At 69.9% G+C, this 56,029-nt stretch carries 47 protein-coding genes, 2 tRNA genes and 1 riboswitch (2 of these 50 only partly in view); of the genes, 32 read left to right on the top strand and 17 right to left on the bottom strand.

All coding sequences use genetic code 11. The features are described from left to right. The 4 genes in view from fliF to ACZ5KV_RS07805 are tightly spaced (each overlapping or abutting the next) and all read left to right on the top strand, a layout consistent with a single transcriptional unit that may run on beyond the window. Window positions 1-465: the 3' end of a flagellar basal-body MS-ring/collar protein FliF gene (gene fliF, locus ACZ5KV_RS07820; protein WP_464241782.1), read on the top strand. Its footprint begins 1,152 nt before the window's first position; only the last 465 of its 1,617 coding nucleotides appear in the window; its start codon lies beyond the left edge, outside the window; it ends in the stop codon at window positions 463-465. Beyond that, window positions 465-1,463 (top strand): flagellar motor switch protein FliG, encoded by a 999-nt coding sequence (gene fliG / locus ACZ5KV_RS07815; protein WP_464241781.1) that lies wholly within the window; start codon window positions 465-467, stop codon window positions 1,461-1,463. The genes fliF and fliG overlap by 1 nt, the downstream gene beginning before the upstream one ends. Beyond that, a complete protein-coding gene (locus ACZ5KV_RS07810; RefSeq protein WP_464241780.1) occupies window positions 1,450-2,259 on the top strand; it encodes a FliH/SctL family protein in 810 nt (269 codons plus the stop codon). The genes fliG and ACZ5KV_RS07810 overlap by 14 nt, the downstream gene beginning before the upstream one ends. Further along, window positions 2,256-3,608: a FliI/YscN family ATPase gene (locus ACZ5KV_RS07805; protein ID WP_464241779.1), complete on the top strand. Its 1,353-nt coding sequence runs from the start codon at window positions 2,256-2,258 to the stop codon at window positions 3,606-3,608. Before ACZ5KV_RS07810 ends, ACZ5KV_RS07805 begins: the two co-directional genes overlap by 4 nt. Before the next feature lie 672 nt (window positions 3,609-4,280). Here the strand turns inward: ACZ5KV_RS07805 and ACZ5KV_RS07800 are convergent. Further along, the gene (locus ACZ5KV_RS07800) at window positions 4,281-6,518 is read right to left on the bottom strand and encodes a DEAD/DEAH box helicase (RefSeq protein ID WP_464241778.1); all 2,238 of its coding nucleotides are present in this window, start codon (window positions 6,516-6,518) and stop codon (window positions 4,281-4,283) included. Window positions 6,519-6,764: 246 nt separating this feature from the next. Between ACZ5KV_RS07800 and tpx the strand changes: the two genes are divergently transcribed. Then, on the top strand, window positions 6,765-7,280 hold the full coding sequence (tpx, locus tag ACZ5KV_RS07795) for a thiol peroxidase (protein WP_464241777.1): 516 nt from the start codon (window positions 6,765-6,767) through the stop codon (window positions 7,278-7,280). A gap of 161 nt (window positions 7,281-7,441) precedes the next feature. Next, on the top strand, window positions 7,442-7,696 hold the full coding sequence (locus ACZ5KV_RS07790; protein ID WP_464241776.1) for a hypothetical protein: 255 nt from the start codon (window positions 7,442-7,444) through the stop codon (window positions 7,694-7,696). A 134-nt stretch (window positions 7,697-7,830) separates the two neighbouring features. Here ACZ5KV_RS07790 and ACZ5KV_RS07785 read toward each other — a convergent pair whose 3' ends face one another. From ACZ5KV_RS07785 to ACZ5KV_RS07750, 8 genes are all read right to left on the bottom strand, one after another. After that, the gene (locus ACZ5KV_RS07785; RefSeq protein ID WP_464241775.1) at window positions 7,831-10,230 is read right to left on the bottom strand and encodes a methyl-accepting chemotaxis protein; all 2,400 of its coding nucleotides are present in this window, start codon (window positions 10,228-10,230) and stop codon (window positions 7,831-7,833) included. A 458-nt stretch (window positions 10,231-10,688) separates the two neighbouring features. Next, a complete protein-coding gene (locus tag ACZ5KV_RS07780; RefSeq protein ID WP_464241774.1) occupies window positions 10,689-12,212 on the bottom strand; it encodes a hypothetical protein in 1,524 nt (507 codons plus the stop codon). A gap of 1 nt (window position 12,213) precedes the next feature. Continuing rightward, window positions 12,214-13,068, bottom strand: coding sequence for a sulfotransferase domain-containing protein (locus ACZ5KV_RS07775; protein WP_464241773.1), 855 nt, complete (start codon window positions 13,066-13,068; stop codon window positions 12,214-12,216). Then, the gene (locus ACZ5KV_RS07770) at window positions 13,065-13,991 is read right to left on the bottom strand and encodes a radical SAM/SPASM domain-containing protein (RefSeq protein ID WP_464241772.1); all 927 of its coding nucleotides are present in this window, start codon (window positions 13,989-13,991) and stop codon (window positions 13,065-13,067) included. The genes ACZ5KV_RS07775 and ACZ5KV_RS07770 overlap by 4 nt, the downstream gene beginning before the upstream one ends. 101 nt (window positions 13,992-14,092) lie before the next feature. Continuing rightward, window positions 14,093-14,168 (bottom strand) — tRNA-Ala (locus tag ACZ5KV_RS07765). Between the two features lie 114 nt (window positions 14,169-14,282). Beyond that, window positions 14,283-14,603 carry a hypothetical protein gene (locus ACZ5KV_RS07760; protein ID WP_464241771.1) on the bottom strand — a complete coding sequence of 107 codons (321 nt, stop codon included), beginning with the start codon at window positions 14,601-14,603 and terminating at the stop codon, window positions 14,283-14,285. A gap of 79 nt (window positions 14,604-14,682) precedes the next feature. Beyond that, entirely contained in the window at window positions 14,683-17,538 is a 2,856-nt protein-coding gene (locus tag ACZ5KV_RS07755) for an FAD-binding and (Fe-S)-binding domain-containing protein (RefSeq protein WP_464241770.1), read from the bottom strand. Between the two features lie 213 nt (window positions 17,539-17,751). Next, complete coding sequence (locus ACZ5KV_RS07750) at window positions 17,752-18,744, bottom strand: YheT family hydrolase (RefSeq protein ID WP_464241769.1); 993 nt, start codon at window positions 18,742-18,744, stop codon at window positions 17,752-17,754. Window positions 18,745-18,954: 210 nt separating this feature from the next. On the opposite strand from ACZ5KV_RS07750, the gene ACZ5KV_RS07745 reads away from it, so the two are divergent. Beyond that, window positions 18,955-20,319 carry an L-serine ammonia-lyase gene (locus ACZ5KV_RS07745; RefSeq protein ID WP_464241768.1) on the top strand — a complete coding sequence of 455 codons (1,365 nt, stop codon included), beginning with the start codon at window positions 18,955-18,957 and terminating at the stop codon, window positions 20,317-20,319. A gap of 122 nt (window positions 20,320-20,441) precedes the next feature. Here ACZ5KV_RS07745 and arfB read toward each other — a convergent pair whose 3' ends face one another. Continuing rightward, window positions 20,442-20,867, bottom strand: coding sequence for an alternative ribosome rescue aminoacyl-tRNA hydrolase ArfB (gene arfB / locus ACZ5KV_RS07740; RefSeq protein ID WP_464241767.1), 426 nt, complete (start codon window positions 20,865-20,867; stop codon window positions 20,442-20,444). Between the two features lie 247 nt (window positions 20,868-21,114). On the opposite strand from arfB, the gene ACZ5KV_RS07735 reads away from it, so the two are divergent. The 3 genes from ACZ5KV_RS07735 to ACZ5KV_RS07725 all read left to right on the top strand — a co-directional run bounded on the left by ACZ5KV_RS07735 (window position 21,115) and on the right by ACZ5KV_RS07725 (window position 23,093). Then, complete coding sequence (locus tag ACZ5KV_RS07735; protein WP_464241766.1) at window positions 21,115-21,504, top strand: NifB/NifX family molybdenum-iron cluster-binding protein; 390 nt, start codon at window positions 21,115-21,117, stop codon at window positions 21,502-21,504. Window positions 21,505-21,652: 148 nt separating this feature from the next. After that, entirely contained in the window at window positions 21,653-22,150 is a 498-nt protein-coding gene (locus ACZ5KV_RS07730; protein ID WP_464241765.1) for a YchJ family protein, read from the top strand. A gap of 160 nt (window positions 22,151-22,310) precedes the next feature. After that, complete coding sequence (locus ACZ5KV_RS07725; RefSeq protein WP_464241764.1) at window positions 22,311-23,093, top strand: M48 family metallopeptidase; 783 nt, start codon at window positions 22,311-22,313, stop codon at window positions 23,091-23,093. Window positions 23,094-23,438: 345 nt separating this feature from the next. Here the strand turns inward: ACZ5KV_RS07725 and ACZ5KV_RS07720 are convergent, their stop codons facing one another. After that, complete coding sequence (locus ACZ5KV_RS07720) at window positions 23,439-24,296, bottom strand: SDR family oxidoreductase (protein ID WP_464241763.1); 858 nt, start codon at window positions 24,294-24,296, stop codon at window positions 23,439-23,441. A gap of 93 nt (window positions 24,297-24,389) precedes the next feature. On the opposite strand from ACZ5KV_RS07720, the gene ACZ5KV_RS07715 reads away from it, so the two are divergent. Further along, window positions 24,390-24,860, top strand: a complete 471-nt coding sequence (locus tag ACZ5KV_RS07715; RefSeq protein ID WP_464241762.1) for a winged helix-turn-helix transcriptional regulator — start codon at window positions 24,390-24,392, stop codon at window positions 24,858-24,860. A 57-nt stretch (window positions 24,861-24,917) separates the two neighbouring features. Here the strand turns inward: ACZ5KV_RS07715 and ACZ5KV_RS07710 are convergent, their stop codons facing one another. Next, window positions 24,918-25,448: a chemotaxis protein CheX gene (locus ACZ5KV_RS07710; RefSeq protein WP_464241761.1), complete on the bottom strand. Its 531-nt coding sequence runs from the start codon at window positions 25,446-25,448 to the stop codon at window positions 24,918-24,920. Window positions 25,449-25,518: 70 nt separating this feature from the next. After that, window positions 25,519-25,594: riboswitch (cyclic di-GMP riboswitch) on the bottom strand. Between the two features lie 188 nt (window positions 25,595-25,782). On the opposite strand from ACZ5KV_RS07710, the gene ACZ5KV_RS07705 reads away from it, so the two are divergent. Next, entirely contained in the window at window positions 25,783-26,970 is a 1,188-nt protein-coding gene (locus ACZ5KV_RS07705; protein ID WP_464241760.1) for a class I SAM-dependent rRNA methyltransferase, read from the top strand. A 156-nt stretch (window positions 26,971-27,126) separates the two neighbouring features. Here the strand turns inward: ACZ5KV_RS07705 and ACZ5KV_RS07700 are convergent, their stop codons facing one another. Continuing rightward, entirely contained in the window at window positions 27,127-28,299 is a 1,173-nt protein-coding gene (locus tag ACZ5KV_RS07700; RefSeq protein ID WP_464241820.1) for a THUMP domain-containing class I SAM-dependent RNA methyltransferase, read from the bottom strand. A 240-nt stretch (window positions 28,300-28,539) separates the two neighbouring features. Here ACZ5KV_RS07700 and ACZ5KV_RS07695 point away from each other — a divergent pair, with 240 nt between their 5' ends. The 10 genes from ACZ5KV_RS07695 to buk all read left to right on the top strand — a co-directional run bounded on the left by ACZ5KV_RS07695 (window position 28,540) and on the right by buk (window position 38,545). Continuing rightward, window positions 28,540-29,316 carry a class I fructose-bisphosphate aldolase gene (locus tag ACZ5KV_RS07695; RefSeq protein ID WP_464241759.1) on the top strand — a complete coding sequence of 259 codons (777 nt, stop codon included), beginning with the start codon at window positions 28,540-28,542 and terminating at the stop codon, window positions 29,314-29,316. A gap of 17 nt (window positions 29,317-29,333) precedes the next feature. Next, the gene (locus ACZ5KV_RS07690; protein ID WP_464241758.1) at window positions 29,334-29,738 is read left to right on the top strand and encodes an OsmC family protein; all 405 of its coding nucleotides are present in this window, start codon (window positions 29,334-29,336) and stop codon (window positions 29,736-29,738) included. Window positions 29,739-29,919: 181 nt separating this feature from the next. After that, complete coding sequence (locus ACZ5KV_RS07685) at window positions 29,920-30,876, top strand: YbgA family protein (RefSeq protein WP_464241757.1); 957 nt, start codon at window positions 29,920-29,922, stop codon at window positions 30,874-30,876. After that, a complete protein-coding gene (locus ACZ5KV_RS07680) occupies window positions 30,869-32,599 on the top strand; it encodes an SDR family oxidoreductase (protein WP_464241756.1) in 1,731 nt (576 codons plus the stop codon). The genes ACZ5KV_RS07685 and ACZ5KV_RS07680 overlap by 8 nt, the downstream gene beginning before the upstream one ends. A gap of 32 nt (window positions 32,600-32,631) precedes the next feature. After that, window positions 32,632-33,969: a deoxyribodipyrimidine photo-lyase gene (locus ACZ5KV_RS07675; RefSeq protein ID WP_464241755.1), complete on the top strand. Its 1,338-nt coding sequence runs from the start codon at window positions 32,632-32,634 to the stop codon at window positions 33,967-33,969. A gap of 348 nt (window positions 33,970-34,317) precedes the next feature. Continuing rightward, a complete protein-coding gene (locus tag ACZ5KV_RS07670; protein WP_464241754.1) occupies window positions 34,318-35,826 on the top strand; it encodes a sodium-dependent transporter in 1,509 nt (502 codons plus the stop codon). Then, on the top strand, window positions 35,823-35,921 hold the full coding sequence (locus tag ACZ5KV_RS07665; RefSeq protein ID WP_464241753.1) for a MetS family NSS transporter small subunit: 99 nt from the start codon (window positions 35,823-35,825) through the stop codon (window positions 35,919-35,921). Before ACZ5KV_RS07670 ends, ACZ5KV_RS07665 begins: the two co-directional genes overlap by 4 nt. A gap of 94 nt (window positions 35,922-36,015) precedes the next feature. Then, entirely contained in the window at window positions 36,016-36,501 is a 486-nt protein-coding gene (gene ilvN, locus ACZ5KV_RS07660) for an acetolactate synthase small subunit (protein ID WP_464241752.1), read from the top strand. A gap of 8 nt (window positions 36,502-36,509) precedes the next feature. Beyond that, complete coding sequence (locus ACZ5KV_RS07655; RefSeq protein WP_464241751.1) at window positions 36,510-37,448, top strand: bifunctional enoyl-CoA hydratase/phosphate acetyltransferase; 939 nt, start codon at window positions 36,510-36,512, stop codon at window positions 37,446-37,448. Further along, on the top strand, window positions 37,445-38,545 hold the full coding sequence (buk, locus tag ACZ5KV_RS07650) for a butyrate kinase (RefSeq protein ID WP_464241750.1): 1,101 nt from the start codon (window positions 37,445-37,447) through the stop codon (window positions 38,543-38,545). The genes ACZ5KV_RS07655 and buk overlap by 4 nt, the downstream gene beginning before the upstream one ends. A gap of 701 nt (window positions 38,546-39,246) precedes the next feature. On the opposite strand, the gene ACZ5KV_RS07645 is transcribed toward buk, so the two are convergent. After that, window positions 39,247-40,362: a hypothetical protein gene (locus ACZ5KV_RS07645; protein WP_464241749.1), complete on the bottom strand. Its 1,116-nt coding sequence runs from the start codon at window positions 40,360-40,362 to the stop codon at window positions 39,247-39,249. Between the two features lie 343 nt (window positions 40,363-40,705). Between ACZ5KV_RS07645 and ACZ5KV_RS07640 the strand changes: the two genes are divergently transcribed. From ACZ5KV_RS07640 to ACZ5KV_RS07600, 9 genes are all read left to right on the top strand, one after another. Next, on the top strand, window positions 40,706-41,341 hold the full coding sequence (locus tag ACZ5KV_RS07640; RefSeq protein WP_464241748.1) for a LysE family translocator: 636 nt from the start codon (window positions 40,706-40,708) through the stop codon (window positions 41,339-41,341). Between the two features lie 77 nt (window positions 41,342-41,418). After that, window positions 41,419-42,771 (top strand): response regulator, encoded by a 1,353-nt coding sequence (locus ACZ5KV_RS07635; RefSeq protein ID WP_464241747.1) that lies wholly within the window; start codon window positions 41,419-41,421, stop codon window positions 42,769-42,771. A gap of 712 nt (window positions 42,772-43,483) precedes the next feature. Continuing rightward, on the top strand, window positions 43,484-43,783 hold the full coding sequence (locus tag ACZ5KV_RS07630; protein WP_464241746.1) for a UxaA family hydrolase: 300 nt from the start codon (window positions 43,484-43,486) through the stop codon (window positions 43,781-43,783). After that, window positions 43,780-44,979, top strand: coding sequence for a UxaA family hydrolase (locus ACZ5KV_RS07625; RefSeq protein ID WP_464241745.1), 1,200 nt, complete (start codon window positions 43,780-43,782; stop codon window positions 44,977-44,979). The genes ACZ5KV_RS07630 and ACZ5KV_RS07625 overlap by 4 nt, the downstream gene beginning before the upstream one ends. 39 nt (window positions 44,980-45,018) lie before the next feature. After that, window positions 45,019-45,972, top strand: coding sequence for a Bug family tripartite tricarboxylate transporter substrate binding protein (locus ACZ5KV_RS07620; protein ID WP_464241744.1), 954 nt, complete (start codon window positions 45,019-45,021; stop codon window positions 45,970-45,972). A 123-nt stretch (window positions 45,973-46,095) separates the two neighbouring features. Next, window positions 46,096-46,557 (top strand): tripartite tricarboxylate transporter TctB family protein, encoded by a 462-nt coding sequence (locus ACZ5KV_RS07615; RefSeq protein WP_464241743.1) that lies wholly within the window; start codon window positions 46,096-46,098, stop codon window positions 46,555-46,557. A 9-nt stretch (window positions 46,558-46,566) separates the two neighbouring features. Next, entirely contained in the window at window positions 46,567-48,087 is a 1,521-nt protein-coding gene (locus tag ACZ5KV_RS07610) for a tripartite tricarboxylate transporter permease (protein ID WP_464241742.1), read from the top strand. A gap of 26 nt (window positions 48,088-48,113) precedes the next feature. After that, window positions 48,114-49,424 (top strand): nickel pincer cofactor-dependent isomerase, group 22, encoded by a 1,311-nt coding sequence (locus tag ACZ5KV_RS07605; protein ID WP_464241741.1) that lies wholly within the window; start codon window positions 48,114-48,116, stop codon window positions 49,422-49,424. 146 nt (window positions 49,425-49,570) lie between these two features. Further along, window positions 49,571-50,863, top strand: a complete 1,293-nt coding sequence (locus ACZ5KV_RS07600) for an MFS transporter (RefSeq protein WP_464241740.1) — start codon at window positions 49,571-49,573, stop codon at window positions 50,861-50,863. A 4-nt stretch (window positions 50,864-50,867) separates the two neighbouring features. Here ACZ5KV_RS07600 and ACZ5KV_RS07595 read toward each other — a convergent pair whose 3' ends face one another. From ACZ5KV_RS07595 to ACZ5KV_RS07585, 3 genes are all read right to left on the bottom strand, one after another. Continuing rightward, window positions 50,868-52,757 carry a sigma 54-interacting transcriptional regulator gene (locus ACZ5KV_RS07595; protein WP_464241739.1) on the bottom strand — a complete coding sequence of 630 codons (1,890 nt, stop codon included), beginning with the start codon at window positions 52,755-52,757 and terminating at the stop codon, window positions 50,868-50,870. Between the two features lie 24 nt (window positions 52,758-52,781). After that, on the bottom strand, window positions 52,782-53,771 hold the full coding sequence (locus tag ACZ5KV_RS07590; protein WP_464241738.1) for a 2-hydroxyacid dehydrogenase: 990 nt from the start codon (window positions 53,769-53,771) through the stop codon (window positions 52,782-52,784). Window positions 53,772-54,044: 273 nt separating this feature from the next. After that, a tRNA-Leu gene (locus tag ACZ5KV_RS07585) sits at window positions 54,045-54,131 on the bottom strand. Between the two features lie 288 nt (window positions 54,132-54,419). On the opposite strand from ACZ5KV_RS07585, the gene ACZ5KV_RS07580 reads away from it, so the two are divergent. Further along, window positions 54,420-56,029, top strand: the 5' portion of a protein-coding gene (locus ACZ5KV_RS07580; protein ID WP_464241737.1) for an FG-GAP repeat domain-containing protein. Its footprint extends 88 nt past the window's final position; the window shows 1,610 of its 1,698 coding nt (coding positions 1-1,610); its start codon is at window positions 54,420-54,422; its stop codon lies off the right edge, out of view.

The raw sequence follows: 56,029 nt of genomic DNA, 5'->3' as shown, positions 1-56,029 counted from the left end.
CCGCGCAGCGTCGAGGAACTGCAGCGCATCCGCCAGCTTGTGGCGGGCGCCGTGGGCCTGGACGAGCAGCGCGGCGACGTGCTGGAGGTGTCCAGCATGTCCTTCGGCGGGCCGGACCAGGAAATCCAGCCGAACATGAGCGAGCTGATCCTGGAGTACGTGCACCGCCTGGGCAAGCCGTTCCTCAACGGGCTTCTGGTCTTCCTCTTCCTGGTGCTGGTGGTGCGCCCCGTGATCATGGCCCTCATCCGGCCCAAGACCGAGGTCGAGGGCGTGGAGGGCCTGGCCGGGCTGCCCGAAGGCCAGGGCCGCATCGCCATCACCGACGGCGAGGACGAGGACGCCCTGGACGCCCTGCGCAAGATCGACGACATCCGCGCCCACGCCATGCAACTGTGTGAACAGAACATGGACGGCGCCATGGCCATCATCAAGACCTGGCTCAAGCAGGAGGCCACAGCCTGATGCCACCCATCGCAGGCCCGCACAAGACGGCGATTCTGCTCCTCGCCATGGGCGAGAAGTTTACCGCCGACGTGTTCAAGCGCCTCGACCGCTCGGAGATCGCCATGATCTCCAAGGCCATGGTCGAGATGGAAACCATCCCCAAGGAGCAGGTGGAGGAGGTGCTGCGCGAGTTCCACCACCAGCTCCTGGTCAATGCCGAAATGCTCATGGGCGGGCCCGAGCAGGTCAAGAAGCTGCTCATGAAGAACCTCGACTCCGAGACCGCCAAGTACATCCTGGACCTGTTGGACCTGGACTCCGGCCCCGCGCCTTTCCGCGAGCTGGAAAACGTCAGCCCGCGCATCCTGTCCCAGATCCTGCGCAACGAGCACCCGCAGACCCTGGCGCTCATCCTGGGCCACCTGCACCCCGAGCAGGCCGCCGAGCTGCTCCAGCAGCTCCCCGCCGGGGTGCGCCCCGAAATCCTCATGCGCCTGGCGCGCCTGGAGGCCGTGGCCGAGGAGATGCTCATGGAAGTGGACAAGGTGCTGCAAAGCCAGCTCATCGCCATGGGCGGCAAGGAAGGCAAGAAGGTCGGCGGCGTGCAGGCCGTGGCCGAGATTCTCAACGCAGTGGACCGCGCCACCGAGGAGGAGGTCCTCTCCGAGATCGAGGAGGAATCCTCCCAGATGGCCGAAGACATCCGCAACCTCATGTTCGTGTTCGAGGACATCAAGGCCCTGGACGACCGCGCCATCCGCGAGCTGCTGAAGGAAGTGTCCAACGAGGACCTGACCAAGGCCCTCAAGGGCGGCACCGAGGACCTTCAGGAGAAGTTCTTCAAGAACCTCTCGGAGCGCGCCTCGGCCATGATCCGCGAGGACCTGGAAATCATGGGCCCCGTGCGCCTGTCCGAAGTGGAGTCCGCACAGCAGAATATCGTCAAGATCGTGCGCCGCCTGGAAGCCGAGGGCCGGATCATGATCGGACGCGGAGGCGGCGATGTCTTTGTCTAGCAAGCCGCGCGGGCAGGAAACCGCGCGCCCCTCCGGGCGCGTCATCCTCGGCCCCCAGGCCCACGGCCTGGGCGAGATGAGCGTGGCCGACCTGCAAGGCGAACGCCGCCAGGGCTGGACCGACAAGGACATCGAGGAGTACCGCCGCCGCGTGCGCGAACGCGCCGAGGCCACTGCCCGCGACATCATCGCCGCCGCCGTGGCCGAAGGGCGCACCCTGCGCGAGCAGGCCGTGGCCGAAGGCCTGGCCGAGGGCCGCGGGCAGGCCCGGGCCGAAGCCGAGGCCGCCGTCCAGGCCCAGGCCGAGGCCCTGGCCCGGACCCTGACCGCCGCCCAGCGCGTCGGCCGCGACCTGTGGGCCGGATACCGCCGGGACGTGCTCGACCTGCTGCACCTGATGCTTCAGCGTCTGCTGCGCGTCGAAATGGATGAACGCCGCGCCACGATCCTCGGCGCCCTGCTGGATCAGGCCCTGGACGCCATCGACTCGCGCCGCGCGCTCACCGTGCGCGTACACCCGCAGGATCAGGCCCTGACGCAGGACCTGCTCGAACGGGCCAAGGCCCGCCATCCGGGCCTGGAGCGCTGGGCCGTGCGCCCCGACGCCACCCTGGACCAGGGCGGCGTCATCCTCGAATCCGACCGCGGTATGGTCGACAACTCCCTGGCCAGCCGCATGGCCCTGGTGGAGCCCATCCTCGACCAACTGCTTTCCACCCCCGTGGGCCCCGAGGTGGACGCCGCCCGGCAGCAGGCCGAGCAGGCGCCCGAATCCGGCCCCGGAGACCCCGCGTGAGCCTCAACCCGCGCGGATGCATGAACATCCTGCGCGACCTGGACCCCTGCCGCACCTACGGCAAGGTCTGCAAGGTCGTGGGCCTCATCGCCGAGGGCGAGGGCATCAAGGCGCCCCTGGGCTCGGTGTGCGAACTGCTGCCCGAAGGCCGCGACGACGGCGGCATCTACGCCGAGGTCGTGGGCTTCCGCGACGGCGCCTGCCTGCTCATGCCCTACGGCGAAATGCGCGGCGTCCGCCCCGGTTCGCTCATCAAGAACACCGCCACTCCGCCCCTGTTCCCCGTCGGCCCCGCCCTGCTCGGCCGCACCGTGGACGCCTTCGGCGCGCCCCTGGACGACGCCGGGCCCGTGGCCGCCTCGGATTACTACCCCCTCTACGCCGAGCCCCTGAACCCCCTGCGCCGCCCGCGCATCGTCGAGCCCCTCGACGTGGGCGTGCGCGCCATCAACGGGCTGCTGACCCTGGGCAAAGGCCAGCGCGTGGGCATCATGGCCGGGTCCGGCGTGGGCAAGTCCACCCTCATGGGCATGATGGCCCGCTACACCGCAGCCGACGTGAACGTCATCGCCCTGGTGGGCGAGCGCGGCCGCGAGGTGCTCGAATTCATCGAAAAGGACCTCGGCCCCGAAGGGCTGGCCCGCTCCGTCCTCGTCGTCGCCACCTCGGACAACAGCCCCCTGGTGCGCATGCGCGCCGCCCACGCAGCCAGCTCCGTGGCCGAATATTTCCGCGACCAGGGCGCCGACGTGCTGCTGATGATGGACTCCGTGACCCGCTTCGCCATGGCCGCCCGCGAAGTGGGCCTCGCCGCCGGTGAGCCGCCCGCCACGCGCGGCTATACGCCCTCGGTCTTCGCCCAGTTGCCCAAGCTCCTGGAACGCGCCGGGCGCGCCGGGGCAGGCACCATCACCGGCATCTACACCGTGCTGGTGGATGGCGACGACTTCAACGAACCCGTGGCCGACGCCGCCCGCTCCATCCTCGACGGGCATATCGTCCTGACCCGCGAACTGGCCGACCAGGGCCACTACCCGGCCATCGACGTGCTCAAGAGCATCAGCCGGTTGCGCGCCGACGTGACCCCGGAGGACCAGCAGTCCCTCGGGCGCGGCTTCATCCGCCATCTGGCCACCTACGCCCGCGTGGAAGACATGGTCAACATCGGCGCCTACGCCCAGGGCTCAAACGCCGACATCGACGCCGCCATCCGCATGCACGGCCCCGCCCGCGACTATCTGCAACAGGCCGTCTCCAAGGGCTGCACCCTGGCCGAAAGCTGGGCCGCCCTGGCCGAAACCATGCAACCCCCGCCGCCTCCTCCGCCCCCGCCAGGGCGCGGCCGCTGACGCTGGCGCGCCGCCGGGGCGCTGCCCCGGACCCCGCCAGGGGGCGCCGCCCCCTGGACCCCCGCAAGGGGTCGGGGACCCCTTGACCCCACACGTCGGCCCGGTCCGTGCGGCAAAGAGCCGCGCGGACCGGGCCGGGGGTTTTGGGCGGGTCGAGGGGAAAAGGACGAAGGCGAAGGAGACGAGAACGGAGGGATGTCGGCGACGACAGACGACAAGGGGTTCCCAGGGCCGCAAGATCTGTTTGGCCCTGCCTTTTCGCCTCGTGGGGAACAGTCAAGGCCGGGCCTGCCATCGTCTGTCCGGTCCGGAACGTCCCTTCCGTTGCTTTGTGGCGTCTTGCCCGGATCGGGCAACGCACCGTCTTTTTCGGTCCGCACGGATCGCAGTTGCCCGGATTGCGCACGTTCAGGGCTGCAAGGCATGTCCCGTCTCACCGGAGCACGTCGTCTCCGGCCCGCGTTTCTGCCCCTCGCCGACTTCATACCCTCCCGAAAGAAGAAGGTCTTTTTAGGGGAAAGGGGTGGGGGTGCGGGGGAGGGGAAAACCCCCTTTTTCTCCTCAAGAAAAAGGGGGTTTTCCCCTCCCCCGCCAGCGCTGGCCGCCCCCCCCCGCGCCCCCCTGCGTACGCCGCAAAAAAAGGCGGCCCCGTGGGGGCCGCCTTGGTTTTGTCTAGACGTTGAAGTTATCGTCTTCGTCTTCGCCGTCGAGGTCTTCGTCGAAGTCCTCGGGGTCCGGCGGGGCGACGTTGCCGTTGGGTTCGGCCGCCTCGGCGGCCTCGGCCGTTTCAGCGGGTTTCTTTTTCTTGCGGCGACGGCGGCGGCGTTTCTTGGGCGCGGGGGCGTCGCCGTCCTGCGCGGCGGGAGCGCTGGCGGCCGGAGCGACTTCGGCGGGGGCATCGGAGCCATCCCCGTCGTCAGCGGGGGGCGCGGCGGGAGTTGCGGCGGGGGCGGGCTTCGGCGCCCGGGCCCTGGGGGCCTGCTCGCGCGCCGGAGGCTTGGGCGGGGCGCCTTGCAGCTCGGTGCGATAGGTTTCGTCGAGCAGCATGGCCACGAGGTCGATGCCGCCTTCGCCCTCGGCCAGGGTCCTGGCCAGGAGCTTGAAGCGCTCGATGCGTTCGCGTTCGACGTTGTCGAGTTTCCTCAGCCGGCTTTCGAGCAGGGCGGTCATGCGCTGGGCGATGGCCTTCTGCACGTCCTCGTCGGTGGGCAGCAACCTGGCCTCCAGGGATATCTTGTACATCTTGCCGATGCGGTGCAGGGCCAACTTTTCCATCACGTCCACCAGGGAGACGACCTCGCCCGAGGCACCCGCGCGGCCGGTGCGCCCGGCGCGGTGGATGTAGACCTCGTGGTCTTCGGGCGGCTCGTAGAGGAAGACGTGGGACAGGTCGGGGATGTCGATGCCGCGCGCGGCCACGTCGGTAGCCACCAGGAAGCGCAGCTTGCCGTGCCGGATGCGGTCGAGCACCTGTTCGCGCTTGGCCTGGGTCAGGTCGCCGGAGAGTTCGTCGGCGTCGTAGCCGAAGCGCTGGAGCACCGCCGTGACGTAGTGCACGTTCTGCTTGGTATTGCAGAAGATGAACGCCGAGGCGGGGTTTTCCATCTCGATGATCCGCACCAGGGCCCGGTCCTTCTCCATGGGCTTGCACTCGTAGTACAGATGCGGCGTTTCGGCCACATGGACCCGCTTGTGCGACAGGGACAGGAGTTGCGGACGCTCCATGAACTCCCCGGCCAGACGCATGACGTGCGGCGGGTAGGTCGCCGAGGTCATGAACATGTTGACCTTGCGGGCGGGCAGGTAGCGCTGCACCTCGCGCATGTCGGGGTAGAAGCCGATGGAGAGCATGCGGTCGGCCTCGTCGAAGACGAGGATTTCCAGCCCTTGCAGGGACAGGGAGCCGCGCAGCAGGTGGTCGAGCACGCGGCCGGGGGTGCCGACCACGAGGTGGGCGCCCTGGCGCAGGGCGTCGAGCTGCGGGCCGTAGCCCGCGCCGCCGTAGACGGCGGCCACGCGCATCCCCGAGGTTCCGGCCAGGGCTTCGGCCTCGCGGGCGACCTGCTGGGCCAGTTCGCGCGTGGGCACGAGCACCAAAGCCTGGCACTGGTCGCGCCCGGTGTCCACGCGGTCGAGGATCGGCAGCGCGAAAGAGCCGGTCTTGCCGCTGCCGGTGCGCGACTGGATCATGAGGTCGCGCCCGGCCATGAGATAGGGCATGGCCAGGGCCTGCACGGGCATGAGCTTGTCCCACCCGGCGCGGGCGCAGGCCTCTTGCAGGGCCTGAGGCAAGGATTCCAGGGTGGCCTCGGGCAGCACGTCCTCGGGGGCGATGACCTCGTCGGGGGTCATGGAGGCGAACTCTTCGGTGGCTGAAAGCCTGGGGGCGGGCCGGGCCGGGGCCTCGGGCTGCGGCGCCGGGCGGGGCGCGGCCGGGGGCCGGGCGGAGCTTGGCGCCTTGGGGGCGGCGGGGGCGGGCCGGGGGGCTCGGGGCGGGGCCTCCGCCTCGGGGCGGGCCTCGCCGGAACGACCGGAGCGACCCCGTGAAGAGCGCTTGCGCCGGGCGGCGGGTTGGGGTTGAGATGGCTGGTCGGCGGCGTCATCCGCGTCGGCGGTATCCTGCGCGCCGGGGTCGTCCTGCGGGGCCTCGTCCTCGGGGCCGTCGTCCTCGTCGGGGTCGGCCAGCATGGCCTTCCACGAGGCGGGGCCGCTGACGGGCCCGCTGGCCGGTCCGGCCGGGGGCGCCTTGCGGGCCGCTACGGCCGGAGCCTCCAGTTCCTCGGCCTCGGGCTGGCCGGAACGAGGCTCCAGGTCCGCGTCGTCGGACCCGCGCCGCGGTTTCCTGCGCGGCGATTTGCTGGAGCCCCGCGCCCGGGGGCTCAGTCCGAAAATGCTTCCGTCATCCGTCATAGGCAATGTACCTCTGCATATGGTCTTGGTTTCCCTCCCCCCTTCCTGCCATGGTTTCCCCTGTTTGACCAGCGTCCGTATGGGCCGGGCCCCGCTTTGCCGTGCGCCGCAGAAGAGGCGGGCGGGTCCGGGTTCCCGTTTTTGTCGCCGCCCGGGGTGACGCGGGGCCCGCCGTGCGTTATATTGTGGCCATGGCCCGCCCCATCCGGCGGGTGGGCCGCAACACGCAAGCAAGGAGATACTCCAATGGCAGACAGAACCGGCGTCATCACCATGGGCGGTAATCCGCTGACTCTGACCGGCAACCCCGTGCAGGTGGGCCGGGCGGCGCCCGACTTCACGGCCCTGGACACGAACCTGGCCCCGCGCACCCTGTCCGAATTCAAGGGCAAGGTGGTCATCCTGTCCGTTGTGCCGTCCCTGGACACCCCGACCTGCGACCTGCAAACCCGCCGCTTCAACGCCGAGGCCGCCGGGCTGTCCGCAGACGTGGCCATTCTCACCGTAAGCATGGACCTGCCCTTTGCCCAGAAGCGCTGGTGCGGCGCTGCGGGCGTGGAGCAACTGACCACCCTGTCCGACCACCGCGAGGCCTCCGTGGGCCTGGGCTACGGCCTGCTCATCAAGGAGCTGCGCCTGCTGGCCCGCGCGGTGCTGGTCATCGACCGCAAGGGCGTGGTGGTCTACGAGCAGATCGTGCCCGAGGTGGCCGATGAGCCCGACTACGCCGCGGCCCTGGCGGCGGCCAAGGCCGCCCTGTAGGGCCCGGTCCCGAGGCATCCGGCGCGGCGGCTCCCCCTGGGGGCCGCCGCTTTTTTACGGCCTGGGGCACGGGGAAGGGCGACGCCGTGTTTCAATCGCGCTGCCACATGCGTTGACAAATCGTGTACGATTTGTAATCGCAGGGTCGAGGAGGAGCCGCCATGCCCCGCAAAGTCCGTTCCGTCCGGGTTCCCGAGGCCCTGGCCTCCCTGGACCTCTCCGCCGTGATCCACGAGTGCGAGCGCCACCTGCGCGACCTGGAGTCGGCCACGCTCCTGCGCCTGGAGGGCAACAAGGAGGCCGCCGACGCGCTCATCAAGTCGCGCCAGGCCGACCTGGGCCGCAAGATCGGCATGAAGATCTGGGAAGCACGCGTGGCCTACGGCAAAAAGGACAGGCTCCCGGGCGAGGAATAGCCCCCGGGCGGAGCCGGGTCGCGGCCCAAGGGAAAGACGGTCGGCCCGCCCGGCGCCCCGGCGGGGACTCGGGGCGCGGCCGCGCGAAGGCGGAGGGCGCCGCAGCCCGGCGGACGCCCCCTTCCGCCCATGTCTCAGCGGGTGTCGGCCTGCAACCTGTCCAGCGCCTCCCGCAGTTCCTGGGCCATGGCCGAGAGTTCCCGCACGGCGGCGAAGGCCTGCTGCATGCCCGTGGCCGTCTCGTCGGCGATCTCGTTGATGGCGTCCACGGAGGTGTTGATTTCCGCCGCGGAGGCCGACTGCTCCTCGGCCGCCGTGGCGATGCCGGTGATCAGCGCGGAGTTGGCGTTGGCCAGCTCCAGGATTTCCTGCAACGCGGCGCCCGAGGTTCCGGCCAGTTCCGTGGCCTTGTCCGCGTCGGCGGCGGCCTCGCCCACGCGCTCGACGTTGCGGGCCGTGGAGTCCTGGATGCGCCGGATGGTCGTACCGACCTCCTTGGTGGCGCCCATGGTCTTCTCGGCCAGCTTGCGCACCTCGTCGGCGACAACGGCGAACCCGCGCCCGGCGTCGCCCGCCCGCGCGGCCTCGATGGCGGCGTTCAGCGCCAGCAGGTTCGTCTGGTCGGCGATGTCGGTGATGACGTTCATCACGTTGCCGATGGCGTCGGCCTGGCTGCCCAGTTCCTGCATCGTGTTCTTCAGTTCGTGGGAGATGGCGTTGACCTGGCCGATGGCGGCGACGACCTCGCCGACCAGTTCCGCGCCGTGGGTGGCCTTGCCCCGCGTGGCCTCGGCCTGGACCGAGGCCTCCGAGGCGTTGCGCGCGACTTCGGCCACGGTGGAGTTCATCTGCTCCATGGCGGCGGCGGTGGACAGCACGCGCGCATGCTGCACGGCCGTGCCCTGGCTGGCGCGCTCCACCTGGGCCGCAAGCTGCCCGGCGGCCGTGGCCACGCGGTCGGAAATGCCGTGGGCGCGGTCGGCAACTTCGGCGATGGTCCGCTGGGTGCTCTTGATGGCCGTCAGGTCCGTGACGGTTTGCAGCAGGGACACCATCCTGCCCTGGGCGTTTTTCAGCGGCACCACGCTGTAGCTGATGTCCATCGCCTTGCCGCCGAGGGTGGCCCGGGTTTCGGCGCTGGCCGGGGCCCCGGTCTGAATGGCCCTGCGCAGGGCGCAGCCGGGCTTGCCGTCGTCCTCGCGGGAAAAAATCTCCCCGCAGGCCCGGCCCGTGCAACCGGTTCCGGCCAAATCCTGAACAAAGGCGTTCATGAAGCATATCCGCCCGGAGGGATCGAGCATGATCACCGGCGAGGGCATGTTGTCGATGAGCGTGCGGAAGCGGCCCAGGACGGCATTGGTGCCCTGGATGAGGGTGGCGAAGTCGCCGGAGAACCGGCCTGCGTCGCCCTGGGCGTCGAGGCGGCCGTCCTCGATCTCCTTTTCCAGGGCCGCATAGGCGCCCACGATGTCCTTGAGCGTCCGGGGGATGGCGCCCAGGGCCCGGGCCATGGTGCCCAATTCGTCGGAGCGCCCGCTGTCCAGGGTGCCCTCCAGGTCGCCCGCCGCGATGCGCCCGGCGAAGTCCACGCTTCTGTTGATGGCGCGCACCACGGGGCGGACGATGACGAACACCAGCAGCGCGCCCAGAAGGGACGAGAGAATCGCCATGGTCACCGAGCTTTCCATGATGGCGGCCAGCCCGGAGAACACGTCGTCCTTCTCCGCGCGGACCACGAGGGTCATCCCGGCCAGGGGTTCCTTGACGTAATAGAGCACCACGGGCTCGCCGTCGTTGCCCATGGTTTCGATCATGCCGCCCTCGGTCTTGCGCACCAGTTCGCGATAGACCGGGGAGGTCGGCAGGTTCTTGTTGAAAAGCCAGTCCTTGTTGCGGGCGGCGATGACCTGGCCCTCGGTATCCAGCACGTAGGCGAAGCCCTTGTCGCCCACGCGGATGGGGTCGATGGAGGTTTCGAAATAGTGCTCCAGGGAGATGGCCCCGGTCACCGCGCCGAGAACGCGCGAGCCGTCGCGTACCGGGGCGGAGGCCACGAATCGCGTGGTGCCGGTGTGCTCGCCGAAAAAGGGCGGCGACAGGGCGGCCTCGCCGGCCAGGGCCTTCGCGACGTAGCCCCGGTCGCCGATGTTGATCCGGCCCGTCAGCGTGGGGTCCGAGCTGGCGATGACGAGGCCGCCGGGAGCCACGACGTTGATGGTCGCGAAGTCCGGGTACGAGGCCAGCAGGTCGTGCAGCAGGCGGCCGACATGCTCGCGGGCATTCGGGTCGTCCGGGCGCGTGGCGAGCAGGGCGCGGACTTCGTCCATGGCGGCGGTGCGCTGCACGTTGAGCCGGGAATTGCGGATCAGCTCCGAAGTGGCGCGCATGGCCGCCTCGGCCTCGCCCTGCATTTTACCCCGCAGCGCCGTGCGCAGGTTTGCGGCCGCCTCCCGGTAAGACAGAAAGGAACTCAGGCCCATCATGACCACGATCAGGCCGATGATGGGCAGCAGGATTTTTCCTTGCAGCTTCATGGATGTCCTCTTTTCGGCAGTGGAGGCCCCCTCCGGCGCGGGCGGCGCGGCGTCCGCAGCCAGGGGGGCCGTTCACGACAAAAAAACGCCGACGCCGCAAAAAAAGCGGCAGGAGCGTTGTCCCGTTTCCCTGGGTGGAAACCCGACGGCCCAAGGCCCGCCGGACTGGCGATCCATCAGGAAGGATGGGCAAAGGCCCTGGGGCTGAACCAGATTGCGACCATAGCTCGCGGGCCCTGGCGGGTAAAGACCCCAATAAAAAATAGGGGTACTCCTTTTGCAACGCAAGCGGGAGGCGCAGGCCCCCAAAGGCCGCCGGGGAAACGGCGATCCAAAAGACACGTGCGTCAAGGCTCGGGGAAAGGGCCGCGCCCGGGCCCGGCAGGGCCGGACGCGGGACGGGGAAAAGGAAAGCCCGCCGCACGCCGGGCAGCCGGGGCTGCGGACGAATCGCCGGGCTAGAGCCGGGAGAGCACGTGCTCTTCCAGGGCCCGTTCGATGCCCATGGGGTTGTAGATGCGGGTGTGGTCGATGGCGGGCGGGGTTTCCCGGGCCGGGTCGATGGTCTCCAGGTCGTCCAGGCGCACCAGACGGGCCAGGCCGGAGTCCACCATGTCCATGAGCAGCGGGAATTCCGTTTCCAGAATCCAGGTCTGCTTGCCGTAGGGCAGCAGGTCGAAAATCAGGGTGGTCATGGTCCCGGCCACGATGTTGATGCGGCCCATGAGTTCGTCGGTGATCCGCTCCACGGGCACGAGCCGGGCGGCATAGTCGCCCAGGTCGTAGGAATCGAGCTGCTTGGCCCGGTCCTCGTCGGGGCGGTACTTGAAATGCACGGTGTAGCCCAGGTCGATCATGCGCTTGATGTATTCGCCGATGCGCTTGGTGTTGCCCCAGATTTCATAGGGCACGAGCACGTTGCGCGGGTGGAAGTCCGCACTGTCCACACGCTTGTAGGAATAGGTCGTCTTGTTGGCGCCCATGAGGAAATACCCCGGCGGATAGACCTTGCTCCAGCGGCGGACGACCTCCTCCCAGTACGCGCCCCAGAGCACGTCCCGGTCGTACCACTGATAGCCGTCTTCGGGCTCCCAGCCTTCCAGGACGTAGCCCTGCTGATAGCGCCCGGCCATGCCGAACTGGTAACCCAGGGAGGGGATGCCCAGGGTCTTGCAGGCGAACAGCAGCGGGTAGACGTGGTTGCGGTCGTCCACGCCGAAGAACAGCCGGGGCCGCAGGCGCTCCAGGTTCTCCAGATGCCGGGTGTATTCGGCGACCATCCGCCCGGCCATGCGCTGGAGCCGGGCCACGTGCGCGTCCACCAGCAGGCGCGTCACCGGGGGCAGGTGCGCGGTGTCGTAGCGGTGGGTGAAAATCTCCGGCGCGGGCAGGTCGCGGTAGAGGAAATAGACCGGCTGGTCCAGGCGGTGGCGGCGGCGCAACAGGTCCTTGGACGGCGAGAACACGCTGGCGAAACGCACGCCCCGGGCCTGGAAGAACTCCGCGAACTCCCGGGTGCGGAAATCGTCCGGCCCGTAGCGGAAAAAGAGCATGTCCAATCCGCCCGCGGCGGCCAGCTCGCGGTTGTGCCGGGGCAGGACGTGGCGGTAGCGCCAGCGGTTGCGCAGGCTGGGGGCCTTGGGCCCCCGCAGCAGCTCCCACAGGCGCACCAGGTTGTATTTGTTCACGAACAAGGGCCGCGCCCCGCTTTCCAGCAGGCGGCGGATCAACGGTTCGTATTGCACCATGCGATACGAAAAGCGCCACCACATGTGGTTCACCAGCCCGGAGAGCCAGTTGAAGCCCTGGTGGTGGAAATTTTCCTTGAGGCAGCGTCCGTTTTCGGCGCGCAGCGCATAGAGCGACAGCAGGAGCTGACGGGCTTTTTCCAGGTCGCAGTCGGGCACGTAGGTCTCGTTCAGCCCCACGCCGCGCAGGCGCACCAGCCCCGAGAGCTCCTCCTTGACCAGCACCGGGCCCATGCTAGCCCTCCCCGCCCGCGGGCCCGTCGGCGGCCGGGCCGCAAGGCTCGTTCACAGGGTAGCCCTGGGCGCGCATGGTCCGGCCGAAAGCGGCCTCGATGGCCCGGGCGCAGGCCTCGGGCAGCTCCTTGCGCCATTTGCCCGGCGTGGCGCTGCGCATGAAGGGCTTGTCGCTCCGGGTGGCCCGGGTGGTCACCCACTGGTCGCCCTGGGTCTGCTCCAGCGTGCGCATGCGCTCGAAAGACGAGCGGGCCACGGCCCGTTCCACCAGGGCCGGGTCGGGGTCCAGCCCCAGGAAGGCCGCGATGCGCGCCGCGCCGGGCAGCGGGTCGGCCCGCAGATCCTCGTAGCGCAGCAGCAGGAAATCCGGGTCGCCCAGGCGGGCCCCGGTCCAGCCGCCCACGTGGGCGCTCCAGGGGCCGAATTCGTCCAGGCGCCCGGCGATGAAGGCCTGCGTGAAGGCCTCCATGGGCGTGCCCTCGGCGATGGAGCCGGTCTTGATCTTGTAGTGGTAGTACGACACGGCCACGTCGCGCGGGTCGCGCACGGCGTAGAGCACCCGGCGGTAGCGCACGTCCAGGGCGCTGTGGCTCTTGAGCGCGCGCGGGCGCGGCGCCGCCAGCAGGGCGGCCTCGGTGTTCTTGTGCAGGTCGGGCACCAGGCGCTCGATGTTGGTGAAGTCCGCCCCGGGTTCAGGATGCAGCAGGTTGGCCACCAGAAAGCGCAGCCAGGTGTTGCCCGACTTGGGGTAGGAGACCACCAGCAGGTCGTCGGTCAGGATGGTGGCGTACTGGTGCGGCAACCGGCCTTGCAGCACCAGCCGCAGGCCCAGGCGCAGGCGTTTGCTGCACTTCATTCGTGCTCCGGCGCGCCGCCCGGCAGACGCTTTTGCACCGAATGCACCAGCTTTTGCCAGGCCGTCTTCTTGGGCGGCTCTTCGCACTGGCCGCACACGGGGTGCCCGGCGCGGTCGGTGCGCAGCCGGGCCAGCAGCTCCCGGCGGCCAGGGCCGTCGTGGATCTGCGTGTAGCGCTGGGTGGTCAGGTTGCCGAGCACGGCGGCCCGGGGATGCACGCAGCAGGGCACCACGGTGCCGTCGGCGTCCACGTACAGGGTATGGCGCTGCACGTATTCGCAGGGCCCGGCGGGGATGTTCCGCGCGGCCTCCCAGGGCTCCTGGCTGGACTGGGGCATCTTGAGCCAGCCCCGGAACTCCGGCTCCCAGCCCAGGGGCGTGAGCACGTCGAGCCAACGCTGGCGGCCCTCCGGGCTGGTGCAGATGGTCCTGGTGATCAGCCGCAGGCCCGGGGCGTGGCGGTCGCGCAGGCGCGAGGCGGTTTCCAGAAAGGTCAGCAGGCGGTCCCATTTCCCGGGCGGGCGCAGGCGCTCGTATTCCCCGGGGGTGCCGTCGCCGTCGCAGCTTACGGCCAGCCGCCCCAGGGCGCCGACCTTCAGGGCCTCTTCCAGGGCGACGAAATCGTGGTGCTGGGCATTGGTGGACAATTCCAGCAGCCCAAGCTCGAAGGGCGCCTTGCGCACCGCCTCCATGATGCCGGGCAGGTCGTCGTGCAGCAGGGGCTCGCCGAAGTTGAACAGCCGCATGAGCCGCACGCGCGCCACGTCCACGTTGGCCAGACAGGCGGCGAACACGTCCACGGGCACGCGCTGGATGCGCGGCTTGATGACGGAATTGGGACAGCCGACGCAACGGAGCTGGCAGCCGTGAACGATGTCGAAACCGAACTTCCTGATCTGCAAGGCGGTACTCCAGGGGTTCATGCCGCTTCGCCGGGCAACGGCCCGGGGCCGGAGCGCGCGGCGCACGCCGCCGCCCAAAAGGAAAAGGGGCCCGGGAATGACCCGAACCCCTTGGTTTTTCGTGGTGGAGCTGGACAGAATTGAACTGACGGCCTCTTGAATGCCATTCAAGCGCTCTCCCAACTGAGCTACAGCCCCACGTGGGCCGGAACGCGTCCGGGAGGTCGAAAGTATCGATTCCGGCCAAATTGTCAAGACCGCAGGGCGGCCGGGGCGGAAAATCCCCCCGGGCCCCGCGCGGCGCGGCCTTTCCTATTTGAGGATCGTGCCGCAGAATTCCCGGGAGAACTCGCTCATGCTCATGGCGCCCTTCTTGTTCGCCCCGTCCTCGCAGCCGCGCTTGCACATGCCGACGCTGAGCGCGGCCGAGAAGCCCGTCAGGCCCTCCTCGCCCATGAGCCGGGGCCCCAGGGCCTCGACCACGTACTGGCAGCCCTCCAGATCCATCTGTTTCCCGCCGTCGTAGCAGGCTTGATAGATCTGGTACACGTCCTTGCAGGTGGCCTGCTTGTCGGCGGCGGCCCCGGGCAGGGCCCAGGCCAGCAGCAGCGCGGCGATCACGGCAATGCGCATGGTGCGTCCCTCGTTGGTGTTGCGGGTTGGCGTCGTCCCCTGATGGCAGCGCCACCTTAGCAGAAGCGCCCCCGGCGCGTCACCGGGAATCCGCGCCCCCGCCCTTGGGCCAACTGGCCTCGTCCAGCAGGAACATCAGGTTCTTGTACGGCAGGCCCGCGTGCAGCGACAGGCCGATTTCGCAGGTGCGCGAGGTGGAGTAGCCCACAGTGCAGCCGCGCACCTGTTCGCCCAGCCCGGCCAGGGCCGCGGCGTTCAGCTCCGGATGGCTGAAGCCCCTGTCCCCCGCGAAGCCGCAGCAGAACACGTCCTCGGGCACGACCACCTCGCGGGCGCACTTGCGCGCCAGGGCCTCCATGGGCCCGGCCAGGCCCATCTTGCGCGAACTGCACGTCACGTGCAGGGCCACGCGCCGATTCACGGGCGTGAACTCCAGGCGTTCGGCCAGGTATTTGGCGGCGAACTCCACGGGCTCCAGCAGCTCCAGGCCCTTGATGTGCTCACGCATGCGCGCCAGGCAGGGGCTGGTGTCGCACAGGACGGGCAGAGCCCCGTTGCCGCTGGCCGCGCGCAGGGCGCATTCCAGCTCGCGCAGCTTGGCCTCGGCCTGGGCCGGGAAGCCCTTGGTCTCCCACGGCTGACCGCAGCACAGCCGGGCCATGCCCTCGGGGTGGACCACCGTGCAGCGCGCCTTGGCCAGCACGGACAGGGTCCGGTCGCGCAGGGCGCTCTTGTCCGGGTCGTGCTTTTCGGGGCCCATGTGCCGCGCCACGCAACTGGGGAAGTAGACGACCTTGAAGTCGCCGTCCTCCAGGGCCGTGCCCCGGGGCCGCGCGGCCGCGCGGGGCATGGAGACGTTCCAGCGCGGGAAGCGCCTGCCGGGCTTGCCGGAATACTTGTGCAGCGCGCCGGACACCGCATCCATGGCCCGGTCGCCCAGGATGTCGTGGGCCGCGCCCGCAACGCGCAGGGCCACGCCCAGGGCGGCGGTGGTCAGGGGCATCTGGGCCGCCGTGGCCGAAGCCATGACCAGGGCCGCCTTGCCGTGGCCCATGGAACGGTAGTGCTTGATGAACTTGCCGGTGTCGATGGTGACCGGGCAGCGCTGGGAGCACAGGCCGTCGGCCGCGCAGGTGCCTTCGCCATCGTAGCCGTAGCGCTTTTCGAAGGCCGCCAGCTCTTCGGCGCCGGGCTGGCCGGCCTGTTTGCGCCGGGCGATCTCGCGGTAGGCCACGATGCGCTGGCGCGGGGTCAGGGTCAGGTTGCGCGAGGGGCAGACGGGTTCGCAGAAGCCGCACTCGATGCAGCGGTCGATGCCTTCGTCGGCGGCGGGCAGGGGCTTCAGGTTCTTGAGATGCGCCTGGGGGTCGTCGTTGAGGATGACCCCGGGGTTGAGCAGGCCGCGCGGGTCGAACAGGGTCTTGATTTCGCGCATCAGGGCGAAGGCCGCCGCGCCCCACTCCAGCTCCACGAAGTGGGCCATGTTGCGCCCGGTGCCGTGCTCGGCCTTGAGGGAGCCCTTGTACTTGTCGGCGACCATGTGCGTCACGTCGTCCATGAACGCGGCGTAGCGGTCGATCTCCGACTGCACGTTGAAATCCTGGGTGAACACGAAGTGCAGGTTGCCCTCCAGGGCGTGGCCGAAGATGATCGCCTTGTCGTAGCCGTGCTTGGCGAACAGGGCCTGCAGGTCCAGGGTGGCGTCGGCCAGGGACTCGATGGGGAAGGCCACGTCCTCGATGATGACCGTGGTGCCCGCCTCGCGCACGGCGCCCACGGCGGGGAACAGGCCCTTGCGCACGTTCCACAGTACGCCGAAGGCCGCCGGGTCGGCGGTGAATTCGTGCTCCGTCAGGCTCGGGATGTGCGCGATGGTCTTGCGCACGGTGGCGATGTGCTTGTCCAGTTCCTTTTTCGTGGCGCCGCGTACTTCCACCAGCAGGGCCGCCGCCCCGGGGCCCAGCTCGGCCAGGCCCTCGGGCATGCCGGGCTTGCCCTGCACCGAGGCGATGGACGCGCGGTCCATGATCTCGGCGGCGGACACCGCCCCGCGCAGGGCCGCCGCCGCCTCGCAGGCCGAGCGGATGTCCGGGAAGCGCATCAGGGCCGAGGCCTTGTGCGGGTGCTCCACCACCGTGCGGTAGACCACCCGCGAAATGAAGGCCAGCGTGCCCTCGGAGCCCACCAGCAGATGCTGGAGGATGTCGAAGGGGTCCTCGAAATCGACTAGGGCGTTCAGGCTGTAGCCCGTGGTGTTCTTGATCTTGAACTTGCGGCGGATGAGCGCGGCCAGGTCCTCGTTGGCCAGCACGCGGGCGCGCAGGGCGGCCAGCCCGTCGAGCAGGGCCTTGTGGTCGGCGGCGAAGGCGCGGCGGCTTTCGGGGTCGCCGGTGTCCAGGGCCGTGCCGTCGGCCAGCACGAGGCGCATGGAGTCCAGGGTCTTGTAGGAGTTCTCGGCCACGCCGCAGCACATGCCCGAGGCGTTGTTGGCCACGATGCCGCCGATCTTGCAGGTGTCGATGCTCGCGGGGTCGGGGCCGATCTTGCGGCCATGGGGCGCGAGGATGCGATTGGCGTGGCTGCCGATGATGCCCGGCTCCAGGGCGATGCGCGCGGCGTCGTCCAGAATCTCCCAGTGCCGCCAGCTATCGCCCAGGCGCACGAGAATGGAATCGCTCACGGCCTGGCCGGACAGGCTGGTGCCCGCCGCGCGGAAAGTCACGGGCACGTTGTGGCGCGCGGCGATTTCCAGGATGCGCACCACCTCGGCCTCGCTCGTGGCATCGACCACGATTTTGGGGATCAGGCGGTAGAAGCTGGCGTCGGTGCCGTAGGCCAGGGTGCGCAACGGGTCGGTATGAAGACGTTCCGTGGCGATGAACGTCTGGAATTCCTTGAGAATGCTATCGTACGGAACGGGAAGTGTCGGCTGCATGGGGCGGCTCCTTTGCGGTTGGCGTCGGCCCGGCCTTGAAGCCGGGTTCTTCCCCATAGCACGAAATCCGACTGAGGAACAAGCAATTGCCCGGCGGCCCCGTTGGTTGCGCTTCGCAGGTGAAGCGCGGCCCGCACCAGACGGCGGAGAACACCGCACCCGCCCCGGGACACTCCCGGGCTGGCGCAGGCGCGAATTGCTTATCAGCCAGCGTCAGCCGTGGATTTCCAGGAAAGCGACCGCCCGGGTTTCGGCATAGGTCGCCGCGCTGCGGGCGGCAGAGAATCCCACGTGGCCTCCGGTGGCGGGAGTCTCCAGGTGCAGCACGGCGCTGTCCCGGGCCAGGGCGCGCGGGTAGCACTCCGGGCCCAGGAAGGGGTCGTCGGCGGCATTGAGCACCAGCAGCGGCAGGCCCACACCCTCCAGCACGCGCGCGGCGCCGTTGCGGGCGTAATAGTCCGCGGCATCGGCAAAGCCGTTCAGCGGCGCGGTGTAGGCGTCGTCGAACTGGCGGAAGGTGCGCAGGGCGTCCAGCCCGGCCCCCTGGGGGCAGCCGGACAGCAGCCCGGGCCGCGCGGAGGCCTTGGCGCGCATCTTCTCCTTGAGGCTGCGCATGAGGTAGGCCTGATAGAGCCGCGCGGCGCCACGCTCCAGGGCGCGCACCGAGGCCGCCAGATCCAGCGGCGCGGACACCCCCACCCCGGCGCACACCTGGGGCGGCACACGCTCCGGGGCCTCGCCCAGGTACTTGGCCACCTGGTTGCCGCCCATGCTGAAGCCCACCAGGGCGGCGCGGGCGTAGCCCCCGGCGGCCAGGGCCCGGGTCAGGGCCGCATGCACGTCGCCGGTCTCCCCGCTGTGGTAGGTGCGCGCGAGGCGGTTGGGCTCGCCCGAGCAACCCCGGTGGTTCATGGCGCACACGTCCCAGCCCGCGCCGTTCAGGGCCCGGACCATGCCGCAGACGTATTTGCGCCGCGAGTGGCCCTCCAGGCCGTGGATGACCAGGGCCACCCGCGCGGCGCGGGCGCCCCCGGGCCCGGCGGCCAGACTCCAGTCCAGGTCGATGAAGTCGCCGTCGGGCAGTTCCAGACGCTCGCGGCGGTAGGCCACGGGCACGGGCGGACGCAACAGGAAGGGGTACAGGGTCTGAACGTGGCCGCCGCGCAGGCAGGCGGGCGGGCGAAAGGCCGGGGAAACCAGGGGCACGGGCAGTCTCCTTCGTTTGAGCCGCCCAGGCTACCCCCGTCCGCCCCGGGCCGCAACCGCCGCGCGGACGCGCGCGGCGCGGAGCCGGCCCCGGCCCCGGCCCGCCGGGCCGTCTTCCCGTCCGCCGGTGCCCGGCTCCGGGGCCGGGGGCCGCTCCCCCCGGCGACCCGGCCCTTGCCTCGGGGCGGCCATTGCGGCTACATGGCGAAAATGAGCGCCATCACCACCTCGGTCTTCGACCTTTTCAACATCGGCCCCGGCCCGTCCAGCTCGCACACCATCGGCCCCATGCGCGCGGCCTGCGACTTCCTGGAGCGCGTGCGCGCCCTGCCCGGGGCGGTTCTGGCCCGGGCCGACGGCCTGCGCTGCCACCTCTACGGCTCGCTGTCGGCCACGGGCGACGGCCACGGCACGGACAAGGCCGTGCTGGCCGGGCTGCTGGGCTACAGCCCCGAAACCGTGCCCCAGGCCCTGCTGGACGAACTGCTGGAACACCCGGCCCGACGCCACCCGCTGCCCGTGGACGGCGCACGGCTGGACCTGGGGCCGGATACGGTGGTCTTCGATGCCGTGGAACATGCCTTCCCCTGCAACAATACGCTGGTGCTGCGGCTGCTGGCAGGCGGCGAAACCCTGCTGGAGATGGAGTACCACTCCGTGGGCGGCGGGTTCATCCAGTGGCGCGGCTGGCAGGAGCCGGACCTGGGCCAGCCGCCGTACCCCTACGCGACCATGGCCGAACTGCGTGCCCAGCTCGCGCGCACGGGGCTGGCCCTGCACGAGCTGATCCTGGCCAACGAGAAGGCGCTCTACCGCCGCAGCACCCGCGAAATCGAGGAGCAGCTCGACCGCGTGATGCGGCACATGGAAAACGCCGTGCGCCGGGGCTGCGAAACCGAAGGCGTGCTGCCGGGCTGCATCGGCCTGCGGCGCAAGGCGCCGATCCTGGTCCGCCGCGCGGGCGAGTCGCACCACAGCTCCGACCGCTTCCTGATGCTCATCAACGCCTACGCCATGGCCGCCGCCGAAGAGAACGCCGCCGGGCACGTGGTGGTCACGGCGCCGACCTCGGGCTCCTCGGGGGTCATCCCCAGCCTGCTCTACGTGCTGCACAACCACATGAAGCTGCCGCGCGAGGCCGTGCGCCAAGGCCTGCTGGCCGCCGCCGCCGTGGGTTTCCTGGTCAAGCGCAACGCCTCCCTGGCCGGGGCCGAGGTCGGCTGCCAGGGCGAAATCGGCACGGCCTCGGCCATGGCCGCCGCCATGCTGGCCTACGCCAAGGGCCACGCGCTCCAGGTGGCCGAAAACGCGGCGGAAATCGCCCTGGAACACCACCTGGGCCTGACCTGCGACCCCGTGGGCGGCTATGTGCAGATTCCCTGCATCGAGCGCAACGCCATGGGCGCGGTCAAAGCCTACAACGCCTACCTCATGGCCACCCTGGGCGACCCCGCCACCCAGGTCATCGACCTGGACAAGGCCATCTGGACCATGAACCAGACCGGGCGCGACATGCACTGCAAATACAAGGAAACCGCCTTGGGCGGTTTGGCGCTACATATGCCGAGGTGTTAGGCGTATCAAGGGCTGATAAGCAACGGAAAGAATTGAACCCGAATACATTTGGCGAGGGACAAAACAGGGTAAAGGCTGCCTCCGGAAGCGTAGGGCGAAGACCGGCGCGCCGTCTTCTTCGCTCACTCCTCCCCGCCCCCGATACGCCCCCGGCCCTGCTTCACGGCGCCGCGGCGCTTCTTGGCTTCCAGGCGGCGCTGGCGCGAGGCCTTGGTGGGGCGGGTGGGGCGGCGGGGTTTGGGGCGGGCCAGGGCCGCGCGCAGCAGGGCCGCCAGCCGCTCCACGGCCAGGTCCTTGTTCGCCGCCTGGGAGCGCGTGTCCTGCACGCTGACGCGCAGGACGCCCTCGCGGGTCAGCCGCGAAGCCAGGCGCTCCAGCAGCCGCGCCCGCGCCGCCTCGGGCAGGCAGGCCGCCCCGGCCACGTCGAAGCTCACGGTCACGCAGGTGCTGACCTTGTTCACGTGCTGGCCGCCGGGCCCGGAGCTGCGCGTGGCGGAGAACTCCAGGTCACTGTCGGGAATAACTATTGAATCCAGAATCACAGGCATATACTAGAAGTCCGTGCCCGGGCGCTTGCGGCCAGGGAAAAAAGGCTTATCTGACGAGTGAAAAATTCCTCCCCAAAAGCCGCCCCTGGGGAGAGGCAAGGCGAAAGCCCGGGTTCACGCGCCGACGGACACGCGCCAGAGGCTGGAACCTCCGGGCCACGCGGCGGACACTCTTCGGGGACGGCCCGATACTCCACCCGGCCAGGGTGCCAGACGCGGCGCCCGGCGTAAAGCGACAGGAGAACGCATGAAAATCGCCATTCCCAGCAAGGAGCAGGACGGCGCCCACGTGGTGGACGCCCACTTCGGCCACTGCCAGTTCTTCACCATCCTGACCGTGGATGACGAAACCCGCGAAATCATGGTCGAAGAGCACCTCGTGCCCCCGCCGACCTGCGGCTGCAAATCCAACCTGGCCACGACCCTGGCCCAGGACGGCGTGACCGTCCTGCTGGCGGGCAACATGGGCCAGGGCGCGGTGGACACCCTGGGGCGCGCGGGCATCAAGGCCCTGCGCGGCTACGAGGGCCAGGTGCGCCACGTGGCCGAAGGCTGGCTGGCCGGGGAAACCGTGCCCGCCTCGCCCATCTGCGACCACCACGGGCACGACGACGGCGCCTGCGGGCACCACCACTGATCCTTCGCCACCTTCATTCGCAGGCCGCCTGAAAGCCGCCGGACGCACCCCCTGCCCCCCACGCCCAACGGCGCCGGGCCCCGGCGGGAGCGCGTACGGCGGTTTCCGGGCGGTCCGCCAAACGGCGCCATGCGCCATGGGAGCCTTCGTGACCGAAACGACCATTTGCCCCTGCGGATCGGGGCTGCCCTTCGAGGCCTGCTGCGGGCCGATCATCTCCGGCGCCGCCCCGGCGCCCACCGCCGAGGCCCTGATGCGCTCGCGCTACAGCGCCTACGCCACCGGTGCCATCGAACACGTCCGCCAAACCCTGTGCGCGGCCCAGCGCGGCGACTTCGACCACGAGGCCTCCGCGGCCTGGTCGCGCAACTCCGACTGGCTGGGCCTGGAAATCCACGCCACCGAGGCGGGCGGCGAGGCCGACCAGCGGGGCATGGTGGAGTTTACCGCGTCCTTCGCCCTGGACGGCGTGCCCCAGCAGCACCGCGAAAAGGCCGAATTCCAGCGCGAAGACGGCGCCTGGGTCTACATGGACGGGCAGGTGCGCGGCAACCCCACCGTGCGGCGCGAGGCACCCAAGACGGGCCGCAACGACCCCTGCCCCTGCGGCAGCGGCAAGAAATTCAAGAAATGTTGCGGGCGCTAGGCCCCGGCGCCCGAGGCCGCGCGTGAGCGCGGGCCCGCGCCCCCGCACGCCCCAGGCCACACGCCCAGGCCCGGACGCCGTACCGGGCCCGGCATCGCGCCTGGATGCAGCCTCCGGCAAGGACACGGGGCTGCCCGGGCCACGGGCCGAGCCCCCGGACATGGCTCGGAACATGGTCCCGGACATGGCTCCGGACATGGCCCCGGACAATACCCCGGGCACGCGGCCGGGCACCGCCCCGGCCCTGCCGCCCTATACCGTGCGCGAGAGCCCGCGCGCCCGGCGGGTGACGCTGCGCATCTCCCCGCGCGTGGGGTTCGAGGTGGTCGTGCCCCGGGGGTTCGACCACACGCGTATCCCGGCCATTGTCCAGGACCGGGCCCAATGGGCCGCGCGGCACCTGGAACGCATGGCCGCCCAGGGCTGGAGCCCCCACGCGGCCCCGGCCCCGCCCGCGGCCCTGCCCCTGCGCGCCGTGGGCCGCGACGTGGCGCTGCGCACGGCCCACGACCCACGCAAACCCCCGACCCTGCGCCAGCTCGGGCCCGACGCCCTGCTCCTGGCGGGCGACACGGCCGACGGGCCCGCCTGCCGGGCCCTGGTGCGCGCCTGGCTCAAGGCCCGGACCCGCGAAGCCCTCGGGCCCCGGCTGCGCGAGCTGTCCGCCGCCCTGGGCCTGCCCTGCGCGGGCCTGCGCGTGCGCGCGCAGAAAACGCGCTGGGGCAGTTGCTCGGCCTCGGGCATCATCAGCCTCAACTGCACTCTGCTCTTCCTGCCGCCGGAGCTGGCCGATTACGTGTTGTATCACGAATTGTGTCACATTCGGTATCTCAACCACTCCCAGGACTACTGGAACCTGCTGGAATCGCTGCTGCCCGGAGCCCGCGCCCTGGACGCGGCCCTCAGCTCCCCGGCCTTCGTGCCCGCCTGGCTGCGGCTCTAGCGTCGCGCCCTCAGGGCGCCGCCCGTCAGGACGGGACGAAAAATTTTCCCCTCCGCCAAAAGCAAGAAAACAGGCCCCCGTCCTCGGAACGCAACGGAGGGGCGTCCGTGCCGCCCCGGGCCACACGCCCGCCCGGGCCGGGATCACGCCACCGCCACCCCAACCCGGGGCACCGGACGAGGGCGGGCGGCCCGGGCCGGGCCGCCTGCCGGGAAACCAAAGGCCGAGGGCGTTCAGAACAGGTGCGCCTCAAGAAAAAAATCCAGGCTACCCCCACCGTTGCACAGGCAAGGGCAGCCCGGATTTTCCCGTTGAAGCGGCAGGCCGCCGTTTGGGAACGGCCCGCTAAGGCTTGGGCAGCGCCGAGGCAATGGCCTCGGCAAGGGTGATCGTGGGCCGCCCGGTCAACCGGGACAGACCCGCCCCGGCATCGAACAGCGCCCCCCGCGCCGCGCCCGCGTCCGAATCCGCAAGGATTTCCGCCAGCCCGGCGGGCAGCCCGGCCCCGACCAGCGCCGCGCCGTACTCCGCCTGCGCCATGTCGGTATACCGCACGGCCCTGCCGGACTGCCGCGCCAGCTCGGCCGCGTATTCCGCCAGGGTGAAGGCCGTGTCGCCCGCAAGCTCGTGGACCGTGTTCGCGGCCGCCCCCCCGGTCAGTGCGGCCACCGCCGCCTCGGCGTAGTCGACGCGGGCCGCGCACGATATCCTCCCGGCCCCGGCGCAGCCGATGAGCGCGCCGTGCTCCAGCGCGGAGGGGATGAACCCGGCGTAGTTCTCGACGTACCAGCCGTTGCGCAGCAAGACGTAAGGCACGCCGGAGGCCTTGATCCGCTCCTCCGTGGCCTTGTGCTCGACGGCCAGGGCCAGGGGCGAGGTATCGGCGTGCAGGATGCTCGTATAGGCCAGCAGCCCGACCCCTTCCCGCCGGGCGGCGTCGATGACCGCCGCGTGCTGCGCCACGCGTCGGCCGACCTCGCTGGAGGAGACGAGCAGCAGCGCATCCACCCCGCGCAGGGCCGGGCCCAGTGTTTCCGGGCGCGAATAGTCGGCCTGGCGCAGGGTCACGCCAAGGGCCGCAAGATCGGCCGCCTTTTCCGGCGACCGCACAAGGCCCACGATTTCGGCAGCGGGCACCCTGGCCGCCAGACCCTTGACCACCAGACGCCCCAGTTGACCACTCGCACCGGTTACGGCAAGCATCGCGCTCCTCCCGTGTTGCGGTTTTCTTCCAAGAGGTGCAGGATACCCCAGGCGCTCACTTTTCGTAAGTACGCACCTTGGAGTAAGTGCAAAATGCCCCGACAGCCCACCACCCCCGGGCAGGCCCGGACGCTTTCCGCGCGGATTGCGCGCGGCGACGTGCTGTGCGGGAAATGCCCCTCACGCGCCATCCTCAGGCACGTCACGAGCCAGTGGGGGGTGCTCGTTTTCCTCGTCCTGCTGCGCGGCACGCACCGCTTCAGCGAAATCCGCAGGCGTATCGGCGGGGTCAGCGAAAAAATGCTGGCGCAGACCTTAAGGACGCTGGAGCGCGACGGGTTCGTGGAGCGCCACGCACACCCGGTCGTGCCGCCGCATGTGGACTACGACCTCACGCCCCTGGGGCGGGAGGCGGGCGAGCACGTCCGGACCCTGGTCGATTGGATCGAGGGTAACCTCGGGGCGATTGCGGGCGCGTCCGGCGCGGCGCCGGACGAAGCGGAGCACGAAGCGGACGGGGCCGACGGCCAGCCGCCCGCTCCGGCGGCCGGGCCTGCGGCGTAGCTCCCCCCGGCCGCTGTTCAGCCCGGCCATCCCCGAAGAAGAGGCCCTGCCGGCGCCTCAGGCCGGGGGCGCGTCGGCGGGATCCCGGTCCCCGGTGGTCAGGCGGCAGCAGCCATCCTTGTCCATGAAGCAGACCTCCACCGTAATGGGCCCGTAGAGCGTGGCGAAGCTCAGGGCCAGCACCGGGCCGTCGCAGCAATGGCGGATGCGGTGCCCCCGGCCGGTAATCACCGAGGGCGTGCCCGCGCGCAGGATGCGCCCCGATGCCGCCAGCCCCTGGCGGGCCTTGCCCGAAATCATGTTCGTCAGTTCGCCCACGGCGTCGATGACCGTGTCGTCGAGGTCCGTCAGCCGTTCGGCCAGCATGTTGCCGACCACGGCCAGGGCGCAGCGCGCGCTGAAGGTCACGGAGATGGTGCCCGTGCATTCCCCGGTCAGGCCGATGATGCCCGAAATGTCGCCGCTGGCCACGGCGCAGGCCTTGAGGCTCGGCTTGCCCGGCGTGGCGCGGACCTGGGCCATGGTGCCCAGCACCTCGACGACGGCGCTCAGGAACGGGTTGACGATGGTCACGTCGATGCGGCTCATGGAAGGCCCCCTCACCGGATCGGGCGGCGACGCGGGCCGAAACCAGCGGGAAACCCCGCGCGGTGCGGCATGCGGCAACCCGGCTGTCTGCTGCCAGACCCGTGGCTTTCCGTCCCTGCCTCACGGCAGGTTTGGCTTTTTCTGCTCCTTTTGCTCTAGGGTGCCCCCTCCCGGGGCGTCAAGGAATTTCGCCGCGCGGCACGGGGGTTTCCGTGCGCCATCGCCCTGCGGCCGCGGCCCCGCGCGGCCACCCCGCGCCCCCAGTCGGCCGGGCCCGGATTTTTCCGCACTCCGGGCGGTTTTCCGGCGCGGGAATTGATGATACCACCGCCCCATGCAGACCATACGACTCAAGAAGGGCCGGGAGAAATCCCTGCTCCGCCGCCATCCCTGGATCTTCTCCGGCGCCGTGGACAGCGTGGACGGCTCCCCCCGCCCGGGGGACACCGTGGACGTGCTCGCCGCCGACGGCCGCTGGCTGGCCAGCGCCGGGTATTCCCCGAACTCGCAGATCATGGCCCGCGTCTGGAGCTTCACGCGCGGGGAGGCCGCGGGGCCGGAGTTCTTCCTGGCCCGGGTGCGCGCCGCCGTGGGCGCCCGGGCGGCTCTGGCCCCGGCCGTGCCGCCGCGCGCCTGCCGCCTGATCCATGCCGAATCCGACGGGCTGCCTGGCGTGGTGGCCGACCGCTACGACGACTGGATTTCCTGCGAGTTCCTGACCATGCCCGCCGAACGCCACAAACGCGACATCGCCCTGGCGCTCCTGGAGGCCACCGGCGCCCGGGGCGTGTGGGAACGCTCGGACTCCGACGTGCGCGCCAAGGAGGGCCTCGTGCCCCTGGCCGGGCACCTGGCGGGCGACGAGCCGCCCGACCCCGTCGTCATAGAGGAAGGCCCGGCCCGCCTGCTGGTGGACATCCGCACCGGCCACAAGACCGGCTACTACCTGGACCAGCGCGACAACCGCCGCGCGGTCATGGACCTGTGCGCCGGGCGCGACGTGCTCAACTGCTTCAGCTACACCGGCGGGTTCGGCGTCATGGCCCTGCTCGGCGGCGCCGCGCGCTGCACCAACATCGACACCTCGGCCCCGGCCCTGGACATCGCCCGGGCCAACATGGACCTCAATGCCCTGCCCCGCGAGCGCGCCGAGTTCCTGACCGACGACGTGTTCGCCGCCCTGCGCCGCCTGCGCGACCAGGGCCGCACCTTCGGGGCCGTCGTCCTCGACCCGCCGCGCTTTGTGGACTCGCGGGCCAATATCCAGCGCGGCTGCCGGGGCTACAAGGACATCAACCTCCTGGCCCTGCGCCTGCTCGAACCCGGCGGCCTGCTGTTCACCTTCTCCTGCTCCGGGCTCATGGACGAAGACCTCTTCCAGAAGGTCGTGGCCGGTGCGGCGTTGGACTCGGGCCGCGACGCGCGCATCGTGCGCCGCTTCGCCCAGGCTCCGGACCATCCCGTGGCCCTCAACTTCCCCGAGGGGCAATACCTGAAGGGATTCCTGGTCCAGGTGGTGTAGCCGGGCCGCGCCCGGGCGGCGCGGAACCGTCCGGGCAGGGCGCAAGGCGGCGCGGCACGCCTCTTGTTCCTCTGCCGGTCTGCCCAGCGCTCCGGGGGCGGGAGGCTCCGGCCTCCCGCCCCCCGGCGTTGCGGAGCCCGGAGCGGGCCCGTGCGGCTATGCGTCCTGGTGTTTGCGGCTGCCCGCGTAAAGGTCGTAGAGCAGCAGGCGGCATTCGATGGGTCCGTTCCTCAGCGGCAGGCGGGCGCGGGTGCGCAGGCCGACGTGCGCGGCCAGGCGCGAGTTGCCCGTGAACACGGCGCCCACGTAGCCCTGGCAACGCTGTTTGAAAAAGTCGCCCAGGGCGGCGTGCAGCGGCTTCAGCTCCTCCTCGTCGCCCAGGCGCATGCCGTACTCCGGGTTGACGATGAGCAGGTTGACGGCCCGGCGCAGGGGCTCGGGCACGACGGTTTCCCGGAAATCGCAGGTGTCCAGCTCCACCAGGGCGTCCAGCCCGGCGGCGGCGGCGTTGTGGCGGGCGGCGGCCAGGGCCTGGGGGTCGTGGTCGGTGGCGATGATGCGGCCCCGGGCGGTGGGGCGCGAGCGGGCGCGGGCCTCGTCGCGCAGGGCCTGCCAGCGGGCGGGGTCGAAGGTCGGCAGGTGCCGGAAGGCGAAATCCTCGCGCAGCAGGCCCGGGGCGGTGTCCGTGGCCATCAGGGCGGCCTCCAGGGCCAGGGTGCCGCTGCCGCACATGGGATTCACCAGATGCCCGCGCCCGGCGTACCCGGCTCCCAGCAGGCAGGCGGCGGCCAGGGTTTCGCGCATGGGCGCGCTGTGGGGCATGGTCCGGTAGCCGCGGTTGGACAGGGGCTCGCCGCTGGTGTCCAGGCTGAGGGACACGCTGCGGCCCTGCCAGTGCAGGGAGAGCACGGTGCCGCGCCGGTCGGGCCCGGAATCGGGGCGCCGCCCGCGAACGGCGGCGATGCGGTCCACCACGGCGTCCTTGACGCGCTGGTTGGCGAAGCGCGCGTCGCGGATGGTCGGGTTGTCCACGCTGGAAACCACGGTCAGGTAGCCGTCGGCGGGCATGGCCTCCTCCCAGGGCAGGGCGGTGATCGCCTCGTAGAGCTGGTCGGCGTTCTCGGCCTTGGTGCGCAGCACCTCCCACAGCACGCGGTGGGCCGTGCGCAGGTGCAGGTTCAGGCGCAGGCAGTCGTCCAGGCTGGCGCGCAGGGCCACCCCCAGAGGGCGAACGGCCTCGGGGCGCAGGCCCAGGGCGCGGATTTCGCGCTCCAGCATGGGCTCCACGCCCCCGGCGCAGGTGACGAAAACGAAACTCTTGCGGTGCATGTCGAACACGGGGGCTCCGGGGTGCGGGTGTGCGGGGCGGGCGTGCCCTGGGGCGGTGCATAGCCCGGCGGCGCGCCGGGGGCAAGGGCGGGCGTTGCGGCTTGACCTGCCCGAAGATTTGCGGTCATCATGTTCTGTGCATCGTTGCGCCCCGGCAGCCTCGGCCCCGGGGCCCGGCTCATCCGGGGTCGGCAGCGACGCGCCCGCACCTCCAGCACCCCAACCCAGCAAGGACCGGCCATGATCGGAACCATGCGGCGGCTTGGCCGCCTGTTCGACCCCAAGAGTGCCAAATCCCTGATTCTCGCCCTGGACCACGGCGCCAGCGAGGGCATGATCCCGGGGCTGACGGAGTTCCCGGCGCTGCTTGCGGGCAGCGCGCAGCTCCCGGTGCAGGGCGTGGTGCTCAACAAGGGCCTGGCCCGGGCCAGCGTCCCGGCCATCGACCTGAACAAGCGCATCGTCATCCAGCTTTCGGCGGGCACCAGGCACGGCGTGCCGACCTACAACCAGAGCCTGGTCTGCTCCCTGTCCGAGGCCCTGCGCCTGGGGGCCGACGCGGTGTCGGTGCACGTGAACATCGGCAACGACCTGGAAGACCGCATGCTCTCGGATTTCGGCCTGGTCACCGACGAGGCCCACGGGCTGGGCATTCCGGTAATGGCCGTGATCTACGCGCGCGGCGGGCAGATCGTCAACGAGCTGGACCCCGCGCTCATCGGCCATTGCATCCGCCTGGGCGGCGAGCTGGGGGCGGACATGGTCTGCGTGCCCTATTCCGGCGACGCCGAGCGCTTCGCCCTGGCCGTGGCGGCCTGCCCGGTGCCGGTGCTGCTGGCGGGCGGAGCCGGGCAGTCGAGCTGGGAGGCCTTCAAGCGCACGGTGGCCGACGGGCTGGCCGCCGGGGCGGCGGGCGCGGTCATCGGGCGCGGCATCTTCCAGCACAAGGACCCCCTGGGCGCCCTGGCCGAGGTCTGCACCCTGGTCCATGGCGACCCGAACCCCGAAACGACCTGATTCGCAAAGGGCGCACCATGAGCACGCAACAGACCATCGACGTGGAGTATCGGGGCGGCATGTCCGTGGCGGCGCTGATCGAGGGCCGGGCCATCGTGACCGACCAGCCCGTGAAGGACGGCGGGCAGGACGCGGCGCCCTCGCCCTTCGACCTGTTCCTGGCCGCCCTGGCCACCTGCGCGGGGCTCTACGCCCAGCGCTTCTGCGAAAGCCGCTCCCTGTCCACCGAAGGTCTGGGCCTGCGCGTGACCTGCACCTACGCCGACAAGGGCTTCCACGTGGAGGCCATGGACTTCGCCCTGACCTTGCCCGAGGGCTTCCCCGAGAAATACCGCGACGCACTGCTGCGCGCGGTGGACCTGTGCACGGTGAAGAAGCACATCGTCACGCCGCCGCGGTTCTCGGTGCGCATCGCCGAATAGACCGGGCGGGAAAACAGGCCCGGAGCCGGACCCCGCGCACGCCCCCGAATCACGGCGCGCGCGGGGTCCGTGCGTTTCGGCCCGGTCCGGGCGCCGGAATGCGCATGGTGGTGGCGCGGCGCCGCCGTCTTGTGCTAGGCTGGGGCCGCGCGCCCGCCCCGGGCGCAAGGAGGGCATGGCCATGGATCAGGGACGCATCCGCCTGGGCATCGCACGCTGCCTGCTGGGCGACCCCGTGCGCTACGACGGCACGCACAAGCTCGACCGCACCCTGCGCGACGGCCTGGGCCGGTTCGTGGACTGGGTGCCCGTCTGCCCGGAGGTCGAATGCGGCCTGCCCGTGCCGCGCGAGGCCGTGCGCCTGGTGGGCGACCCGGCGGCGCCCCGGCTGGTGGGCCGGACCTCGGGCACGGACGTGACCGAGCGGATGCGCGCCTGGGGTCGGGGGCGCCTGGAGGCCCTGGCGCACGACGACCTGTGCGGCTACGTGTTCCGCTACGGCTCGCCTTCCAGCGGCATGAGCCGGGTCAAGGTCTACCCCGAGGGCGGCGGCCCCGCGCGGCGCGACGGCACGGGCCTGTGGGCGGGCATGGTCATGGCCCGCTTCCCCGACCTGCCTTTCGAGGACGACGGCCGCCTGCGCGACCCGGCCATCCGCGAAAATTTCATCACCCGCGTGTTCACGCTCATGCGCTGGCGCGAGGCCATGGCCGATGGCCCCTCGCCCCGGGCCCTGGTGGACTTCCACACCCGCCACAAGCTGCTGCTCATGGCCCACAGCGTGGAGCTGTACCGCGCGCTGGGGCGGCTGGTGGCCGGAGCCGGGGGGCCGGAGGCCGAAACCCTGCCCGGGCGCTATTTCCCGCTGCTGCAAAAGGCCCTGGGCTATCTGCCGACCACGCGCAAGCACACCAACGTGCTCGCCCACGTGCAGGGCTACTTCAAGCGCGTGCTCAGTGCCGACGAACGCCAGGAACTGACCGGGCTGGTGGAGAGCTATCACGCCGGGCTGGTGCCGCTGGTGGTGCCCGTGACGCTGCTCAACCACTACGTGCGCAAATACGGTCAGGCCTATCTGGCCGGGCAGGTCTACCTGAACCCGTATCCGGCGGAACTGATGCTGAGGAATCATGTCTGACCCGGGGGGCGCCCCCGGGCCCGATCCGGCAACGCCCCCCGGGCTGGCGGACGACGCGGCGCGCGGCGGGGCCACCGTCGCCGTGCTGGGCGCCACGGGCTACGTGGGCGGGCGGCTGGTGCCCGTGCTGCTGGCGGCGGGCTGGCGGGTGCGCGCCGTGGGCCGCTCGGCGGGCAAGCTGCGCTGCCGGGCCTTCGCCGGACACCCGCGCTGCGAGCTGGCCGAGGCCGACGCGCTGGACCCGCAGGCCCTGGAACGCGCCCTGGCGGGCTGCCGGGCGGTTTACTACCTGGTCCACTCCATGGAAACCGAGGCCGGGGACTATGCGGAGAAGGACCGCCGCGCCGCCCGGGCAACGGCCCGCGCGGCGGCCGCCGCCGGGGTGGAGCGGATCATCTACCTCGGCGGGCTGGTGCCCGACGACCCGCACCTGAGCCGCCACCTGCGCTCGCGGGCCGAGGTCGGGGCCATCCTGGGCGCGGGGGCCGTGCCCGCCACGGTGCTGCGCGCGGGCATCATCATCGGCTCGGGCAGCGCGTCCTTCGAGATCCTGCGCTACGTGGTGGACCGCCTGCCCGTGATGCTCGCCCCGCGCTGGGTGCGCACCGAATCGCAGCCCATCGCCATCCGCGACGTGCTCTTCTACCTTGCGGGCTGCCTGGAGCACCCCGAAACCGCGGGCCGGACCTTCGACATCGGCGGGCCCTACATCGAGACCTACGAGCGGCTGTTCCGCATGTATCAGCAGGAGGCCGGGCTGCCCCGGCGGATCATCGTGCCCCTGCCGCTGCTCACGCCCCGGCTGTCGTCCCTGTGGCTGGGGCTGGTGTCGCCCATCCCCACGGCCCTGGCGCGGCCCCTGGTGCTCGGCCTGCGCAACCGGGTCGTCTGCCGCGAGCACGCCATCCGCGAAATCATGCCCCGCGAGCTGACCGACTGCCGTACGGCCATCCGCCTGGCCCTGGAGCGCGTCCAGCACAGCGGCGTGGACACGAGTTGGTCCGACGCGGGGAGCCTGCGCACGCCGGAGTGGGCCGCCCCGGGCGACGCGCCCTATGCGGGCGGCACCGTGTTCCGCAGCGCTTACGGCATCCGGCTGGCGGGTTGCCCCGAGGAGCTCTGGGACGGCGTGACGGCCATCGGCGGCGACCAGGGCTGGTACGGCCACGACCTGCTCTGGGGCCTGCGCGGATTCCTGGACAAGCTGGTGGGCGGCGTGGGCCTGCGGCGCGGGCGCAGGCACCCCACGCGTCTGGCCGTGGGCGACGCGGTGGACTTCTGGCGCGTGCTCGACGTGCAGCCCCCCGAGCGGCTGGTGCTGCTGGCGGAAATGAAGCTGCCCGGCGAGGCGCTGCTGGAATTCAGCCTGGAGCAACTGCCCTGCGGCGATACGGACCTGACCCTGACCGCGCGCTTCCTGCCGCGCGGGGTGGGCGGGCTGCTCTACTGGTGGGCCGTGTATCCCTTCCACGCCCTGGTGTTCAAGGCCATGGCCCGGGCCATGGCCGCGCGCACGCCCTGCGCCGTGCTCCAGGGCCCCCGGGCCCTGCCGGGGCTGCCCCCGGCCTGCCATGTGCCCGATCAGGAAGCGGGGTGTCCGGCCCTGGAGCGCGGGCTGTGCCGCGCCCGGCGCCCCGGGCCGCCTCCGGGCGGGGCGTCCTGCCCGCTGCCCGGAGAAGGCCCGAAGCCCCCTGCGCCGGGGGTGACCCGGCCCGAACCATAACCCCCGGGCCGCCGCCCGGAAACGGAGCCCCCATGCCCGTCAACCCCAGGCGTGTGCATACCCTGCGGGCCGCCCCCGACGGCGGCGGCCCGGTGCTCTACTGGATGAGCCGCGAACAGCGCGTCCACGACAACTGGGGGCTGCTCCACGCCCGCGAACTGGCCGGGGCCCGGCGGCCCCTGGTGGCGGCCTTCTGTCTTGTGCCGCAGTTCGCCGGGGCGGCCCTGCGCCAATACGATTTCATGCTCCGGGGCCTGGAGGAGACCGCCCGGACCCTGCGCGGCCTGGGCATCCCCCTGGTGCTGCTGGAGGGCGACCCGGGGCGCGAGGTTCCCGCCCTGGCGGCCCGGCTGCGGGCCGGGGCGGTGGTCACGGATTTCGACCCCCTGCGCATCAAGCGCGACTGGCAGGCCCGCGCGGCCCAGGCCCTGGACGCGCTTTTCCTGGAAGTTGACGGACACAATATCGTTCCGTGTCGCATTGCGTCATACAAAAAGGAATACGCCGCCCGGACCATCCGCCCGCGCATCCACAAGCTGCTTCCGGAATTCCTGGAAGAATTTCCGACTCTTGCACCGCAGGAGGCCCCCGTGCCGGACCTGCCCGCGCCGGACTTGGCCCGGGCGCGCCAGGCGCTGCGCGCCGACCCCGGGGTGCCGCCCGTGGCCGTGCCCGCCGGTGAAGCCGCCGCCCGCGCGGCCCTTGCCGCCTTCGCCTCCGGCGCCCTGGCGCGCTACGCCGCCCGGCGCAACGACCCCAACGCGGACGCCGTTTCGGGCCTGTCGCCCTACCTGCACTTCGGGCAGCTCGCACCCCAGCGCGCGGCCCTGCACGTCGCCGCCACCGGCGGCGGCGAGAACCAGGCCGCCTTCCTGGAAGAACTGGTGGTCCGCCGCGAACTGTCCGACAACTTCTGCCTGCACAGCCCGGACTACGACACCCTGGCCGCCGCGCCCGACTGGGCCCGCCGGACCCTGGACGAACACCGCGACGACCCGCGCGCCCATCTCTACGCCCCCGGGGCCTTCGAGGCCGCCGCCACCCACGACCCGCTGTGGAACGCCGCCCAGAACCAGATGCGCGCCAGCGGCGGCATGCACGGCTACCTGCGCATGTACTGGGCCAAGAAGATTCTGGAATGGTCGCCCGACCCGGAAAGCGCCCTGGCCACGGCCATCGCCCTCAACGACCGCTACCAGCTCGACGGCCGCGACCCCAACGGATACACGGGCATCCTGTGGTCCGTGGCCGGATTGCACGACCGCCCCTGGGGCCGCCGCCCCGTCACCGGGACCATCCGCGCCATGACCGACTCCGGCTGCCGCCGCAAATTCGACGTGGCCGCCTACATCCGGCGCTGGGGCGGCTGAAGCTGGCCCCCCAGGGAAGGCACGGAAAAATCCGCCGCCGCGCGCGGGGCGTCCGCGCAATCATAAACACCATCCCCGCCCCTTGCCGCCCGCCGTTTCGCACAAGAGGGCCCACAGTTCCCGCGGCCCTTGTCCGGCCCTGCGCCCCCGAAAGGCCCGAAAGAGGGCGCTCTGTCCGGAATGGGGGCCGCCCACAGGCCGGAGCAGGGCCCGGACGAGCAGGGAACCGCCATGCGCCCAAATGGCTCCCCGGGCTGGACAGACCCTCCCCCGGGATGTATGCAGGCCCGGCCAACCGCCCGCCAAGGCGCACGGCAGTAGTCAAAATCCATAATCGAGGGTTTCTTCATGTCGCAACGCGAACAATGGGGCTCGCGCCTGGGCTTCATCCTCGCCGCCGTGGGCTCGGCCATCGGCCTGGGCAACATCTGGCGCTTCCCCTACATGGCCTATGAAAACGGCGGCGGCGCCTTCCTGGTGCCCTATCTCTTCGCCATGCTCACGGCGGGCATCCCGTTCATGATCCTGGAGTTCACCCTGGGCCACCGCTTCCGGGGCTCGGCGCCCAAGGCCTTCGCCAGCATCTCGCGGCGCTGGGAATGGCTGGGCTGGGCGCAGGTCATGGTCGCCGCCGTCATCGCCGTCTACTACGTGGCCGTCATCGGCTGGACCATCAGCTACACCGGCTTCGCCCTGACCGGCGCCTGGGGCGACGACCCCAAGGGCTTCTTCTTCGGCGAATTCCTGGGCCTGAGCTCCGGCGCCCTGGAGCTGGGCAGCCTGCGCCCGACCATCTTCGGCGCCGTGACCCTGGCCTGGGGCATCACCTGGCTGGCCTGCGTGACGGGCGTGCGCGCGGGCATCGAACGCGCGGGCAAGGTGCTCATGCCCGTCCTGTTCCTGCTCGTGCTGGTCTTCACCCTGCGGGTCGTCTGGCTCGACGGCGCCGTGGACGGCGTGAACTGGCTGTTCTCCCCCGACTTCTCGCGCCTGACGGACTACCGGGTCTGGGTCGCGGCCTACGGGCAGATATTCTTCACCCTCTCGGTGGGCTTCGCCATCATGATCGCCTATTCCAGCTACCTGCCCGCCCGCTCGGACATCAACAACAACGCCTTCATGACCGTGTTCATCAACTGCGGCTTTTCCATGCTCGCGGGCGTGATGATCTTCTCGGTGCTGGGCTACATGGCCGCCCGCCAGGGCGTGCCCCTGGCCGAGGTCGCGGGCGGCGGCGTGGGCCTGGCCTTCGTGACCATCCCCACGGCCATCAACCTCATGCCCATGCCCGTGTTCTTCGGCACGCTGTTCTTCCTGTCCCTGACCATGGCCGGGGTCAGCTCGCACATCTCCATCGTCGAGGCCTGCATCAGCGCGTTCATGGACAAATTCGGCTGGAGCCGGAAGACCACCGCGTCCACCCTGTGCGCCGCCGGGCTGGCGATCTCCACGATCTTCTGCATGGGCGGCGGGCTCTACGTGCTCGACATCGCCGACCACTTCGCCAACAACCTGGGCATCCTCGGCGTGGCCCTGGCCGAAATCTTCCTGCTCACGTGGCTGTGCCGCCTGGAAGTCATGCGCGAGCACGCCAACTCCGTGTCCGAGTTCGCCGTGGGCGCGTGGTGGTCCATCTGCCTGCGCTACCTCTCGGCGGGCATCCTGGCCCTGCTGGTGACCCTGAACCTGTACGGCGACCTGACCACGCCCTACAGCGGCTACGGCAACGCCGAGCTGCTGGCCTACGGCTGGGCCGTCATCACGGCCTGCATCCTGTTCGGCCTGGCCCTGCGCGCCGCCCCCGGGCGCCCCGGCTTCGCCGTGAAACACGACGAATCCCTGTGGAGGGAACCATGAGCGCCAGCGCCATCATCATGCTGTGCATCGGCTTCGGCCTCACCTGGGGCGGCGCGGCCCTGTGCCTGCGCCTGGCCCTGAGCTCCCGGGGCTGATTCGCAACAGGCGTTGCGCGGGCTCCCGGAAGCGGCTATTCTCCGCCCGGGGGCCCGCGCCCGCGCAATCCCGGCCCCGCCCAATGGAGCCACCATGACCCGGATGCACACCATCTCCGCCCTGACCAGGAACCGCCCCGGCGTCCTGGCCGACATGGCCCAGGCCATCCGCAAGTACAACGTCAACATCAGAAGCCTCTCCGCCGGGGAGACCGAGGACCCCGAGGTCTCGCGCCTGACCATCGGCCTGGACGGCTCCGAGGACGACATCGCGCGCATCACCGCCGAGATGCAGCGGATGGACTACATCATCGGCGTGGACGACCTGCGCCGCCGCGACTTCGTGGACCGCGAGCTGGTGCTGATCAAAATCGCCATGGAACCCGCCGCCACCACGCAGATCATGCAGATCTTCGAGGTCTTCCGCGCCAACGTCGTCGGCATGGGCCAGACGAGCATCACCGCCGAAATGAGCGGCGACAGCGGCAAGGTCGATGCCTTCATCGGCATGCTCAAGCCCCACGGCATCAAGAGCCTGTGCCGCTCGGGCATGATCGCCCTCAAGCGCGGCGACGAGTAGGGCCGCCCATGCCCGCCACGCCGCCCGCCCCCGTGGCCAGCCTCCAGGCCCTGCTGCGCGAAGCCCTGCCCCCGGGCCCGCCGCCGCGCGTGGCCATCGCCCGCTCGGCCAACGGCTTCGTTCTCGCCGCCGCCGTGGAGGCCTGGCAGGCCGGGCTGGCCGAGCCCGTGCTCATCGGCGACATGGCCGCCACCGCCCGGGTGGCCGCCGAGCGCGGCCTGGACATCAGCCCCTTCGAGCAGATCGAAACCCCCGACGACGAGGCCGCCGTGCGCCAGGCCGTGGCCCTCTTCCGCCAGGGCCGCGCCGCCCTGATCATGAAAGGCCTGGTGCCCACGGCCACCCTGCTGCGCGCCGTGCTGGACAAGGAGCACGGCGCCGCGCCCTCGGGCATCCTCTCCCACGTGACGCTCTTCGAGGCCCCGCCCTCGGGCCGCCTGATGCTGCTGACCGACCCGGCCGTGAACATCCGCCCCAACCTCCAGCGCAAGGTCGAAATCGTGCGCAACGCCGTGGCCGTGGCCCGGCGCCTGGGCATCGCCCGGCCCCGGGTGGCCATGCTCGCCGCCACCGAGAAGGTCAACTTCCCGGCCATGCCCGCCACCCTCGACGCCGACCTGCTGGCCAAGATGGGCGCCCAGGGCGAGTTCGGCGACGCGCGCGTGGCCGGGCCCATGGCCCTGGACGTGGCCCTCTCGCCCCAGGCCGCGGCGCTCAAGAACGTGGTGAACGACGTGGCCGGGCACGCCGACATCCTCGTCACCCCGGACATAGAGAGCGGCAACGTGCTCTACAAGAGCCTGAACACCCTGCTCGGCCTGGACATGGCCGGGGTCGTGGTCGGCAGCCGGGTGCCCGTGGTCGTGCCCTCGCGCGGCGACTCGCCGCGAACCAAACTCCTGTCCATCGCCCTGGCCGCATTCCTGGCCCGCGAGAACCCCGCGTGACCCGCCGCATCCTGACCATCAACCCCGGCTCCACCACCACCAAGGTCGTCCTGCTCGACGGCGATACCGCCCTGCTGGACCGCGAGCTGGAACATCCGCGCGCCGAACTGCGCGGGCTGCCCAGCGTCTGGGCCCAACTGCCCCTGCGCCGCCGCGCCGTCCGCACCGCCCTGGACGACGCCCGCCACCTGCTGGACGGACTGCACGCCGTGGTCGGGCGCGGCGGGCTGCTGGCCCCCCTGCCCGGCGGCACCTACGCCATCGGCCCGGCCATGCTCGACGACCTGCGCGCCGCGCGCTACGGCGAACACGCCTGCAACCTCGGCGCGCCCCTGGCCCGCGAACTGGCCGACGAACTGGGCCTGCCCGCCTTCGTGGTCGATACCGTGGTCACCGACGAACTGCTGCCCGAGGCCCGGCCCACCGGCCTGCCCCAAATCCGCCGCCGCAGCACCTTCCACGCCCTGTCCCAACGCGGCGCCGCCCGCGAGGCCGCCGCGCGCCGCGGGCTGGACTACGAGCAGGCCAAGCTCCTGGTCGCCCACCTCGGCGGCGGCATCAGCATCGGCGCCCACCTGCGCGGCCGCGTGGTGGACGTGACCAACGCCCTGGACGGCGAAGGCCCCTTCTCCCCCGAACGCACCGGCACCCTGCCCGTGCTCGAAGTCCTGCGGCTGCTGGAATCCGGCAGCCACGACATTCCCACCCTGCGCCAGGCCGTGCTCCGCCGGGGCGGACTCTTCGCCCTGCTGGGCACCAACGACTTCCGCGAGGTCCAGGCCCGGGCCGAGGCAGGCGACGACGACGCCCGGGGCGCCGTGACCGCCCTGGCCTACAACGTGGCCAAACACGCCGCCGGTCTGCTGCCCGCCCTGACCACCACCGACGACCCCACGCCGCCGGACCTCGTGGTCCTCACCGGCGGGCTGGCCCGCAGCCCCCTGCTCACCGCCGAACTCACCCGCCGCCTCGCGCCCGTCGCCCCCGTGGAAATTGTCCTCGGCCTGACCGAAGCCCTGGTCATGGCCCGGGGCGCCGCCGCCGCTCTGGACGGGCTGCGCGAGGGCCGCCACTACCAGGGCGAAAGCCCGGCCTAGGCGGGGGAGGGGAAAACCCCCTTTTTCTTGAGGAGAAAAAGGGGGTTTTCCCCTCCCCCGCACCCCCACCCCTTTCCCCTAAAAAGACCTTCTTCTTTCGGGAGGGTATGAAGTCGGCGAGGGGCAGAAACGCGGGCCGGAGACGACGTGCTCCGGTGAGACGGGACATGCCTTGCAGCCCTGAACGTGCGCAATCCGGGCAACTGCGATCCGTGCGGACCGAAAAAGACGGTGCGTTGCCCGATCCGGGCAAGACGCCACAAAGCAACGGAAGGGACGTTCCGGACCGGACAGACGATGGCAGGCCCGGCCTTGACTGTTCCCCACGAGGCGAAAAGGCAGGGCCAAACAGATCTTGCGGCCCTGGGAACCCCTTGTCGTCTGTCGTCGCCGACATCCCTCCGTTCTCGTCTCCTTCGCCTTCGTCCTTTTCCCCTCGACCCGCCCAAAACCCCCGGCCCGGTCCGCGCGGCTCTTTGCCGCACGGACCGGGCCGGCGTGTGGGGTCAAGGGGTCCCCGACCCCTTGCGGGGGTCCGGGGGGCGGCGCCCCCTGGCGGGGTCCGGGGCAGCGCCCCGGCTGCGCGCCGGCGTCAGCGGCCGGGTGCGGCGCAGAGGAAGGGCGAAGGTCTCCAACCCCGTCCATATCGATAGGTGACGATTTTTTATTATGCTGTAATACAACAAATAATCGGCCGACGATTAGTCGTCGGCGAATTGCTGGCGCAGGGTGCGCAGCAGGGTGATGAGGGCGTCGGCGTCCTGGGGTTGGCCGTCGATGCGCATGGCCTGGACGAGGGCCACGCGGTTGCCGCGCGGGGTCGTGGTTTCGTGGAAGTCGAGGGAGTGGGCCGGGGAGGTCCCCAGGTCCAGGCGCCAGCCGCCCGGCCCGCCGGACCAGGCCACGTCGGCGGGGTCCAGCCCGAGGCTGCGGGCCACGAGCCGGGCGAAGCCGCGCACGGTGAGATGCCCGCCTGCCCCGGCCACGCCGAGGAATTCACCCTTGGCCGAGCGCACGGTGAGCGGCAGGTCGAGGACGGGCGTGCCAGGCGCGGAGGGTGGCGTCGACCCGGCCCCGGGCGAAGCGGCGCGGCTGGGGGCTTGGGCTTTGGGAGCGGGTGAGGGGGGCGGCGGGGGGCTGGCGGATTGGCGGCTTGCCTGCGGGTCGGCCCCGGCTTCGGGCGGCAAAGGGTGCAGGGCGTAGCGTTCGCTTTCGCCGGAGGCGTTGCGGATGCGTACGATGCGGGCATCGCGGGGTGGGAGGGTGGCCAACTGGCGGCCCAGGGCCTGGGTTGCGGCCGTCAGGCTCTGGAGGGTGGCGTTGGCGGCGTCCACGTCGTGGCGCAGGGCAGCCAGTTCCGGGCCTTGGGGGGGCAGGGTGGCGGTGTCCCGGGGTGCGCCCGGGGGGAGTGCGGAGGTGGCCCCGGAGCGGTTGCGCAGGCTGTCTTCCAGGCGGTCGAGGCGCTGGGAGGCTTCGGCCTGGGCGCGGGTCAGGCGGACGATGGTCCGCGCCAAGTCCTGGACGGTGCGTTGCAGATCGGCGCTGATGACCGGCGTTTCGGGCAGGGGGTGGCGCCAGCTCCAGGGGAAGCGCAGGCGCAGCCGTTCGCGGAGCTGCTCCACGGACAGGCCGTCCATGAACCCCTGGCGGATGGCCAGACAGGCTTCGCGCGACTGCGGGGCGAAGCGCAGGGGTTTGCCCTGGCGCAGCACCGGGAAGCACCCCGGAAACTTGGCCCGGTAGCCCTTGATGGTGGTGACCGAAACTCCGGCTGCCTGGGCCAGTTCCTGGTGCGTCAGGCCGGAATCGTCACCCATCGTCGGCTTATTTTTCCCAGTTTTTATCATATGATAAAAGACAATATAAACTATCGTCACCAAAAGGTCAAGCCGTTGGTTCCCCGGTGGGAGCGCGTGCATGGAGCGTGCGTTGCGGGCTCTTGCCTGGGATGGTGTGGCCTCTGGTACCTGGGGGGAGCCGGAGGGGCGCCCGGGTTGGAGCCCGGAGCGAAGGGCGGAGCGGGTTTCGGGGAAGCCTGGGACTGGGGGGCGAATTTGTCCGGTGGCGACGGGGCGGAAGGCCCCCGGCGACGGGAGGCACCGCGCCGGGGGCCGGGGCCGGACCTTGCGCCCCGGGCCGGGCCCTGGCACAAGGGAGCCCATGCAGGCGCACTACTGGACGGGATTTTTGGCCGGGGCCGTGCTGGGCGCGACGGCGGGGCTGTCGCCCGGGCCGCTGCTGACCCTGGTCATCCGCGAGACGCTGTGTGGTGGCGTTGCCGCGGGCGCGCGCGTGGCGGCGTCGCCGTTGCTGACGGATTTGCCGATCATCGCCCTGTGCGTGGCGGCCTTGGGCGCGGCCTCGCGGGTGGAGCCCCTGCTCGGGGCCGTGGCTCTGGGCGGGAGCGCTTTCCTGCTGCACATGGCCCGCGAAACGTGGCGCAGCGGCCCGCCGGACCTGGACGCGCCGCCCGGGCCGTCGCGCTCCCTGGCCCGGGGCGTGGTCACCAATCTGCTCAGTCCGCATCCGTATCTGTTCTGGATGGCCGTGGGCGGGCCGATGCTGGTGCGCTCCTGGGCCGAGGACCATGGCGCGCCCTTCGTGTTCCTGGCCGGGTTTTATGTGCTGCTGGTGGGTTCCAAGCTGGGGGTGGCCGTGCTGGTGGGCCGTTCGCGCGCGGCGCTCACGGGCGGAGCGTACCGCGTGGTGCTGCGCGCGCTGGCCGTGGCGCTGGTGGTTTTCGCGGCGCTTTTGCTGCGCGACGGCTGGCGGCTGCTGGCCCCGGGGGCCGCGTAGGCGGCGCCCGGAGCCCCCGGCGAGGAATCGGCGCCGCCCTCATTGCGTAACGGTTGAAAAAACCCTATGAAATCGACATGCCGAAACCGAGTATCCTCATTGTCGATGACAGCGCGGTGATTCGCAAGGCGCTGTCCAAGACCCTGGACACCCTCGGCGCGCGGGTGACCCAGGCGGTGGACGGCGCCGACGGACTGGCCAAGGCCAGGGCCGGGCGCTACGACCTGGTCATTTCCGACGTGGACATGCCGAACATGACCGGTTTCGAGCTGTGCGAGCAGATCAAGCAGGACCAGGACATCCGCAGCACCCCGGTGCTGATTCTCAGTTCCCGCGACAAGGACGAGGACATCGAGCGCGGCTTCCGCGTGGGCGCCGACGGCTACCTGACCAAATCCGGCGGGCAGGACGAGTTCCTGACCAGCGTGCGCGAGTTCCTGGACCGTCAGGACATCATCCGCAACCGCAAGGTGCTGGTGGTGGACGACTCGGCCTACGTGCGCGCCGCCGTGGGCGAAGCCCTGGAAAAAAGCGGCTTCCACGTGGCCCAGGCCGAGAACGGCCGTCAGGCGCTGGACCGGCTCCTGGCGGGCGAGGTGCCCGACCTGGTCGTCAGCGACCTGGACATGCCGGTCATGGACGGCGTGCAGCTCTGCAAGGCCCTGCGCGCCGACGGCGGCCTGAAGAACATCCCCCTGCTGATCATGAGTTCCACCGACGACCGGGCGGTGATCCGGCGCATGTTCCAGCTCGGCGCGGCGGCGTATCTCATCAAGCCGTTCAACATGGAGCAGATGGTCCACACCGCGGAGAAGCTGCTGTCGGACCATTTCCGCAACCTGCTGCTGGAAAAGGAGCGCCTGCGCCAGGAGCACGCGCTCATGCTCGGCTCCATCACCAGCCTGATTCAGGCTCTGGAGGCGCGCGACGTGTATACGCGCGGCCATTCCGAGGCCGTGGCCGAGATCGCCGTGGGCATGGGCCGGGTCATGGGCTTCGCGCCCGACGAACTGGAAATGCTCGAAATCGCCGCCCGCCTGCACGACCTGGGCAAGATCGGCATCCCCGACGCCATCCTGCTCAAGCCCGGCAAGCTCACGGTGAAGGAATACGAAACCATCAAGGCCCACCCGACCATCGGCGCCGAGATTCTGCGGCCCATTCCGTCCATGGCGCCGCTCATCCCCGCCGTGCTCTCGCACCACGAGCGCATCGACGGCACGGGCTACCCCCACGGCCTCAAGGGCAAGGACATCCCGCTGTGGGCGCGCATCATCGCCGTGGGCGATATCTACCACGCCCTGACCTCCAACCGCCCCTACCGCGACCCCATGCCCGAGGAGCGCGTGTTGGAGATCATCAACGACGCCAAGGTCGGCCACCTGTGCCCCGACTGCGTGGCGGCGTTCCTGAAATTCCTGGAGGCCTGAGGCGGCAGCCCCGGCCCGTGCGGGCAACGCGGCAGGATGGGCTCCGACCGGCAGGTCGGAGCCCATCCTGCTTTTGCGGACAATGGCCGCGCGCCCGAGGCGCTTTCCGGGTGCGCCGGGCGCTCCCGGTCCGCGCGGAGAGGGGCGCCCCGGGCGGACGGTTTTCCTCCCTGATGCGGGGCTTCGCCCGGGAGGGCGGGGCTCCAGCGCCACCCGCAGGTGGCGGATTTCTTCGTCCCCTCCCTGCCTCCAGGGTGCCGGAGCCAGCGCGGGACGTGCCCGACGGAAGGCCTCCGGCGGCGGTCGGCGGTGCACGGCTTACTCCGCCGCGTTACAGCACGCAGGAGGCCTGCCCCCCGGCAGGGGCCGCTGGCTTCACCTCTGGCCCCGCCGGAGGGGTCGGCTGAAGGCGCTCTTGCAATGGCTGACGAAGCGGGGCAGGCCGGGAGCCGATTTTACAATCGGGCCCGGCGGGGGGATACTCGGCCCGCTGCCGGTACGGACACAGGCGGCGCTGCGTTCAATTTGAAATATTGATTTCATCGCACAGTTCAAATTGAAATGTTTGGGGTTCCGCTTTCGCCGTCCTCCGCCCCGGTCCAGCCGCCAACCCACCATGAATATTATGAATATGACTCTGCTGCTTGCGCCGCCCAAGGTTGGCAAGCCCCTTGCTATGATCGCCTCAGCATACCCAATGCTGGAGGAGAACATGAAAGTTATTATCGTCATGAGCGCCCACGACAATGTGGGCAACGCGGTCGAGGATATCGCCAGGGGCGATGAGGTCGCCTACGATGTGGAGGGCGTACGCCACACGTTCACCGCGGTAGGTGATGTCCCCTTCGGTTTCAAGGTTGCGATCAAGCCCATCCCGGCCGGTGGCGACATCGTCAAGTACAAGGAAGTGATCGGCCGGGCGGCCGTGACCATCCAGGCCGGTGAATGCGTTCACATCCACAACGTCGAGGGCAAGCGCGGCCGCGGCGACATTGAGGGGAGCAAGGCATGAAATTCCAGGGATACGTCCGCGCGGATGGTCTGGTAGGCATCCGCAACCACACGCTCATCATGGCCAATGGACGCGGGGCCGCCAACCTGGCCGTGCTCCTGTCCAAGCTGGTGGCCGGGTCCAGGTTCTACGTTCAGCCCAACGAGAACGGCCGCGACGCCGAAGACCGCGGCACCATCGCCCGGACCCTCGTCGGCTTGGCCAAGAACCCCAACGTGGGCGCCGTGCTCATCGTCGGCAACAAAAAGAACAGCGGTTACCCCGAGTTCAGCTACGAAGCCATCGTGGGCGAGATCGAGAAGTGCGGCAAGCCCATGGACACCTTGTTCCTGGACTCCTGCGGCGGCTTCCAGCAGGCTGTGGGCCTGGGCCTGCGCAAGGCCCGCCTCCTGGCCCAGCGGGCCAGCGAGTGCGTGCGCAGCGAAGTGGGCCTGGGGCAGTTGCACATGGCCGTGAAGTGCGGCTATTCCGACGCCACCTCGGGCATGTCCGGCAACCCCGTGGTCGGGCATTTGTTCGATCGTCTGGTCGACGCTGGCGGCACGGCCATGTTTGCGGAGACCACCGAGGTCATCGGCGCCGAGCACATTGTGGCCAAGCGTTTTCCGGATCCGGCCGAACGCCGGAAGTTCCTCGATGCCGTGGCCCGCGTCGAGGAGGAAGCCCGCTCCACCGGCGAGGACATCCGCACCATCAACCCCATCCCCGCCAACATCCAGGCCGGCCTGACCACCCTGGAGGAAAAGTCTCTCGGGGCCATCGCCAAGTCCGGCACCAAGCCCATCCAGGGTTGCCTGAAGTACGGCGAGATCCCCACCGGGCGCGGCCTCTACTACATGGACTCGTGGATGTCCTCCACGGCCCTGTTCCTGGGCTTTGCCGCGGCGGGGTCGGTGCTCAACATCTTCCAGGTGGGTGGCGGCTGGTTCCCCAACGACGCCATGATGCCCACCCACAACACCGGGCTTGTCACCCCGACCCTGTACATGACCGGCAACCCGCGCATGTACGAAAAGGGTGCCCAGGAGATGGACTTCAGCTCGGGCACCGTCATCAGCGAACACGAGCCCATCGCCCAGGCCGGGGAGCGGTTGCTGACCGAGGTGCTGCGGTTCGCCTCCGGCCGGGTGACCAAGGGGGAGACCCTGGACATCTACGACAACGTGGAGATGTACCTCAGGGGACCTGGCCTCTAGGAAACAACAGCCAAACAACACTGCGGTAAGGAGGGTGTCATGCGTAAAGGTATTCTGTTCATTGTGCTGGCAGCTTTGTGTCTGGCCACCACGGCTTGGGCCGGGGATTTCCCCGAGAAGCCGATCCAGGTGGTCGTTCCGTGGAAGCCGGGGGGCGGCAGCGACATTTCGGCCCGCATCATCGGCGACCACATGAAGGATCTTCTGCCCGAACCGCTGGTCGTCTCCAACATCGACGGCGCGGCCGGCCTCAATGGCGCGCTTCAGGTCCACAAGGCCCGTCCGGACGGCTACACCCTGCTTTGGGAGCACCCCGGCAACCTGGCCGTGGCGCCCATGGTCACCAAGGCCGAGTTCTCCTGGGAGGATTTCGAGCCCGTCTGCATCGCGGCCAAGGGCGACACCGCCCTCATCGTGCGCAAGGACAGCCCCTGGAAGACCCCGGCCGAGGCCTTCGCGGCCATCAAGGCCGAGCCCGGCAAATACCGTTGGGTTCTGGCCCTGAATGCGGTCTCCCACTTCACCTTCCTGAACATCAGCCACAGCGTGGGCGGGCTCAAGCCCATGTTCATCCCGGCCACGGGCGACAAGGGCCGCATCGTCAGCCTGCTGGGCAGCAACGGCGACATCACCACCGTCGGCTACGCCGCCGTGGAGCCTTACCTGAAGTCCGGCGATCTGCGCATCCTGGCCATGGTCAACGACGAGCGCTCCGTCTTTGCTCCGGACGTTCCGACCCTGAAGGAGCTGGGCGTGGACGCCTCCTACGACTTCGTCTACTCCGTGTTCGCACCCAAGGGCACGCCGGCCGAAGCCATCAAGACCCTGTCCGAGGCCTTCGAGAAGGCGCTGGCGGATCCCTCCACGGTCAATGCGCTCAAGGAACAGAGCATCATCCCGTTCTATCGTGACGCGGCCGGCATGCGCGCCTCCTGGGAAAAGGAAAGCACGCTCTATCACAAGCTGGCCCAGGAAAACGGCCTCCTCAAGTAGCTTCAATCCCCCTTGCGGACCGTCGCCCCCGGGGCGGCGGTCCGCCCTGCCGGAGCAGGGAGAGCGGGGCTGGTTCGAACCGGGGCGCGGCGGAAATACGTGCCCGAACGGAGGGAGGTTTCAATGAAAGTCAAGACCGGCGACTGCGTCATGTCCCTGTGCCTGCTGGCGGGCAGCGCGGCCCTGTACCAGCAGAGCACCAAGATCGACACGGCCATGGTCTACGCCCTGGGGCCAGTCTTCTTCCCCAGGATTCTCATCGGCGCGCTGGCCGTGCTGTCCCTGATTCTGCTCTTCCAGAGCTTGAACCTCAAAAGCCGGAAGCCTGACTGCGTTGCGAAGGCGGCCGTCGGTGTCGACGTTCTGATCCTGCGCTGGAGCCTGGTCGGGGTCGTGGTGCTCTACCTGCTGGTGTTGCCCCTGCTCGGCTATCTGGCCGCGACCATCCCGTTCCTTTTCGTGGGCATGTGTCTCCTCGGCCCCTGCAAGGGCAGGGATTTGCTGACCTACGGCGTGGTTTCCACGGGCATCACCCTCGGTCTGCAGTACATTTTCGCCTCGTTGCTCAAGTTGTTTCTGCCATAGGGGGCCAACATGCTCGATTTCAGCCAGATCGGTGACATTTTCACGACCTTCAATCTGATGCTCATGCTCCTGGGCGTGTTCGGCGGCCTGGTGGTCGGCGCCATGCCCGGGCTGACCAGCACCATGGCCGTGGCCCTGCTCGTGCCCATCACCTTCGGCATGAACGTGGAGCAGGGGCTGGTCATGCTCGTGGCCGTGTACATCGGATCCATCTCCGGAGGCCTGGTTTCAGCGGCCCTGCTGAACATTCCCGGCACGCCGTCCTCGGTGGCCACGACCTTCGACGCCTTCCCCATGGCCCACCGGGGAGAAGCCGGCAAAGCCCTGGCCTACGGCGTCTTCGCCTCCTTCCTGGGCGGCCTGGTGTCCTTCTTCGCCCTGGCCCTCATCGCGCCGATCCTCGGAACCTTCGCCCTGCGCTTCGGGCCGTACGAGTACTTCGCGCTGGTGGTCTTCACCCTGAGCTGCATCATCTCCATCTCGGGCAACTCCCTGACGAAGGGGCTCATCGCGGCCTGCATCGGCATGCTCATGGCCATGGTGGGCCTGAGCGAGACGGACAGCGTGTCCCGGTTCACCTTCGGCGTCTCTTCGTTGCAGTCCGGCTTTTCCATGATGCCGGTGCTCATCGGCATGTACGCCATCTCCCAGGTGCTGCGGGACGTGGGGGAAATAAAGAAGCCCTTCAACATCCTCAACGCCAACTTCACGGTGCGCGAGTTCTGCCGCGTGATGGCCGCGTTCCGTCATTCGGTGAAGAACACCCTGCGTTCCTCGCTCATCGGTGTCGGCATCGGCATCCTGCCCGGCGTCGGGCCCGGCCTGTCGAACATCGTGGCCTACTCCCAGGCCAAATCCGCGTCTCCCGATCCGGACAGCTTCGGCAAGGGCAACCCCGACGGGATCATCGCCTCGGAATCGGCCAACAACGCGGCCACGGGCGGCGCCATGATCCCCCTCCTGACCCTGGGCATCCCCGGCGACGCCACGACCATGATGATGCTCGGCGCATTCATGATTCACGGTGTGCAACCCGGGCCGCTGCTCATGCGCGACCACAGCCACCTCGTGCTCATCATCCTCTGCGCCTACTTCATCAGCAACCTCTTCATGCTTCTGCTCCAGGTCTACTTCATTCGCGTGCTCATCAAGGCCCTGATGATCCCCCGCTACATCCTGTACCCCATCATCCTGGGGCTGTGCGTCATCGGCTCCTACGCCCTGAACAGCAGCATGTCGGATGTCTGGATTTTCTTCGCCACGGGCATGGTCGGCTACGCCTTCTCACGCCTGGGATTCCCGCTCCTGCCCCTGGTTCTGGGGCTTATGCTCGGCGGCATGGCCGAAAGCCAGTTGCGGGTGAGCATCGTCATGGGCGGCAACAGCCTTGCGGGCTATCTGGACCGTCCCATTGCCCTGTTCTTCCTGGCCGTCTCCGTTCTGTCCGTGGTTTGGTCCCTGTACAGCAAGCGTCGGGCCCGCCTGCGCCAGGCGTGCATCCCCGAACCGCTGCCCAGCGAGAGCATGTAGCACCGAGCGATTCGAGGATATCCGCCATGAAATCCCTTACGCCTCTCTTCCCCGAGTTGCCTCTTCCCGGTCTGCCGGAGCAGGCTGTCCCTGAGTTCGTCGGCGTCACGGTCCGGCAACCGGAGTTCTCCGCGCTGGAAGACATTGACGGAGCCCTGGACCGGGCCCTGGCGTCCGCCGACGGCCTGGGCAGCCTGCCCAAAGGGGCCAGAATCGCCGTCGCGGTAGGCAGCCGGGGTATCGCCCGGTTGCCCCAGGTCGTCCTTGGTCTGGTCCGCCGCCTCAAGGATTCGGGTCTGGCGCCGTTCATCGTGCCGTCCATGGGCAGCCACGGCGGCGGAACGGCCGAGGGCCAGGTTCAGGTTTTGGCCCACCTCGGAATCAGCGAGGAGACCATGGGCGTCCCCGTGCTCTCCAGCATGGAGACCGTGGATCTGGGCGAGGTCGAACCCAACGTGCATGCGCACGTCGACCGCAACGCCTTCGAGGCCGACGGCATCGTGGTCGTGGCCCGGGTCAAGACCCATACCAACTTCGAATCCGACATCGAAAGCGGGTTGTGCAAGATGGTTTCCGTGGGCCTGGGCAAGGCCACGGGTGCCCGCAACGTGCACATCTACGGCCGCCGCGGCCTGGTGGAGCTCATGCCGCGCATCGCGGCCCGCTCCCTGGAGAAGGCGAAGTTCCTGCTGGGCGTGGCCGTGGTCGAAAACAGCCACAAGCAGTTGGCCGTGCTCGAAGGCGTGCGCCCGGAGGACTTCTTCGCAGCCGACCGCCGGTTGCTGGCCTTGTCCAAGTCCCATGCCCCGGCCCTGCCCTGGCCCCAGATCGACCTCCTGGTGGTCGAATACCTGGGCAAGGACATCAGCGGCACGGGTATGGACCTCAAGGTCATCGGCCGGGAGGGCTTTCGCGGCGACCCGCTGCGCCCGCCCTACATCAACGGCATCGTGACCCTGCGCCTGACCCAGGCCACCGACGGCAACGGAATAGGCCTGGGCAACGCCGACTTCACCACCAGGGACACGGCCAACAGGCTGGACATCAGGGCCATGTACATCAACGGCATGACCTCGGCCTGCATGACCCGGGTGCGTATCCCGGCGGTGCTGCCCACGGAACGTCTGGCCATCCAGGCCGGGTTGCGGGTCTGCTGGCAGCCGGACCTGGATTTGGTGCGGGGTTGTGTCATCAAGTCCACCTCGGCGCTGGACCGTATGCTGGTCACAAAGCCCTTGCTGCGCGATCTGCTGGACAAGGGCTCCGTTTCCGACATCTGGAAGGACGCCGGACCGCTCGAATTCGCGGCGGACGGTGCCCTTATCAGCGGCCTGTAAGCCCGGCGCCCACGGCGCCCCGGCTCCCGGAAAATCCGTCACTCCGGCCCAACTGCGGGCAGAGCCCGCAGTTGGGCCGGACTGTTCCCCCGACACTTTGGAGAGTCGCTGCTGCGCCCTGTGGCGCCGCGACAGGAGACCTCGTCATGCCGCTGTCTCAGAACCGCCTGGATCGCCAGGGTCTGTGGATCTTCCTGCTGCTTTGCGTCGTGTATCTCTTCGTGCCCTTCCACCGCGTGAGCCCGGCGGTCATGGCCGTGGACATCATGCACGACATGGGCCTCGGAGCCCCGGCCATGGGGCTTCTGGCCTCGGTGTTCTTCTTCACCTACGGGGCCATGCAGTTGCCCAGCGGGCTTCTGGCCGACTCCCTGGGGCCACGCAAGACCCTGCCCCTGTTCTTTTCCCTGGCCGGATTCGGAGCCCTGCTGTTCGGCATGGCCGACACGGTCCTCGGCCTCGTCATCGGCCGGGCCCTCATGGGTTTCGGGGTTTCGGTGATCTTCATCTGCGGCATCAAGCTCATCAGCCGCTGGTTCCCGCCCATGGCCTTCGCCCGCATGAGCGGCATCTACCTGGGGGTCGGCGGCCTCGGGCTGATTCTCGGCTCGGGCCCCACGGCCGCGCTCTGCGCCCTGACGGGGTGGCGCATGGGGCTCATGCTCAGTGGCGGGGTCGGCCTCATCCTGTGCGTGGCCCTTTGGATATGGGTTCGGGATACGCCTGAGGAATTGGGGCTCGGCTCCCCCCTGGGGCCCTCCGCCGCGGGCGGAACCGCCCCCCGCGCCGGGGTGGGCGAGCTGTGGCGGATGGTCCGCCGCATCTGCTCCCACCGCGGCTTCTGGCTCATCGCCCTGTGGTTCTTCTGCCAGTTCAGCATCCATATGAGCTTCGGCGGGCTGTGGGGCGGGCCTTACCTTATGGACGTGCACGGCCTGAGCCGCACCGGCGCGGGCAACGTGCTGAACATGATGGGCCTGGGCATGCTGGCCGGAGGGCCGCTGACGGGCTGGCTCTCGGACTCGGTGTTCCGGGGCCGCCGTCCGGTCATGCTCCTGAACTCGCTGTGCCTGGGGCTCCTGTTCCTCGTCCTGGCCCTCTGGGGCCGGGAGCTGCCCCTTTGGGCACTCTACGCCTGGTTCTTCGGCCTGGCGGCCTTCGGCATGGGCTCGCTGTCCGTGGGCTTCGCCTCGGTGCGGGACCTCTTCGGCGACCAGGCCACGGGCACGGGCGGCGGCCTCCTGAACACCTTCCCGTCCTTCGGCGTGGTCCTGTTCCAGCCGCTCACGGGGTGGATATTGGAGAACCAGGGCCGGACCCCGGCGGGCGGCTTCAGCCCCGAGGCCTATTCCCTGGCCTGCGCGCTGTATGTCGGGGTGGCCCTGGTCGGGCTCGCCGGGGCCGCGCTGGCCCGGGAGCCCATGCGCCGGGAGGCGTGAGCGCTCACTGCCGTGGGGAGTTGCGACCCAGCCGCCGCCAGAGGGTGGAGGTGCTGATGCCCAGCCGTTTGGCCGTTTCGGCCCGGCTGCCGCCGCACTCGTCCAGAGTCTGGTAGATGAGCCGCATCTCCTCACGGCGCAGGAGAGGCTCCGCATCCGGGCGGGAGTCTTCCGCCGCGACCTGCCCCTGAAGGGGCTCGAGGTTCTTGAGGATATCCTCGCGGGTGACCTCGCGGCCCCAGCAGTCGACCATGATGCGTTCGAGAATGCTTTTCATCTCCCGGATGTTCCCCGGGAAGGAATACGCGCGCAAGACCTCCCAGGCCTCTGCCCCCAGCTCCGGGGGCGGGCCGCCGAGGCGGTAGCCGATCTCCTGGCTGTAGTGCCGGATGAGGGCATCCAGGCATTCGCCGCGTTCGCGCAACGGCGGCAGGGTCAGCCGCAGGACGTTGATGCGGAAGTAGAGGTCCTGGCGGAAGCGGCCTTCGGCCGCAAGTTGCGGCAGGTTCTTGTTGGTGGCGCAGAGCACCCGGACATCCACGGGGATGAGCCGGTCGCCGCCCAGGCGCATGATCATGCGTTCTTCCAGGACTCGCAGCAGCTTGACCTGCATGGGCACGACCATCTCCGCGATCTCGTCCAGGAAGATCGTGCCCCCGTCGGCCATCTCGAAGAGCCCCTTGCGGCCGCCCTTGCGGGCCCCGGTGAAAGCCCCGTCGGTGTAGCCGAAGAGTTCGCTTTCGAGGAGGTTCTCGGGCAGAGCCGAGCAGTTCACGGCCACGAAGGGGCCGTGCCGACGGCGGCTGGCGTTGTGCAGGCTCTGGGCGATGAGCTCTTTTCCGGTGCCGCACTCTCCCAGGATGAGGATCGTGGAGTCGGCTGCGGCGTAGTTCCCGGCCCGGGTGATGAGATCACGCATGGCCGATCCGGCATGGATGATGTCGTCGAAGCGGTGCTGGGCCACCAGCCCCTTCTGAAAGATGTCGCGGCGGCGTTCGGAGTTGCCCTGGCGCTCCGGTTCCAGGAGCACCACGGCCCCGAAATTCTGCCCTTCGCGGGCGACCGGGTGCACCCGGCAGAGATATTCCAGCCCTTCTTTCTTGCCCTGGACCACGCCGCTCCAGGTTCCCCCACCGCGCACGGCATCCAGGATTTCGCCCGGCCGCAGGCGGTACGCCTCGCCCTCCCTGACGAACAGCGCGTTCTCCACGTCGGGGTCCAGATGGACGAGCTGGTTGGCGTGCAGCAGACTTCCCTGGCCGTCCAGCACCAGGACGCCTTCGCGGGTGGAGTCGATGAAGACCTGCTGGCGCAGCCGCCATTCGTTCTCACGCCGCACCACGCCGGACAGCTTGGCCGCCTCTTCCAGGGTCGCCAGCAGGGCGGAGTCCGGCGTGCGCAGGCCGAAACCGAGGATGCCGAAGGATTCGGCCAGGGCCGTGGACTGGGGATTGCCGACCATGACCGCGTAGCCCTGGTCCCGAATCTCGGCCACCACCCCCGGGATGTCCTTGGTGGAGGCCAGCTTGAAGATGCCGAGCTCCACGGAGAGGATGGGGGCGGCCACCTGCGCGGCCTTGAATATTTCGCCGAAGCCGACCACCGCTATGCGCGAGCTGTATTTCCGGGCCTGATCGATGAGCGGGATGATGTCGTGGACCGTGATGGGAATGTCGGCCACCGGCACGTTGATGGCCGCGCGGATGAGCTGGGTGGTCTCGCCGCGGCTGATCAGGACCTTGGCCCCCTGGGCCACGGCCTCGCGGGCCACGTCCACGGCTTCGTCCACCAGCCCCTTGTGCAGGGAGAAGTCGATGACCGTTTCCTGGCGGATTTTCTCGAACTGGGCCATGAGCCCCACGTCCGGGGCGATGACTGCGATTTCACTGATCATTCCGGCTCCGATTCGGACCAGGGTCTATCGTGCGGGCCGCGCCTCCGGGTTCAGGCAATTCTCCGGCAGGCGGCCGTCCAGGGCCGCGAAGATCTTCCCCGCGCAACTCTCGCCCATCCCCACGCGCGCCTCAAGCGTGCCGGTGCCGTTGTGCGGGCAGAGCAGCACCCTGGGGGAGGCCTTGAGCCGGGTCTCGACCTCGGGCTCCCGCTCGAAGACATCGAGCCCGGCCCCGGCGATCTGCCCGGCGTCCAGTGCGTCGGCCAGGGCCGTCTCGTTCACCACCGGCCCGCGCGCCGTGTTCACGAGCACGGCCGAGGGCCGCATGAGGGCCAGCTCCGGCGCGTCGATGAAGTGGCGCGTCTTTTCGGTCAGGGGCACGTGCAGGCTCACGAAGTCCGCGGTGCGCAGCAGTTCTTCCTTGGAGACGCAACGCGCTCCCGTGGCCTGCTCGAAGGCCTCGTTGCGCGTGCGCGAGACATAGAGCAGGCGCATGGCGAAACCCTTGGCGCGCAGGGCCATGGCCGTGGCGATGCGGCCGCAGCCCACGAGCCCGAGCGTTTTGCCGTGGACCCGCGCGCCCGTGAAGAGCGTGGGGCCCCAGCCCTCGGTGTGCCCGGCGCGCACGAAGGCGTCGCTTTCCCGCAGCCGCCGCGCCACGCCGAGCAGCAGGGCGAAGGCCAGGTCGGCCGTATCCTCGGTGACGAAACCCGGGTTGTGGGTCACCCAGATGCCGTGTCTGGTGGCGGCGGCCACGTCCACGTGGTCGTAGCCCACGCCGTAGCAGGCGATGATGCGGCAGGAGGGCGTCATGGCCGCGATGGCTTCGGCGTCGAGTTTGAGATAGCTGGCCAGGATGGCGTCCCGGCCGCGCACTGCCGCGAGGAGTTCCTCCCGGGGCACGCCTCCGGCGGGAGCCACCTCCACCCGGCAGCGGGTGCGCAGCAAGGCCAGGGCCTCGTCGAGAAGCCTGCGCGTGACGTAGACGTTGCCCTTGCTCTCCTGCCTCACCATATGTCCTCCTGTCCTTGCGCTCCGGGAATGCCCGTGCCCGCCCCAGGGCGGGTGTTCCACCCGATGCCGGAAAGAGGCGCCGAGCGCCCTTTTTCCGGCAAGCGCACGCTTCCGTGCGGCGGTCCCGATAATGCGCTCGCCCTCGCGGAATGGCAAGGTGCGGCATCCCTTCCGGGCGCGCCGCCGCCGGGTGATTGGCGGAGCCCTTGCCCGCCGTGAGGATGGCGGAAAAGAAAAAGGGTTCCAGCGGTTGGCTGGAACCCTTTGGTTCTCTGGTGCCGAAGGGGAGACTCGAACTCCCACGACCGTGAGGTCACCACCCCCTCAAGATGGCGTGTCTACCAGTTCCACCACTTCGGCGTGTGGGCGCTTTGTGTGGCACAGGGCCTGGGGAAATGCAAGCCCTTTCTCCGGCCCGGGGCGGGCTTGGGGGCAGGGGGATGGGGCGGTGCCGGGGCCGTATGTCCCTTCGTCGGGGCGGCTTCGGGCGACCCTTTCCGCAGGCCGGGCCTGCCTGACCCGGCACCGGGTTTCGGCTCGCCCCGGCTCGCCCCGCCCCGCCCGTTTCCCTGTCCGCTTTCCTTTGGTCCGTCGCCATGCTACCAATGCGGCATCATCAATATCCACCAGCGTATACGGAGGTTCCCCATGCCCGCCATGCCCCGGCTCCCCCGTGTTCCGGCTCCGGCCCGCGTCCTGGTTCTCTGCCTGATCCTGGCGCTGCTCGCCGGGTGCTCCCTGTCCGGGCGCTGCCCCGGGCCCCAGGCCGTCGTCAGCCTGCCTTTCAACGCCACTCCCGACTTCAGCACGAACCCCTTCTGGGACGGCACCACCGGCGGCGACTACGGCACCGGCCTGGCCCTGGCCGACATCAACGGCGACAAATACCCGGACCTCATCGTCGCCAGCGGCAACGACAAGGCCCTGCAACAGGTGCAGGTCTACTACAACGACGGGCACGGCAATTTCCCCGCCGACCCCGACTGGCATTCCACCGACACCGTGGACGGCCTCTACGGCGAGCACAACGCCCTGGTGGCCGTGGGCGACATCGACGGCGACGGGTACAACGACGTGGCCGTGTCCATCTTCCTCGGCCAGCGCAACGAGTACGACAAGGGCGGCGCCAAGGTCTATTTCAACCGCGGCGGCACCCTGGAGACCACGGCCTCCTGGCGCGTGACCGGGTTCCCCTCCTTCGGGCTGGACCTTGCCGACGCCAACGGCGACGGCCTGCTCGATCTGGCCGTGGCCTGCGGCGAGCCCATCCCTTCCGACGAGGTCTGGGCCACCCAGCCCTGCGACAGCGCTGCCGCCACCGCCCGGCACCGCCCGGCGCCCGGCGCCGTCTCCCTGGGCGCCACGGCCAACCCCGACCCGCCCTATGAGGTCCAGAACCGCATCTACTACAACACCGGCTCCGGCCTGAGCACCACCCCCGGCTGGCTCACCGACGACGCCTTCGTGGCCATGGGCTGCGCCTTTGCCGACGTGAACACCGACGGCTTCATGGACATCGTGTTCGATTCCGCCCCCGTGCGGGCCTACCTGGGCCGCAACGACGGCAGCATCGACACCAGCCCGGGCTGGACGAGCAACGACGTGAACTACTACGGCAACGGCATGGATTTCGCCCGGACCATGCACTCCACCGCCTCCGCCCGCCCCGACGACGTGGCCACCCTGGCCATCTCGGCCAACAACTACATCGGCAACGGGCGCGGCGGCTTCTCCCTGTACCGTTTCCTCGATCCCTACATCATCCAGTACGCCCCGCGCACGAGCTGGCCCGACTGGCAGTCCGACCAGGGCGGCTGGGGCTCGGCCATCCATCTGGTGGACCTGAACCTGGACGGCAACCTGGACATCCTGACCCACCGCTGGAACGACCCCGGGCGCAACGACCTGGACGGCACGCTGCTCTACTACCAGGGCAACGACGCCACCGCCTCCACCACTCCGGACTGGGCCACCACCGCCACCTCCGTCATCGAGGCCATCCAGACCGCCGACCTGGACCTCGGCGCCCTGGCCACCGGGCAGGACAGCTTCACCATCGACTCCGCCTACGTCGCGCGCTACTGGAAGCCCGGGCAGGACCATATGCGCGTGCTCTACATCCAGCAGCAGAACCCCGTGACCATCTATGCCGTCACCGTCAACGGCAACGCCCTGGGCCAGGGCGGCTTCCTCACCGTGCCGGGCCGCAACTGGGTGGCCTTCACCCAGCCGATCCTCGCCGGAGACACCATTCAGAT

This window comes from Desulfocurvus thunnarius (assembly GCF_055390965.1).
Note: the sequence above shows the minus strand (reverse complement) of the source record. Positions and strands in the feature narration are given on the sequence as shown.

What these genes read in the sequence shown, in the direction of transcription:
- fliG (WP_464241781.1), top strand. Translation starts at nt 465, where the DNA reads ATGCCACCCATCGCAGGCCCGCACAAGACGGCGATTCTGCTCCTCGCC.
- ACZ5KV_RS07810 (WP_464241780.1), top strand. Translation starts at nt 1,450, where the DNA reads ATGTCTTTGTCTAGCAAGCCGCGCGGGCAGGAAACCGCGCGCCCCTCC.
- ACZ5KV_RS07800 (WP_464241778.1), bottom strand. Translation starts at nt 6,518, where the DNA reads ATGACGGATGACGGAAGCATTTTCGGACTGAGCCCCCGGGCGCGGGGC.
- tpx (WP_464241777.1), top strand. Translation starts at nt 6,765, where the DNA reads ATGGCAGACAGAACCGGCGTCATCACCATGGGCGGTAATCCGCTGACT.
- ACZ5KV_RS07790 (WP_464241776.1), top strand. Translation starts at nt 7,442, where the DNA reads ATGCCCCGCAAAGTCCGTTCCGTCCGGGTTCCCGAGGCCCTGGCCTCC.
- ACZ5KV_RS07785 (WP_464241775.1), bottom strand. Translation starts at nt 10,230, where the DNA reads ATGAAGCTGCAAGGAAAAATCCTGCTGCCCATCATCGGCCTGATCGTG.
- ACZ5KV_RS07780 (WP_464241774.1), bottom strand. Translation starts at nt 12,212, where the DNA reads ATGGGCCCGGTGCTGGTCAAGGAGGAGCTCTCGGGGCTGGTGCGCCTG.
- ACZ5KV_RS07775 (WP_464241773.1), bottom strand. Translation starts at nt 13,068, where the DNA reads ATGAAGTGCAGCAAACGCCTGCGCCTGGGCCTGCGGCTGGTGCTGCAA.
- ACZ5KV_RS07770 (WP_464241772.1), bottom strand. Translation starts at nt 13,991, where the DNA reads ATGAACCCCTGGAGTACCGCCTTGCAGATCAGGAAGTTCGGTTTCGAC.
- ACZ5KV_RS07760 (WP_464241771.1), bottom strand. Translation starts at nt 14,603, where the DNA reads ATGCGCATTGCCGTGATCGCCGCGCTGCTGCTGGCCTGGGCCCTGCCC.
- ACZ5KV_RS07755 (WP_464241770.1), bottom strand. Translation starts at nt 17,538, where the DNA reads ATGCAGCCGACACTTCCCGTTCCGTACGATAGCATTCTCAAGGAATTC.
- ACZ5KV_RS07745 (WP_464241768.1), top strand. Translation starts at nt 18,955, where the DNA reads ATGAGCGCCATCACCACCTCGGTCTTCGACCTTTTCAACATCGGCCCC.
- arfB (WP_464241767.1), bottom strand. Translation starts at nt 20,867, where the DNA reads ATGCCTGTGATTCTGGATTCAATAGTTATTCCCGACAGTGACCTGGAG.
- ACZ5KV_RS07735 (WP_464241766.1), top strand. Translation starts at nt 21,115, where the DNA reads ATGAAAATCGCCATTCCCAGCAAGGAGCAGGACGGCGCCCACGTGGTG.
- ACZ5KV_RS07725 (WP_464241764.1), top strand. Translation starts at nt 22,311, where the DNA reads ATGGCTCGGAACATGGTCCCGGACATGGCTCCGGACATGGCCCCGGAC.
- ACZ5KV_RS07720 (WP_464241763.1), bottom strand. Translation starts at nt 24,296, where the DNA reads ATGCTTGCCGTAACCGGTGCGAGTGGTCAACTGGGGCGTCTGGTGGTC.
- ACZ5KV_RS07715 (WP_464241762.1), top strand. Translation starts at nt 24,390, where the DNA reads ATGCCCCGACAGCCCACCACCCCCGGGCAGGCCCGGACGCTTTCCGCG.
- ACZ5KV_RS07710 (WP_464241761.1), bottom strand. Translation starts at nt 25,448, where the DNA reads ATGAGCCGCATCGACGTGACCATCGTCAACCCGTTCCTGAGCGCCGTC.
- ACZ5KV_RS07705 (WP_464241760.1), top strand. Translation starts at nt 25,783, where the DNA reads ATGCAGACCATACGACTCAAGAAGGGCCGGGAGAAATCCCTGCTCCGC.
- ACZ5KV_RS07700 (WP_464241820.1), bottom strand. Translation starts at nt 28,299, where the DNA reads ATGCACCGCAAGAGTTTCGTTTTCGTCACCTGCGCCGGGGGCGTGGAG.
- ACZ5KV_RS07695 (WP_464241759.1), top strand. Translation starts at nt 28,540, where the DNA reads ATGATCGGAACCATGCGGCGGCTTGGCCGCCTGTTCGACCCCAAGAGT.
- ACZ5KV_RS07690 (WP_464241758.1), top strand. Translation starts at nt 29,334, where the DNA reads ATGAGCACGCAACAGACCATCGACGTGGAGTATCGGGGCGGCATGTCC.
- ACZ5KV_RS07685 (WP_464241757.1), top strand. Translation starts at nt 29,920, where the DNA reads ATGGATCAGGGACGCATCCGCCTGGGCATCGCACGCTGCCTGCTGGGC.
- ACZ5KV_RS07680 (WP_464241756.1), top strand. Translation starts at nt 30,869, where the DNA reads ATGTCTGACCCGGGGGGCGCCCCCGGGCCCGATCCGGCAACGCCCCCC.
- ACZ5KV_RS07675 (WP_464241755.1), top strand. Translation starts at nt 32,632, where the DNA reads ATGCCCGTCAACCCCAGGCGTGTGCATACCCTGCGGGCCGCCCCCGAC.
- ACZ5KV_RS07670 (WP_464241754.1), top strand. Translation starts at nt 34,318, where the DNA reads ATGTCGCAACGCGAACAATGGGGCTCGCGCCTGGGCTTCATCCTCGCC.
- ACZ5KV_RS07665 (WP_464241753.1), top strand. Translation starts at nt 35,823, where the DNA reads ATGAGCGCCAGCGCCATCATCATGCTGTGCATCGGCTTCGGCCTCACC.
- ilvN (WP_464241752.1), top strand. Translation starts at nt 36,016, where the DNA reads ATGACCCGGATGCACACCATCTCCGCCCTGACCAGGAACCGCCCCGGC.
- ACZ5KV_RS07655 (WP_464241751.1), top strand. Translation starts at nt 36,510, where the DNA reads ATGCCCGCCACGCCGCCCGCCCCCGTGGCCAGCCTCCAGGCCCTGCTG.
- ACZ5KV_RS07645 (WP_464241749.1), bottom strand. Translation starts at nt 40,362, where the DNA reads ATGGGTGACGATTCCGGCCTGACGCACCAGGAACTGGCCCAGGCAGCC.
- ACZ5KV_RS07640 (WP_464241748.1), top strand. Translation starts at nt 40,706, where the DNA reads ATGCAGGCGCACTACTGGACGGGATTTTTGGCCGGGGCCGTGCTGGGC.
- ACZ5KV_RS07635 (WP_464241747.1), top strand. Translation starts at nt 41,419, where the DNA reads ATGCCGAAACCGAGTATCCTCATTGTCGATGACAGCGCGGTGATTCGC.
- ACZ5KV_RS07630 (WP_464241746.1), top strand. Translation starts at nt 43,484, where the DNA reads ATGAAAGTTATTATCGTCATGAGCGCCCACGACAATGTGGGCAACGCG.
- ACZ5KV_RS07625 (WP_464241745.1), top strand. Translation starts at nt 43,780, where the DNA reads ATGAAATTCCAGGGATACGTCCGCGCGGATGGTCTGGTAGGCATCCGC.
- ACZ5KV_RS07620 (WP_464241744.1), top strand. Translation starts at nt 45,019, where the DNA reads ATGCGTAAAGGTATTCTGTTCATTGTGCTGGCAGCTTTGTGTCTGGCC.
- ACZ5KV_RS07615 (WP_464241743.1), top strand. Translation starts at nt 46,096, where the DNA reads ATGAAAGTCAAGACCGGCGACTGCGTCATGTCCCTGTGCCTGCTGGCG.
- ACZ5KV_RS07610 (WP_464241742.1), top strand. Translation starts at nt 46,567, where the DNA reads ATGCTCGATTTCAGCCAGATCGGTGACATTTTCACGACCTTCAATCTG.
- ACZ5KV_RS07605 (WP_464241741.1), top strand. Translation starts at nt 48,114, where the DNA reads ATGAAATCCCTTACGCCTCTCTTCCCCGAGTTGCCTCTTCCCGGTCTG.
- ACZ5KV_RS07600 (WP_464241740.1), top strand. Translation starts at nt 49,571, where the DNA reads ATGCCGCTGTCTCAGAACCGCCTGGATCGCCAGGGTCTGTGGATCTTC.
- ACZ5KV_RS07595 (WP_464241739.1), bottom strand. Translation starts at nt 52,757, where the DNA reads ATGATCAGTGAAATCGCAGTCATCGCCCCGGACGTGGGGCTCATGGCC.
- ACZ5KV_RS07590 (WP_464241738.1), bottom strand. Translation starts at nt 53,771, where the DNA reads ATGGTGAGGCAGGAGAGCAAGGGCAACGTCTACGTCACGCGCAGGCTT.